This window comes from Aeromonas sp. A35_P, from assembly GCF_002259925.1.
GTDB lineage: Bacteria > Pseudomonadota > Gammaproteobacteria > Enterobacterales > Aeromonadaceae > Aeromonas > Aeromonas dhakensis.
Genome location: NZ_NEVB01000022.1, coordinates 1 through 55,571 on the forward strand (window position 1 = coordinate 1; position 55,571 = coordinate 55,571).

Here is a 55,571-nt window from a genome sequence, read left to right on the forward strand (position 1 = left end):
AAAGCAATTACTGTCTTGTTTTTACGAGGATGCTTTTTGAGTTCCTTGAGTTTGCCAGGGCGCCTGGCAATCGCCCATTCAGCCTTCACATCGGCCAGCTCTTCACGGTTTTCTGCCCCCTGATATCCCGCGTCAGCGAACACAAACTCTTCCTTGCCATGGAGCAGATTCCCCACCTGATTGAGGTCGTGCTCGTTGGCTGACGTGGTCTCCAGACTGTGGGTGAGGCCACTCTTGGCATCAACGCCGATATGAGCCTTCATGCCGAAATACCACTGATTGCCTTTCTTGGTCTGATGCATCTCGGGGTCACGCTCTCCCCGCTTGTTTTTGGTGGAGTTGGGGGCTTCGATGATAGTGGCATCGACCAGCGTGCCTTGCTTCATCATGATGCCAGCGTCACAGAGCCACTGGTTGATGGCCTCGAATAGTTGGCGTGCCAGTTGGTGCTGCTCCAGCAGATGCCGGAAATTCATGATGGTAGTGCGGTCAGGGATAGCCTGGTCCAGGGAGAGTTTGGCAAACAGACGCATTGAGGCAATTTCGTAGAGTGCGTCCTCCATGGCGCCGTCGCTGAGGTTGTACCACTGCTGCATACAGTGAATGCGGAGCATGGTATCGAGTGGGTAGGGACGACGCCCGTTACCAGCTTTGGGATAGACGGGTTCGATGACCCCCAGCATCCTTGGCCATGGGAGCACAGCCTCCATGCGAGCCAAGAATATCTCTTTACGGGTTTTACGGCGTTTGCCATTGAACTCGCAGTCCGCGAAGGTGAGCTGGTGACTCATGCTGAACCTCATCCCTGATGCCAAGTGGGGTTCATGATCTCACATCAAGGACTTGTTCGCACTTTCCCTGGTTCATCTTCCGGATTGGCTATCAGGATCTCGGTCAGGCGGCCCTGCTGGTTACGACTGAGCACCAGTTTGCGGCCCGGTTGCAGGTCGGCCGGGCTGCCATTCAGCCAGCGAGTATCGTCATCGAAGGAGAGCACGCCGAGCCCCTGCAACCGCAGGGCGCGACCCGTGACGGCCAGCAGGGAGGCTTCAGCCCGGCGCCACTGGCTGGTCGGCAAGAATCCGGCGATGGCGTCGGCCATGCCAATGCGCTCGGCGACGCCGTCACGGCTGAGGATGGCCAGACGCATGCCGGGTCTGAGCTCATCGTTGCCTGCCACCCCGCTCAGCGCGGCATTGCCGAGCTCGAGTTCGGCCCCCTGAAACTGCAGGCGCAGGCCATCGTTGTGTTCCAGCTCCACCAGCCAGAGTTCACCATCGGCGGCCAGAGCGCAGAGCGGCAGTGTCAGCAGCAGGAGGGAGGTGCGTGTCATAACAGAAGGCCCATAGTGAAACCGTGCTAGGTTTAACTATGGGCCCGGTGAGTGGTTTTTTCCGCCCGGTTCGTCTTGCCGTGCGTCAATCATCCTCGCGGCAGCGGCTCAGGCGCATGCCGTCAAACTTGCACTCCAGCTCCAGCCAGCGTCCTTCGAACGGAGCCAGACTGTCGTCCGAAGTGACATAACCCCAGATCCGCCCCTGCTCCACCGGCCCTTCCAGATCCATCTCGTCATCCTCCTCCAGCGCTTCGACCTCGCGGATCAGCCGCAGCTCGCCCTCGACCACCCCTTCTAGGTCGACCCAGGTGCCGCCGAGGTCGTCCTCTCTCAGCCCGTCCTTGAAGCGGGTCTGTTCGTCGATCACAAAGGGGATGCCGTTGACCATCAGCTGGCCCAGCTGCCAGGTGGTGCGGCCGGTCAATTTGAACTCCGCCGACTGCGCAGCGCCGAATGGCAACAAGATCAGCAGCAGGAGAGTACAGAGAGACTTCTTCATCGGGGATCCTCGGGGTTACACTGCCACACAGGATGCCTCATCCGGTGTGAGATGACCGTGAAATGCCGGTCGCAACCAGGAGATCAAAGCATGAAAATACTGGTGGTGGAAGACAATCCCCAGGTCGCGGAAACCATCATGGATTATCTGGAGCTGGCGGGCCACCGGCTGGACTGCGCCTACCACGGCCAGGCGGCCCTGCAGTTGCTGGCCGAGCAGCGCTTCGACGTCATCATCATGGACGTCATGATGCCGCGCCTCGACGGCCTCAGCACGGTGGCCCGCCTGCGAGAGCAGGGGATCCCGACCCCAGTGCTGTTTCTCACCGCTCGCGACAGCCTGGACGACAAGCTGGCGGGCTTCAAGGCCGGCGGTGACGACTATCTGGTCAAACCGTTCGCCATGGAGGAGCTGGAGGTGCGGCTGCAGGCGCTGGCCCTGCGCGGCCCCCGCAGCGACATGGGGGCGCTATGCGTGGGCGAGCTGACCCTGGATCCCGCCAGCGGCCGCGCCACCCGGGCCGGAGTCGAGCTCAAGCTCGGCAAGATCCAGTTCCAGATCCTCACTCTGCTGGCGCGCCGGGCTCCCGCCCTGGTTACCCGCCAGGAGGTGCTCGATACCGTCTGGGGCGACGAGGAGCCGGACTCCGATGCCCTGCGCAGCCACATCTATGCCCTGCGCAATGCCCTCGACAAACCCTTCCCGGCCCCCATGCTGGAGACCCTGCACGGCCAGGGCTATCGACTGGTGACCCCATGATGGGCCGCCAGCACTGCCTGACTCTGCCCGCGGGGAGGCCGTCATGAGCCTGCCCAGCCTGCGCCGTCGCCTGATCCTCACCCTGAGCGGCGCCGGCCTGCTGCTGCTGGTCATCATCAGCCTGCTGATGGTGGTGGCCGAGGACAAGATGGAGGAGCTCAGCCTGCGCCACTGGCTGGAGGCGGAGGTGACTCGCTACGGCGACGACTGGTTGCGGCTCGGCATGGCGGCCCCCGCCCCCAGCCCGCGTCAATTCTCCAGCTACTGGACCGAGGCCGGCCGCCTGCCGATCTGGCTCAAACCCTACCAGAGGCCGGGTTTCTACGAACACGTGCTGGGGGACGAGGACAAACACTTCCTGGTGCGGCCCCATCCGTCCGGTAAGGGGCTGCTCTATCTGGTGTTCAACGACGACGCCGACGACTACCTGGATCCCTACGAGGATCAGCTGCACCTGGCGACCCGGCTGATCGGGCTGACCCTGCTGCTCGGCTGCATCGGCTTCGGCATCTGGCTGGTGCGCCACATCACCCGGCCGCTGCAGCGGCTGCAACAGCGGGTCGCCCACCTCACCCCGGATCAGGCCGACTTCGTGCCCGATGCTCCCTGGCAGGAGCTCAGGGACATCGAGCTGGCGCTGCTGGCCGGCAAGCAGGAGGTGGCCGCGGTGTTTGCCCGCGAGCAGGAGTTCAGCCGCTTCGCCAGTCACGAGCTGCGCACCCCCAACATGGTGATCCAGGGCTCGGCCGCCCTGCTCGGCAAGGTGAGCGATCTGCCCGCCCCCGCCGCCCGCGCCACTACCCGCATTCGCGCCGCCGCCGACGAGATGGCGCTGCTCACCGAGACTTTTCTGCTGCTGGGCCGCAAGGAGCCAGTGGAGCGCCCGCCCCAGCAGGTGGCGCCGCTCATTCGCCAGGAGCTGGCCCGCCTCGCCCCGTTGCTGCAGCGAGAGGAGCTGGATATCCGGCTACAGCTGGACGACGAGAGCGAGGCGCTGGCCCCCCTCTCCCTGCTCGCCATTGCGCTCGGCAACCTGCTGAAGAATGCCCTCAGCTACGCCGAGGGGCACATCGACATCGAGCTGGCCGGCCCCCTGCTCACCATCAGCAACCCCACCGCCGCCGCGCCGGATCAGATCCTCGGCTACGGCTGTGGCCTCACCATCATCCAGCGCATCTGCGAGAAGCTGGGCTGGCAGATAGAGACCCGGCTGGAGGGGGGCATCTTCAGCGCCCGATTGGTGATGATCACCAGCGAACCAACGAAGGCATAGCCCCCTCATCCCCGGCCCTTCTCCCGCAAGGGGAGAAGGGAGACAACAGACACTCCTCGGCAAGACCGCGGCCCACCAGCCAGATAGCAACAGGGCGCCCGAAGGCGCCCTGTTTGCAATGCGTTGGCCGCAAGCCCGGCGTCACTCCGCCGGCTTGTGCTTGCGACTCGCCTTGAGCTCGAGAAACTCGATGATCTTACCGGCCACGTCCTTGCCGGAGGCAGCCTCCACCCCTTGCAGGCCGGGGGAGGAGTTGACCTCCAGCACCAGCGGGCCGCGGGCACTGCGCAGGATATCCACCCCGGCTACGTCCAGCCCCATGATCTTGGCGGCCTGCACCGCGGTGGCCCGCTCTTCCGGGCTTATCTTGATCGCCTCGGCGGTGCCGCCCCGATGCAGGTTTGAGCGAAACTCCCCCGGCTGGGCCTGGCGACGCATGGCCGCCACCACCTTGCCGTTGACCACCAGGCAGCGGATGTCGGCGCCGTTGGCCTCGCGGATGTACTCCTGCACCAGGATGTTGTTGTTGGTCTGGATGAAGGCCTCGATCACGCTCTCGGCGGCCTTCTGGGTTTCGCACAGCACCACACCGATCCCCTGGGTTCCCTCCAGCAGCTTCACCACCAGGGGCGCACCGCCCACCATGGTGATGAGATCGGGCACGTCGTGGGTGCTGTGGGCATAGCCGGTCACCGGCAGGCCGATGCCGTGGCGGGAGAGCAGTTGCATGGCCCGCAGCTTGTCGCGGGAGCGGGAGATGGCCACCGAGCTGTTGAGCGCCATGGTGTTCATCATCTCGAACTGACGCAGCACGGCTGTGCCGTAGAAGGTGATGCTGGCCCCGATGCGCGGGATCACCGCATCATAGCTCTCCAGCTCCCGTCCTTCGTAATGGATGGAGGGGTTGTGGGAGGCGATGTTCATGTAACAGCGCAGGGTGTCGAGCACCTCGACCTGATGACCGCGCGCCTGCGCCACCTCGACCAGACGGCGGGTGGAGTAGTTTTTCGGCTCACGGGATAAAATGGCGATCTTCATGACAATTCCGCTAGGAGGCAGTGCCTGGGCAGGATGGGGCGGGAGAGTATAAAGTGCCACAGCGCCAAGACAACGCCAATTGTTTCTCCTGACAACAAGACAAACCACACAGAAACGTGCGCTGCCATCCCGCTGTCACCCGCTTGTCAAACGACGGCACCAGACTGGTCTGTCTCCCGGGTCTGGATGCCGCCTCCTTCAGCGAGGATCAATCGGGCCGACGCCTCAGTGCAGGTTCGGCCCCAGCCAGCGTTCGGCCTCTGCCAGGGTCATGCCCTTGCGCACGGCGTAGTCCTCCACCTGATCCCGCTGGATCTGGGCCACCGCGAAGTACTTGCTGTCGGGGTGGGAGAAGTACCAGCCCGACACCGCCGCCCCTGGCCACATGGCGTAAGACTCGGTGAGCTGCATGCCAATGGCCTGCTCCACATCCAGTAGCTCCCAGATGCTCCCCTTCTCGGTGTGCTCCGGGCAGGCCGGGTAACCCGGCGCCGGGCGGATGCCACGATAGTTCTCGCGGATCAGCTCCTCGTTGGAGAGTGCCTCGTCCGGGGCATAACCCCAGTGCACTTTGCGCACCTGCTCGTGCAGGTACTCGGCAAAGGCCTCCGCCAGACGGTCGCACACCGCCTGAATGAGGATGGCGTTGTAGTCATCGTGCTCCGCCTTGTAGGCCTTGGCGATGGCCTCCTCGCCGATGCCGCCGGTCACCGCGAAGGCGCCGATCCAGTCCGGCTTGCCGCTCTCTTTGGGGGCCACATAGTCCGCCAGACAGTAGTTCGGGAAACCCTGCTTCTCGCTCTGCTGGCGCAGGTGGTGCAGCACTTTTTTCACTTCAGTGCGCGACTCGTCGGTGTAGACCTCGATGCTGTCCCCCACCGTGTTGGCGGGGAACAGACCTATGATACCGGCGCAGCGCACACTCTCATCTTTCTCCAGCTGATCCAGCATGGCGTTGGCGTCGGCAAAGAGGCGCGTTGCCTCCTCCCCCACCACTTCATCCTCCAGGATGCGGGGGAACTTGCCCGCCAGCTCCCAGCTGAGGAAGAACGGCGTCCAGTCGATGTAGGGGCGCAGCACCGAAATGGGCACGTTCTCGAACTTCTGTACGCCGGGCTCCCGGGGCGCCGGCGGCTCATAGCCCACCCAGTCCAGCTGATGGCGGTTGGCACGGGCTTCCGCCAACGTGATGGGGCGCGAGCGCGGCTGCTTGCGGGCGTGCTGCTCGCGGGCGATCTCGTACTCCTTGTCGATGCGGGCCACAAAGGCGGGCTTGAGATCCGGGCTCAGCAGGCTCTGGGCCACCCCCACCGCGCGGGAGGCGTTGGAGACATAGACCACGGGCTCGGAGTAGTTCTGCTCTATCTTCACCGCGGTGTGCGCCTTGGAGGTGGTGGCACCGCCGATGAGCAGCGGCAGCTTGAAGCCCTGGCGCTCCATCTCTTTCGCCACGTGCACCATCTCGTCGAGAGATGGGGTGATGAGGCCCGACAGGCCTATGATGTCAGCCCCCACCTCCCGCGCCGTCTTGAGGATGGTCTCGCAAGGCACCATAACCCCGAGGTCAATGATCTCGAAGTTGTTGCACTGCAGCACCACGCCCACGATGTTCTTGCCGATGTCGTGCACGTCGCCCTTGACGGTGGCCAGCACGATTTTGCCGTTGCTGGAGCCGCCGGACTTCTCCGCCTCGATGTAGGGCTGCAGGTAGGCCACCGCCCGCTTCATCACCCGGGCCGACTTCACCACCTGGGGCAGGAACATCTTGCCTGCGCCGAACAGATCGCCCACCACGTTCATGCCATCCATCAGCGGCCCCTCGATGACGTGCAGCGGCCGCTCGGCCCTGGCCCGCGCCTCTTCGGTGTCCTCCTCGATAAAGTCGGTGATGCCTTTCACTAGGGCGTGTTCGAGCCGCTTGCCCACCGGCCAGCTGCGCCACTCCTGCTCCCGTGGATCCTCGGCCTGGGCGCCGGCACCGCGATACTTCTCGGCGATGGCCAGCAGCTCCTCGGTGGCGTTGTCATTGAGGTTGAGCACCACCGCCTCGACCTTCTCTTTGAGCTCGGCCGGGATGTCTTCATAGATGGCGAGCTGGCCGGCGTTGACGATCCCCATGTCCATGCCGTTCTTGATGGCGTGGTAGAGGAAGACGGCGTGGATCGCCTCACGCACCGGCTCGTTTCCCCTAAACGAGAAGGAGACGTTGGAGACACCGCCGGAGATCATGGCGTGGGGCAGATTATCCTTGATGTCCTTCACCGCGTCGATGAAGTCCACCGCGTAGTTGTTGTGCTCGTCGATGCCGGTCGCCACCGCGAAGATGTTGGGGTCGAAGATGATGTCTTCCGGCGGGAAGCCCACCTGATCCACCAGGATGCGGTAGGCGCGCTGACAGATTTCGAACTTGCGGGCGCGGGTATCCGCCTGCCCCACCTCGTCGAACGCCATGACGATGACGGCGGCGCCGTAGCGGCGCAGCAGTTTCGCCTGCTCGATGAACTTGTCCACCCCCTCCTTCATTGAGATGGAGTTGACCACCGGCTTGCCCTGCACGCACTTGAGGCCGGCCTCCAGCACCTCCCACTTGGAGGAGTCGATCATCACCGGCACCCGGGCGATGTCCGGCTCACCGGCGATGAGGTTCAAGAAGCGCACCATGGCCGCCTCGGCATCCAGCATCCCCTCGTCCATGTTGATGTCGATGATCTGGGCGCCGTTTTCCACCTGCTGCTTGGCCACATCCAGGGCCTCGTCGTAGAGCCCCTCCTTGATGAGCCGCTTGAACTTGGCCGAGCCGGTGACGTTGGTGCGCTCCCCGACGTTCACGAACATGGACTCAGCCGTGATGATGAGGGGCTCAAGGCCCGACAGCCGGCAGGCCACCGGCAGATCCGGCAGGGCGCGGGGCTTGATGCCCGCCACGGCGTCCGCCATGGCGCGGATGTGGGCCGGGGTGGTACCACAGCAGCCGCCCACCAGGTTGAGAAAGCCGCTTTGTGCCCACTCGCGGATATGCTCCGCCATCTCGGCAGCGTCGAGGTCGTACTCGCCGAACGCGTTCGGCAGACCGGCGTTGGGGTGGGCGCTCACGCAGGATTCGCTGATGCGGGAGAGCTCCTCCACGTACTGGCGCAACTCATCTGGCCCCAGCGCGCAGTTGAGGCCGAAGGAGACGGGTTTGACGTGGCGCAGCGAATGGTAGAAGGCCTCGGTAGTCTGGCCGGAGAGGGTGCGGCCGGAGGCGTCCGTGATGGTGCCGGAGATCATCACCGGCAGGCTGTAGCCAAGCTCCTCGAACACCAGGTCCACCGCGAAGGCGGCCGCCTTGGCGTTGAGGGTATCGAAGATGGTCTCGATGAGGATGATGTCGGCGCCGCCCTCGATCAGGGCATGGGTCGATTCGGTGTAGGCGGCCACCAGCTGGTCATAGGTGACGTTGCGCTTGCCCGGATCGTTCACGTCCGGCGAGATGGAGGCGGTACGGTTGGTGGGCCCTAGGACGCCTGCCACGAAGCGCGGCTTGTGGGGCTCTTTGGCCGTCCACTCATCCGCCACCGCGCGGGCCAGCCGGGCCGCCTCGCGGTTGATCTCGGCCGAGAGATCTTCCATCTCGTAGTCGGCCATGGCGATGCGGGTGGCGTTGAAGGTGTTGGTCTCGAGGATATCGGCGCCGGCGGCACAGTACTGATCGTGGATCTCGCGAATGACAGAGGGGCGACTCAGCACCAGCAGATCGTTGTTGCCCTTGATGTCGGTATGCCAGTCGGCAAACCGCTCCCCCCGGTAGTCCGCCTCACCGAGCTTGTAGCCCTGGATCATGGTGCCCATGGCCCCGTCGATGATTAGGATCCGCTCCCTGAGACAGGCTTCCAGCTTGTTTGTCACATCCGACTTTTTGTTCGACACCGCTCGTTCCTCTTACATCCATGCAACTGCGTAAACAGCATCCTAACAGCAAACAAATCAAATGGAAATCTAGCCATCTATCCGTCTATATTGGCGCTCCATATACTCACAAATGGGTAATGAGTAACATGTGACCCAAGAGTACCCTATGCCCGTCCTCAATAGGGATACGTGCTTGCTGTTTACTAAAGAGAAAAATAACTATGAGCGTCTACTACACACTCTGCTTCCTGGCAGCGTTGGCGATCTTTATCGCCTTTGCCAATCAGTATGTTGTGAAGATCCAGACCACCATCGCCATCACTGCGGGCTCCATGCTGATCTCCGCGCTGATGGTGCTGTTCGGTAAGCTGGGCTGGTTCAACCTGGAACCCCTGGCCGTCAAGACCATGGAGAGCATCGACTTCCAGAATTTCCTGCTGAAGGGGATCCTGGGCTTCCTGCTGTTCGCCGGTGGTCTCGGGATCAACCTGAAAGCCCTGCGCAGCCAGAAGTGGGAAATCACCATTCTGGCCATATTGGCGACCCTGCTCTCCACCTTCCTCATCGGCTATGGCTTCTGGTTCATCGCCAAGCTGCTGGGTTGGGACGTGCCGCTGGTCTACTGCATGTTGTTCGGTGCCCTGATCTCCCCCACCGACCCCATCGCCGTGCTGGCCATCGTCAAGAAGATGAAGGCACCACCCCAGATCGCCATCCAGATCGAGGGGGAGTCGCTGTTCAACGACGGTGTTGGCCTCGTCATCTTCGCCACCGTGTTTGCCGTGGCGTTTGGCGGCGTCGAGCCCACCTTCGGCAGCGTGGCCGGCCTGTTCCTGCATGAGGCCCTCGGCGGCATCCTGTTCGGTGCCGTGCTGGGTCTCATCGCTCACGTGATGATCAGCGCCACCGATGACGGTTCGCTGGAACTGCTGCTGACCCTCTGCATCCCGACCGCCGGTTTCGCCTTCGCCAACATGATCGGCGTCTCCGGCGCCCTGGCCATGGTGGTGACCGGCATCATGATCGGCAACTGGACCCGTCACAGCGGCTTCTCCGAGCAGAGCAGCCATCACCTGGATCACTTCTGGGAGTTGATGGACCAGTTCCTCAACGCCCTGCTGTTCCTGCTGATCGGTCTGGCGCTGGTGCTGCTGGATCTGGCCTGGCAAGACTGGATCCTGCTGGTCATCGCGGTGCCGCTCTGCCTGGCCGCCCGCTTTATCAGCGTGTCGCTGCCCTATGTGGCCTTCCGCAAGTTCCGCAGCTACAACAAGTTCTCGGTGCGGATCCTCACCTGGGGCGGTCTGCGCGGCGGTCTGGCCATGGCCATGGCGCTGGCGCTCCCCTCCGGCGTCATGATGCTGCCGGAGCACGGCGTCGACCTGCGTCAGGTCATCCTAGTGATGACCTACTCGGTGGTGATGTTCTCCATCGTGGTGCAGGGCATGACCATTACCCCGATGATCACCGCAGCCAAGAAGGCCTGCGGCGACTACTGAGCCATCGGCTGAGGTCAACGGATGATGAAAAAAGGGCTCCTTCGGGAGCCCTTTTTGTGGCCGCCAGACGGCCGTAAAATAAAAACTGCAAATAATTGTTTGCTTTTTGCGCATGTCGAGGAGAGAATGCGCGCCGGCTAGTTAATCAGCCCTGTTTATGTTTGCCCTGCAATGCTTCACCTCACGATGAATCCTGTCAGTACCCGCATAACCTTCTTCTGATTTACTCGCCCTGAGAACCGTTCAGGCTGTCCGCCTGCGTTGCCCGGCTCTCACGGTGCAGACCCGATCTGCCCACTCCCAAGTAGCATCATGCATCCGCGTGGTCCTTGACGCATTCCTTGAAAGTGCAGACGCCCCTGAACCGGGCTGGGTATTCCTGCGCGCTCGTCCGCTATCTTGCTGACCGCGCCCATCGACCTGACATTTGCCAATACAAGGAGCAAACACTTAATTTATATAGAGAAATACCATGATGAAAAGCGTACAAACTCGCAAACCCCTGCGTCGCAGCAAGCCCATCAACCTGCCCGTGCAAGAGCACGACTATGATGCGTTTCTGATCCAGTTCAGCACCCGTTTCAGCGGCGGCTTCGCCGTCTCCTGTGACGGCATTGCCGGCGAGTTCTCCATCGAAGAACTCAACTGATCCTGCCTGCCTACCGGCAGCGCCCGATGCAGACAGGCCGCAACTCACGGCGGCCTCTTTGCCTCACTCCCCGACACTGCCAAGTCGATCACATATCTCCCCTTCTCTCTTCACTGTCGATAGCCGACACCAAGAGATGCCGTTATAACTAGCCCCTCCTTCACGACCAGGAAGCGAGTGGATGGCCACGATCAAGCAGGTCGCAGCATTAGCCAACGTCTCGACGGCAACCGTATCACGGGTGATAAACAACTCGGCCTACGTTGAACCCGCGACCCGGGAGCGGGTCGACAAGGCGATGCGCACACTGGATTATCGACGGGACATGGCTGCCGTTGCGCTGGCCAAGCGAAGCGGCAATATGCTTGGCCTGTTGACCGGCAATCTTGCCGACCCCTTCTTTGCCAGACTGGCTCGCGGAGTGGAAGCCATCAGCCGCCACCACGGCTTTCGCTTGATGGTATGTAGCGGCTCCCATCAGCACGAACAGGAACAATATGGGCTTGAGTTTCTGATCAACCAGGGCTGCGAAGCGATCGTTGCCCATACCACCCGCCTCTCCGACGAAGTGCTTCTGCGCTATGCCGCCCACATGCCGGCACTCATTCCTATCAATCGCTATCTGCCCGAGCTGGCTCACCGCAGTATCTGGCTGGACAACCGGGCGGGCACCAGAGCCGCCGTCGATCATCTGGTGGCACAAGGCCATCGCCATATCGGCTTCATAACCTGCGATCTGCCCATCGCCGATCGGCAGTTGCGCCTGGAGAGATATCAGCAAGGAATGGCCAGCTACCATCTGGCCATCAAGCCACACTGGATTATCAGCCAGCCTTTTACCGAAGAGGGCGGTGAGCAAGCAGCAGCACACCTGCTGGCTGAGTGCCCGGAAGTCACCGCCGTGCTCACCTTCAACGACGTGATGGCGGCAGGCATGATGGCGCACCTGAGGAAATGCGGGCGCCGGCTCCCCGACGATCTGTCGATTATCGGGTTTGATGACATCCTGCTGGCTCGCTATCTCTACCCGACTCTCACAACCCTTCACTACCCCATAGAGACGATGGCCAAACGGGCTGCCGAGCTGGCCATTGCCAGACTGCAACAACAGGATACGGGACCTGGTTGTCATGAATTCAGCCCTTCACTGATCGTTCGAGACTCCGTTTCAACACTGATGCCAGCCCCGCGCTGCGACCATGATCACGTTTCATGACACCATGTAACCGGTTACATAGCCGGGAGCCAAGGCTCACACTTCCGACAGACTGCTCGCCACACAATGGCGGCATGTACTGAAACCATGGATCAACCGTGATGAAACAAGAGAGAAAACACCTGACCCTGGGGCTGGCCGCTCTGCCCCTGCTGGTGATGCTGGGACTCCTGATCGTTGGCTATGTCTTGATGGGGTTGCGCATCGAACCACTGCTCCTGCTGTCCGCCGTTTTCACCGCCATGCTTGCCTGCTGGCAAGGCCATAGCTGGGACGAGATCATTCACTCCATTGTCCAGAAGCTGACCAAGGCGATGCCTGTCATCCTTATTCTGGTCTGTGTCGGCGGTCTGATTGGCAGCTGGATGTTCAGCGGTACCATCCCCTACATGGTCTATTGGGGGCTCAAGCTTATCAGCCCGCAGTACATTCTTATCGCGGCCTTCTTCATCACCAGTCTGGTCTCGGTCTGTACCGGTACATCCTGGGGGTCGGCAGGCACTGTCGGGGTAGCACTGATGGGGGTGGCACACGGTCTGGATGTCTCGCTGGCCGCCGCAGCCGGGGCCGTGGTATCCGGCGCCTATTTCGGTGACAAGATCTCCCCTCTCTCCGATTCCACCAACTTTGCCGCCATTGTGGCCGATACCACGCTCTACGCTCATATCCAGCATCTGCTCTGGACCACGCTACCCAGCTTCGTGCTGGCTGCCGGCGTCTTCTTCTTCGCCGGTTTTTCTGCCATCGGGGCAGAGGTGGCCACACCGGAGAAAGTACTCACCCTCCTGTCCACACTGGAGCAGCTTTACCAGTTCCATCCTCTGCTGTTGCTACCTCCGCTGATCGTGCTGTGGGGCGCGATCGTCAAGAAACCCACCATCCCCTTGATGCTGCTGGCCAGCGCCATCGCTATCGGCCTCGGGGTTACCATGCAGGGATTGCCACTCCAGTCCGGCTTCAATGCTCTGATCGACGGCTTCGACCTCACCATGTTTACTCCGCTGGGTCATGACGTCAGCCAGCTGATCCCCGATATTCCCCACCTGCTCAATCGCGGTGGCATGTTCTCGATGATGAGCACCATTCTGCTGGTTTTCTGCGCCTTTTCTTTCGCGGGAGTACTCACTCTGACAGGAGCGCTTGACCTCATCATCAATCGCCTGCTGACCCTGATCCACTCAACTGGCCAATTGATCGCCTCGACCATCGCCACCACTCTGCTGGTCACCGGAGCCACCAGTGACGGCAAGCTTGCCCTGCTTATCCCGGGCGAGCTGTTTCAGGATGCCTACCGCCGAATGGGGCTGGACACCAAGAACCTCTCCCGCACCATCGAGGATGCGGGCACCGTGATTGAACCCCTGATCCCCTGGACTGCCGCTGGCGTCTATATGGCGGGCACTCTTGGTGTCTCTACACTCGATTATCTGCCCTGGGCCATTCAGTGCTACGCCGGCATCTTCTTCGCCCTTGCCTACGGCTTTACCGGCATCGGCATTGCGCGTACGGAGCAGCAAGCGGTGGCCACCGCGCCACAGACAATGACCACTGCTGAGGAGCGCTAAAATGGCAGACCATCACTTCGACGGCGTGATTGATCGCCGCAATACCAACTCCATCAAGTGGGACTGCATGCCCCAGTACCTCGGCATTGATGGCAGCGACCTGCTGCCCATGTGGGTATCCGATTTCGACTTTGCCTGCCCACCAGCCGTACAACAGGCTTTGCAACAGCGGGTGGCCCACGGCGTCTTTGGTTACAGCGAACGGCGGGATGACTACTTCACGGCTATGCAACAGTGGTTTGCCCGGCGCCATCGGCTAACCATCGAACGGGAGTGGATCCACTCCATCGAGGGGGTGATCCCTGGCATCTCGTTGTTGCTGCAAATGCTGACCCGCCCCGGGGAAGGGGTGGTTATCCAGGGTCCCTGCTATGGATCCTTTGCCAAGATCATCGGTCTGAATGAGCGACGCCTGCTTGACAATCCACTGCAGCGCACAGGGAACAGCTACCAGATGGACCTGCCGCAGCTGGCGCGCCTCTTCATGGTGGAGCGCCCCGCCATGATGATCCTCTGCAATCCCCACAACCCTACTGGCAGAGGCTGGACGCTCACCGAGCTCCATGAGTTGGCAACGCTCTGTCAGCAACACGGCGTGACCCTGGTATCAGACGAGATCTGGGCAGACCTGCAACTGGATGGCCACCGGCACACCTCGGTGCTCTCCTTGCCTGCCCATCTGTTGCCAAACATGGTGGTGGCGACCTCCGCCAGCAAGAGCTTCGGTCTCTCCTCGCTGCGCATCTCCAACTTCATCATCCCGGACCCTGCGCTGCGCCTGCGCTTCAAACAGCGTCTCGACGCCCATGGTCTGGATGTGTTCAATGCACTCTCCATGGAGGCGGCGACCGCGGCCTATCTGCATGGCGAGAACTGGCTGAACAGCTTGCTTGCCTATTTGGCTGAGAATCGGCGCTGGTTTGCCCACCAGCTGGCAACCCGATAACCAGAGCTGCACCTGATGGACGCCGATGCTACCTATCTGGCCTGGATCGATTGCAACCAGCTGGGGATACCGGACGATGAGCTGAAACTGCGGCTCATCGAAGAAGCGAGGATCGTTCCCTCCATGGGGATCGGCTTCGGTGAAGGGGGACGGGGCTTTATTCGCCTCAATCTCGGCTGCCCGCGCAGTTATCTGGAGCAGGCACTCAATGGCCTGGAGACGCTGATCGCCAAGACCAGGGGCTGAGTGATAATGGCCGGGAGCGACATAGCCTCGGCCTTTATCTCACGAACTATCGCTTACGGAGCAGAGACGCCCAAAAACGCATATTTGATGGGCTGGCGGGCAAGATCTCAGGAAACGGGGCACTTGCCCCCGAAAACGTGAGCCTCCTCCTGCTGTTTCATCAGTGTCATGCCGTTACTGCCTCCAGCAACAGACACTCATCCGCATCCTCGGCCAGTTTGACCAACCGGCTCTGCACCAACCCCAGCTTGGCCAGCAGCGCCACCGAACGCGCGTTGCCCGGGGTGACGATGGCTACCACTCGCTCGATGCCGAGCCGCTCCCGACCATCTTGCAGTGCCGCCTGCGCCGCTTCGATGCCATAACCCTGACCGCGCCAGGCGGGCAGGAAGGCATAGCCTATGTCTTCACAAGGCAGGGTATCGCGCTTGATCAAGCCGCAGATGCCGAGCTTGGCGCCGTCGCTGCGCCTTGCCACCAGGTAGAGACCGTGACCGTGACGGGCATAGCTGACCGCCGGCCCCTGCTGGATGTAGTTTTCAGCATCCTGCAGGGTGCGGATGCCCCGATCGCCGATGTAACGGTGAAAGTCGGGATCGTTGAGCAGTTCGAGAATGAAGGGGGCATCGGCAACCGCCAGTTCACGCAGTTCCAGGCGCTCGGAGAGGATCATGACAAGGGCTCGCTTAGAAGAGACAGGCCCCAAGACTGCCCCCGCAACTGCTCATTGGCAAGGCCGTCACCATGAAAAAGGGCCGCGGTGCGGCCCCGTTTGATGAAATGGGTGGCGTCAGGCCGCCAGCAAGCCGGCATAGCCGTTGCCCTGTTCGCGCAGCGCCACGAACACGGCGGCGCAATCTGGCCAGGAGAGGCCAAGCCGCTCGGCCACCTGGGTTGGCCACTCGGGCGGCGCCGCCTCCCCCACATCGGACTGGGCCGCCAATACGATGGCCAGATGGATGAGGGCGGCTTCGGCAGAGAACTCCTTGGCCAGCAGCGGGTTGTAGTGATACTCCACCGCATGGCAGATGCTCAGGGGGAATTGCCAGCGCCTGGCCATCTCGGCCCCGGCCTGGGCATAGTTGAAGCCGACCACCAGCTCCTCGGCCTTGGCGCGCCCCTTGCTGGGCTCCAGATCCTTGATGTGGTTCACCATGTTCTCCGGCAACCCCACGTGCATGATGAGTCGCCCCATGTCATAGAGCAGGGCACAGGTGAACACCTCCTCCCCCTTCATGCCCTTGAGCTTGGCCAGCCGTCTGGCCAGTTCGGCCACGTCGAACACCTTGCCCCAGAAATGTTTGAGCTCGATGCCGGGCACGGCACCGATGGAGCCGGTCAGACCGCAGGCGAACACCATGTTGCGCACCACGTCGACCCCGAGCCGCACCACGGCTTCGTTGACGGTAGCGACCTGGCGACTGCCGCCAAACTTGGCGGAATTGGCCAGCCGCAGCAGCTTGGCGGAGATCACGGGATCCTTGTTGATCTTCTTGGCAATCAACAGGATATCCGGTTCTTTCTCGTTGAAGGTCTGCACCAGTTCGCGCATGACTTCGGGCACGTTAGGCAAGTTCTGGGGCTTGGATAACAGTGAGTCTATGGTGGGCATATTGGTATCCGTCCATGCGATTTCATGATGATTGTCGTTTGCAGACCGCAAACCCACATTAATTATGAGTAACAAAAACCGCCCATACCGAAATGTTTTTATCGAAATATTTCAATGTGTTAATAGCTATATCGCTATACTGGCATCCCTTATGACATGACGAGGCACAGCACATGAGCGAACCCACCGAGTTCTTCGACGAGCAAACCCTGCTGGAGATGGTCGACAACCAGCTGAGCGACGGCCACCCGCTGCAGGTCAAGGCGACCCTGATGCGGCTGGTGATGAAGGGCACCCCGCGCGAGGAGGCGCTGCAATATATCGCCTGCGCCCTGGGGGCCGAGCTGATGGCAATGGAAGCGGATCAGGGCCCCTTCAACCTCGAGCGCTACGGCCAGTTTCTGGACTCCCTGCCCGAGATGCCCTGGGCCGAATAACCCCTCTTGCCCGCCGGCGGCAACCCGGCCGCCGACTTGCTCCCGTTAGGCAAGCCGCCCCGCCAGCCATTATCATTACTGCCACCGGACAGCAGGGGAGCAAACATATGCGCTGGCAAGATAGCCGCGAGAGCAACAATGTGGAAGACAGGCGCCAGCAGGGGGGCGGTGGCGGGATCCCCATCGGCGGCAAGGGGCGTCTGATCCTGCTGGTGGTGGTCATGGTGGCCGGCTATTACGGGGTGGATCTCTCCCCCCTGCTCAACGAGCCGGCATCCCAGACCCCGCCCCAGCGTCAGGAGATGTCTCAGCCGGCCAAGGATCCCCTCGCCAGGTTCACTTCGGTGATGCTCGCCTCCACCGAGGATGCCTGGGGCGAGATCTTCCAGCAGAGCGGCAGCCACTATCAGGCCCCCAAACTGGTGCTCTATCGCGGTTCAACCCGTACCGGCTGCGGCCAGGGCCAGTCGGTGATGGGCCCCTTCTACTGCCCGGCGGATCGCACCGTCTACATCGATCTCTCCTTCTATCAAGAGATGCGCGACAAGCTGGGAGCCGACGGCGACTTCGCCCAGGGCTACGTGGTGGCGCACGAGGTGGGCCACCACGTGCAGAACCAGCTCGGCATCGAGCGCAAGATGCGTGAACAGCAGCAGGGGCTGAGCCGGGCCGAGCAGAACAAGCTGTCGGTCAAACTCGAGTTGCAGGCTGACTGTTTTGCCGGCGTCTGGGGCCACTACATGGAGCGGGAACAGGTGCTGGAAACCGGCGATCTGGAGGAGGCGCTCAACGCCGCCCAGGCCATCGGTGACGATCGTCTGCAGCAGCAGAGCCAGGGCCGGGTGATCCCGGACAGCTTCACCCACGGCAGCTCGGCCCAGCGCTACGCCTGGTTCAAGCGCGGCTTTGACAGCGGCAAGCCAGCCAGCTGCAACACCTTCGCCGCCCGCTAGACGCCCAAAAAAGGGGCCGGATCCTGACAGGATCCGGCCCCTTTTTTCATGCAGGGATGAACATCAGTACTGGGAGTTGACGATCACCTCCTCCCCCAACGAGCCAGCCAGCGGCAGCGGTCGGTAGGTGGAGTTGGCCGCGCGCAGCAGCCGGATGCCGCGAATGCCGATCTCCTGCGCGGCCTTGATGTCGCCATCGGCATCGCCGTAGAAGACCTTCATCTGCTTCTCCTTGAGCCACTGCACCTTGGTGTTCTGGCCCGGCTGATCACCGGCGAAGATCACCGGGTTGAGTCGATCGGCAGGGATCCCCATGGTCTGCTGCAGCGTCTTGGTCACCGTCTCGGTCCTGGTCGCCGACCGAGCGGTAACGAAATAGATGTGATCGCCACGCTGGAGGTGCATGGCGATGAGCGCCTTGCCCACCTCTTTCGGCACGCTGAAGGCGTCCCAGCCGTTGTTCATCTTCTCCCAGAAGGCCGGGTTCTTCAGGTAGCTCTCGTCATTGGGGGAGAACTCCTGCTTGCCACGATAGAACCCCGGACTGGAAAAGAGCAGGGTGTCATCGATGTCAAAACCGACCGCCATCGGCGGCAACCCATCCAGGCTTTTGGCTATCTGTTCCACCGAGACCCAGTGAATGGGGGCCTGCTGGGCCAGGGTCACCGTAGTGACACCGACGGGGCTGACCGGAGCTTCGACGGCCACGGCAGGCAGGGTCAGGCTGGCGGCAACCAGGGAGGCAAGCAGGGCAAAACGGGGCAATGCGGACATGATACGACTCGTCACATGAAGGAAACAGGGGGCCGATCCTGCCCCATGCCGGCATCGAAAACCGTGAAACACGCCACAAAACAGGGCCATCTGCGCCCCCTCTTCACCCACCGAACGCGATCACAAGTGATGCCGCAGACGGATGACTGACGACTGGAGCACACCCCCCTCGAGTGCCATCACGCGGCCTGATCCAGGAAGACAGCCAGACCCAAGGCCCGCCTGCAAACAGGTTCTTTCGGCACTTCTTGTCCCCCGCTCTCGCCCCGGTGGGCTATAACTGCTGTACGCTTTCTAGTGACATTCAAGTCAATTGAGCCTTTTATTGGAGATGCCATGGACGTGCACACCGCCGTTGCCCACCCGAACACAGCGACTCCCTCTTCACCCCAGGCCAGGCTCGATGCCATCGACCAGCTGATGGCCAGACTCGAACTCTCTCCTGACGGGCAGATCCTGGACGCCAACCCGCGTTTTCTCGCCATCATGGGCTATCAGCTAAGCGAGCTCAAGGGCCAGCATTACGCCATGCTGTTGCCGCACGACGTGCTCGACTCGCCTGCTCATGCCGCCCACTGGGAGGCGTTGAAGGCGGGCAGGGAGCAGGAGGGAGAGTTTCACCGGCTGGATCGGCACGGCCGGGACATCTGGCTGCGGGGCAGTTGCAGCCCCCTGCTGGACGAGCAGGGCGCGCTGAGCCGGATCATCGAATACAGCATGGATCTGACCGAGCAGAAACAGCTCAACGCCAACTTCGAGGGGCAGCTCAACGCCCTGAGCCGGGTCATGGGCAAGGTGGAGTTCTCGCTGGATGGCACCATTCTCGATGCCAACCGGCGCTTTCTCGAGATCGTGGGTTATCAGCTGGATGAGCTGAAAGGCAAACACCACAGGCTGCTTGTCGACCCTGATTATGCCCAGTCCACCGATTATCGGGCCTTCTGGGATACCCTGCGCCGCGGCGAATACCTGGCGGGGGAGTTCTGCCGGATCGGCAAGCAGGGGCAGGAGGTCTGGATCCAGGGATCCTACAACCCGGTGCTGGATCTGACCGGCAAACCCAGCAAGATCGTCAAGTTTGCCACCGACATCACGGCTCAGGTGGAGCAGCACCACCAGCTCAAGCGTGCCATGGAGGAGGCCGAAGAGGCCGCCAGGGTACGCGAGGAGCTGCACAAGTCGCTGCAGGAGATGTCGACCCCGGTGACCCCCATCTGGGACGGGATCCTGCTGCTGCCGTTAGTGGGGATCATCGACTCCATGCGTACCGCCGACGTGATGAACAAGTCGCTGACCAAGATAGCCGAGACCCGGGCCCGGGTCTTCGTGCTGGACATCGCCGGGGTCGCCACCGTGGACACCGGAGTCGCCAATCAGCTGATCAAGATCACCAAGGCCACCCAGTTCATGGGGTGCGAGGCCATCATCTCCGGCGTCTCGCCGGCCATCGCCCGTACCATGGTGGAGCTGGGTGTCTCGGTCGGTGACATCCGCACCACGGCAACTCTGCGGGATGCGTTCGAGATCGCCCTCAAGCGGGTCGGATCCACCCTCTAGGAGCGCCACTCATGTTGCTCAACAACGATCTGGGCATCGCCGACGTGGCTGGCTGCATCGTCGTCAGCATGCGACCAGATATCGGCGACGAAGGCATGCAACAACTGACGCAGGCGCTCTCCCTGCGGCTGGTACAGGGCCGTCAGCACGCGGTACTGCTCGACTTCTCCGGGGTCATGCTGCTCGATCACCACGAGTTTCGGCAGGTTCGCAAACTGGCCGAGGTGTGCCGCCTGCTGGGAGCCATCTGCCTGCTGGTGGGGCTGAATGCGGGGGTCGCCGCCTTCCTGGCGCTGGCCGACGCCGAACCGGGGCCGCTGCGCTGCTTTCTCGACATGGACGACGCCTTCGCCCATGTTCGCACCCTCAAGAGCGAGGAGCAGGCTCCATGCAGCAGGAACTGAGCGCCCAGCAGGCCCGCTACCCATTGCGTCACGACATCGATCTGCACCTGACGGTGATGGCGGTGCGCCGCCTCCCCTTCATTGCCGACCTCTCCGAGGTGGATCGCACCATGCTCTCCACCGTGGTGTCCGAGCTTGGCAGCAACATCCTGAAGTATGCCGAACGGGGGGAGATCACCCTCACCCTCCACCATCCCAGAGGGCGCCCCTGCATCGACATCCTCGCCCGCGATCAGGGTCCCGGTATCCCTGACATACATCAAGCCATGCAAGAGCACTACAGCACCTCGGGTACCCTGGGGCTGGGCCTGCCCGGCGTGCAGCGCATGATGTCTGAACTCACCATCAGCACCCCGCCGGAGGGAGGTACCCTGGTACTGGCCCGCAAGTGGCTGGGTGCGGCCCCCGTGGAACCAACGCCGGCTTTTCCCCTCTCGTGCACGGGGCAGCAGCATGCCGGCCTTGGCCTGGCATGGGCCAGCGAGAACCGCCCCTGCTATCCGGAGCGGGTCTCCGGCGATCTGGCGTTCATCCGGCCGGGGCCCGAGGGGGTATCGCTGATCCTGATCGACGTGAGCGGCCACGGCACCTCTGCCAACCAGCTGGTACAGGTATTGGAGACGACGTTGCAGCAGACCCGTGAGCAGGAACCCACCCGTCTGCTGCAACTGCTGCACCAGCACTGCATCGGAACCCGGGGCGCCGCCGCCGGCGTGGCGCTGGTCAACGGCGAGCGGGGTGAGCTGAGTTATGCCGGCATCGGCAATACCCGCATCTGTCTGCGCGGTCACGCTCCCTGGCGCGGCATCTCCCGCGACGGGGTGCTGGGAGAGCGTTTCCCCACCCCTCTGCTGCAGCACCAGCCCCTCGTCGCCGGGGACGTGGTGATGCTCTACTCGGACGGCATCAGCGAATCCCTCAACCTGCGCGACGGCGCACTGGATCTAGCCGCCGAACCCGCCACGCTGGCCCACCAGGTTATCGCCCACAGCGGCCGCAGCACAGACGATGCCAGCTGCATCGTGTTGCGCGTGCTGCCGGCGGAGGAGAAGTAGATGCGGCAACTGATCGGCGAAACCCTGTTGTCCGGCCCGGCGGCGGCCCTCACCGCCCGGCGCAAGGTGATCCAGGTGCTCACCTGCCTCGACAAATCGCCGACCTTCGTGGCCCCGCTGGCGGGGGCAACCTCAGAGCTGGTGCGCCAGCTGATGGCAACTTCGGATCCACTGCAACTGCAGCTGTGGCTGGAACCAGAGGCGCAGGAGCTGTGGCTCACCCTCACCGCCGATGTCCCGCTCTCCCCCGCCCCCGCCGACATGCATCCGGGCAGCATCCGGCTGGAGGTGCACGCCGACAATCTCCTCGCCCTTGTCTGCCGGTTGCCGCACTGGCCAGATGCCGGGCGACAGCAACAGATGCAGCAGCAGTTCGCCGAACCGACTCGGGAAGAGCTGTTTGCAGTGATGCAGGCCAAGAACCAGGAGCTGGAGCAGGCCTATGAACTGGCGGAGAGCGCGACCCGGGCCAAAAGCGAATTTCTCGCCAACATGAGCCACGAGATCCGCACCCCCATGAACGCCATCCTCGGCATGTCCCACCTCGCCCTGCAGACCCGGCTCGATCCGCAGCAGCTCGACTATGTCAGCAAGATCCAGCGTGCCGCGCAGCACCTGCTCGGCATCATCAACGACATCCTGGATTTCTCGAAGATCGAGGCGGGCAAGCTGGATCTGGAACGGATCGAGTTCGATCTCGACCACGTGCTGGAAAACCTCGCCACCCTGGTGGGTGAAAAGGCGGAAGCCAAGGGCATAGAGCTGTTGTTCGAGGTCGACCACCAGCTCGACACCCTGCTCTATGGCGATCCCCTGCGTTTCGGCCAGATCTTCATCAACTACGCCAACAACGCGGTCAAGTTCACCGAGCAGGGAGAGATCCTGGTCAAGGTCCGCTGTCTGGAGAAGCTGCCGCAAGAGGTACTGCTGCACTGCTCGGTGCAGGATACCGGGATCGGCATGAGCCAGGAGCAGCAGCAGCGGCTGTTCCAGTCCTTCCAGCAGGCGGACAGCTCCACCACTCGCAAGTACGGCGGAACCGGGCTTGGCCTCGCCATTTGCCGCCAGCTGGCGGGCCTGATGGGGGGCGAGGTGGGCGTGCAGAGCGAGCCGGGCCAGGGCAGCACCTTCTGGTTCACCGCCAGGCTCGGCCGCGGCAGGCGCAGATCCCGCTATCTGCCGAGCCTGGATCTGCGCGGCCGCCGCATGCTGGTGGCCGACGACAGCGCCAGTGCCCGCACCATACTGGCCTCCCTGTTGCGTGGCATGAGCTTTGTGGTGGACACCGCAGAGTCCGGCCAGCAGGCGCTGCAGATGATCGCGGATGCCGAGCAGCAGGGAACCCCCTATGAGGTGGTGCTGCTGGACTGGCGCATGCCGGGACTGGACGGCATAGAGACGGGGCGTCGTCTCATCGCCCGAGGTGCGGGCCGGCGCCCCTATCGGGTCATGGTGACCGGCTACGGGCGCGAGGAGGTCTTTCGCGAGGCCGATGCTGCCGGTTTTGATCGGGTACTGGTCAAGCCGGTCTGCGCCTCCGTGCTGTTCGATACCGTCATCGGCCTGTTCGGGCAACAGGCCGCGACCCTCTCCTTCAAGCATCAGGCGACCCATCACTATCGCTTCGACGGCCTGCAGATCCTGCTGGCGGAAGACAACGAGCTCAATCAACAGGTGGCGCTGGAGCTGCTGCAGGCGGTCGGTGCCAAAGTGAGCGTGGCCAGCAATGGTGCCATCGCACTGGATATGGCGACCAAGGCTCCCTACGACCTGATCCTGATGGACATGCAGATGCCGGTGATGGATGGGCTGGCCGCCACCCGGCAACTGCGCCAGCAAGAGGGAACCGGGCAACACATTCCGATCCTGGCGATGACCGCCAACGTCATGGCCGGTGATCGCGAGCGTTGCCTCGCCGCCGGCATGGACGATCACATCGCCAAGCCCATCGATCCCGACAAGCTCTATGACGCCCTGCAACGCTGGGCAACCTCCTTCAGCCGCGAGGTCGGGGCCAGATTCAAGACGTCGCAACCGCCACCGGCATCGTCGTTGCTGCCACAGCTGTGCGAGCTCGGGCTCAATGCCGAGCGGGCCTTGCAGCGCTTGATGCACAACTGGGGCTGGTATCGGGATCTGCTGCTGCGCTTCGCCCAGCAGGGTACGCAACCCATGGCAAGCCTGCTGACCGCTTTGCAGGCAGACGAACGGGAAGAGGCACACCGGCATGCCCATACCCTCAAGGGAATAGCGGCCACCTTGGGCGCCGAATCATTGCGGGAGATCGCGGCCACACTGGAAAACGCCATCACCCGGGGCGACGAAGTTGCCGCTCTGCTGCCACTGGCCGAACAGGGGCTGCAACTGCAAGCACAACTGGCGCAGGGGCTGCTGCAGTTGCTGCCAGACGAAGTACCCGAGCAGCCCGAACAGGAGAAGATCGATACCGCTCCCCTGCTGAACCGGCTCACCGGGCTGCTGCTGGAGGATGATGCCGAAGCCTTCACCCTGTTTCAGCGCCATCAGGCCCGGCTCGCCCCCCTGCTGGGGGAGAGGGCGTCAGCCATCGGTGAGGCCATGAGCCATTTTCGTTTCGACGATGCACTGGCTCATCTGCAACAAGTCCGGGCCCTCAGACCCGATCTGTTCAACCAAGAGTGAGGGCACCATCATGCTCAACTTGCTGGATCCAGATACCAAACCCACCCTGCTGGTGATCGATGACACGCCGGAGAACCTCTCCCTGCTCAGCGCCCTGCTCAGCCCCCACTATCGGGTCAAGGTGGCCACCAGCGGCCAGCGGGCGCTGGAGATCCTCTCCACCGGCCCCCGGGTGGATTTGATCCTGCTCGATGTGGTGATGCCCCAGATGGATGGCTACCAGGTGATGCAGGAGATGCCGCAGGCGCGGGAGATCCCGGTGATCTTCCTGACCGCCCAGGTGGAGGAGAGTGCGGAGGCACACGGCCTGGCACTCGGGGCCGTCGACTACATCCACAAGCCGATCTCCCCCGCCATCGTGCTGGCCAGGGTCAGAAACCACCTGGAGCTGAAGGCGGCGCGGGATCTGCTGCACGATCAGAACGCCTACCTGGAACAGGAGGTGGAGCGGCGCACCCGGGAGAACGAGCTGATCCAGAACATCACCATCCACTCACTCGCCTCGCTGGCCGAAACCCGCGACAACGAGACCGGCAACCACATATTGCGTACCCAGCACTATGTGCGGCTGCTGGCGGAGACCCTCTGCGATCACCCCCGCTTTCATGCCGAGCTGACCCCCAAGACCATAGATCTGCTGTTCAAGTCGGCCCCCCTGCACGACATCGGCAAGGTCGGCGTACCTGACCGCATCCTGCTCAAACCCGGCAAGCTGGATGAAGCGGAGTTTACCCAGATGAAGCACCACTCCATCCTCGGCAAGGAGGCCATCGTCCACGCCGAGGAAGCGCTCGGGGTGGAGGTGGAGTTCCTGCGGCTGGCCAAGGAGATCGCCTGCTACCACCACGAGAAGTGGGACGGCACCGGTTATCCCTACGGTCTGATCGGCGACGAGATCCCCCTCTCGGCCCGACTGATGGCGCTGGCCGACGTGTACGACGCCCTCATCAGCAAGCGCTGCTACAAGGCCGCCATGTCCCACCAGGAGGTGGTGCCCATCATACTGGCGGGGCGGGGCAACCACTTCGACCCCGACATCACGGACGCCTTTGCCTCCATCCACCAGCAGTTCCACGAGATAGCCCTGCGCTACAACGATGACAAGGGCGAGCGGGAGCCCAATCGCGACTAGGTGGTGGCGGGTAGCAGATCGGTGAAGACGAAGCCGTCCCGCTCCACCGTCTCGCCGGTCCGGATGGCCAGCGGGAGGCGGAACATGGGGCCATCCCAGGCCAGGGTATGAAACTCGCCGTTCTCGCCGCACGGGTCCACCCCGGCAGGCAGCGCCGCCAGCAAGGCCGCATCAAACTCATGCCCGCCAAGGGTGGCAGGCAACTTGCGCGGATCCAGGGTGCTGATCCTGGCCCTGAGCCCTGCCGCCATCATCTGTTGCGCCAGCTCGCCGGTCTTGCTGCCCCACAACGGAAACAGCGGCGTGATCCCCGTCCCCGCCAGCTGCCGCTCCCGATAGGCACGCACGTCCTCGAGAAAGAGATCGCCGAACGCCATGTGGCGGATCCCCTGCGCCACCACGTCGGCAATGAAGTCGGTCATGATGCGGGCGTAATCCTCATTGCTGCAGGGCCAGGGCAGGTCGATGGTGGTCAGCGGCAATCCCACGCACTCGGCCTGCGCCAGCAGCAACTGCTTGCGCACCCCGTGCATGGCCACCCGCTCGAACGCCTGGTTGAGGGTGGTGAACAGCCCCACCACCTCGATGGCCGGATCCTGCCGCAATGTGTGCAGCGCCCAGGCGCTGTCCTTGCCGCTGCTCCAGGAGAGCAGCACCTTGGTCTTCGTCATGATATCTCCAGCAATCCGGTGGCCGGGCACTGGCGGCCAGCCGGTGCACCTTGGTTGTCATTCGCCCCGGGCGCGGTGCCGCCCTCGCCTTGCTGCACCAAAAAGCTGCAAGACAGTGTTGCGAATTGTGCGATTTACAGGTCGGGATGCAAAAGCATACCCTCGGTAGTGAGCGTGTCCCCGCAAGGATGGGGAACAATAACTAAAAAGACGATGGGAAACATAAGGATATGACGACAGTCACGCAAGCTTACGACCACAGCCGTCCCCTCAACCGACAGGACTACAAGACCCTGAGCTTGGCGGCGCTGGGCGGTGCCCTCGAATTTTACGACTTCATCATCTTCGTCTTCTTCGCCGTGGTGATCGGCGAGCTGTTCTTCCCGGCCGACATTCCCGAGTGGCTGCGCCAGTTCCAGACCTTCGGCATCTTCGCCGCCGGCTATCTGGCCCGCCCGCTGGGCGGCATCATCATGGCTCACTTCGGCGATCTCATCGGCCGCAAGCGGATGTTCACCCTGAGCATCATCATGATGGCGCTGCCCACCCTGCTGATCGGCCTGCTGCCCACCTACGCCGTGCTCGGCATCGCCGCCCCCCTGCTGTTGCTGCTGCTGCGGATCCTGCAAGGGGCCGCCATCGGGGGTGAAGTGCCCGGCGCCTGGGTGTTCGTCGCGGAGCACGTACCCGCCCGCCGGATCGGGGTCGCCTGCGGCACCCTCACCGCGGGATTGACGGCCGGCATCCTGCTCGGCTCCCTGGTGGCCACCGCCATCAACCGCGGCATGAGCCCGGGCGAGGTGAGCGACTGGGGCTGGCGTCTGGCCTTCGTGCTTGGCGGGGTGTTCGGCATCGTCGCCATGTACCTGCGCCGCTGGCTGCACGAGACCCCGATCTTTGCCGAGATGCAGGCCAACAAGGCGCTGGCGGAAGAGCTGCCGCTCAAGACGGTGCTGCGCAGCCACAAGGGCAGCGTCGTCGTCTCCATGCTGCTCACCTGGCTGCTCTCCGCCGGCATAGTGGTGGTGATCCTGATGACCCCCACCTACCTGCAGAAGGTGCACGGTATCAGCCCGGCCGATGCACTGACCGCCAACTCGCTGGCCATTCTGGCCCTGACACTGGGTTGCATCGTCTACGGCCGGCTCATCGATGCCCTCGGCAGCGGCCCCACCTTCATGCTGGGTTCATTGCTGCTGGCCGGCGCCAGCTACGCCTTCTATCACGGGCTGGTGAGTGACACCAGCCAGCTGGTGCCGCTCTATGTTCTGGCCGGTTTTGCGGTAGGGATCGTCGGCGCCGTGCCCTACGTCATGGTCAATGCCTTCCCGGCGGTGGTGCGCTTCTCCGGGTTGTCGTTCTCCTACAACGTGGCCTACGCCATCTTCGGCGGCCTCACCCCCATGCTGGTGACCCTGTGGATGAAGAGCGACATGCTGGCCCCCTCCCACTATGTGGTTAGCCTGTCGGTACTCGGCTTTGCCATCGGCCTGTGGCTCTGGCTGCAGCAGCGCAGTCAGCGCCAGAGTGCGCCGCAGGCCGCCTGAACCCTCCCGCCCCGCCCAGTGCGGGGCTTTTTTCATACCGCCTGTGTTCAGGTTGGCCGACTTAAGATAGCCTCCCTCTCGGGCCCCTCGACGGCCCGGAACTACTCCGCCCCCCAGTCATTCGAGGTTCATGATGTTCTTTCAAGTCGTATTTCTCGCCTTGCTGGCGCTGCTGCCCATGGTCAACCCGCCCACCACGGCCACCCTGCTGCTGGGGCTGAGCAAGGGGATGTCGCGCGAGCACGTGCGCCGCCAGATCAACCTGGCCGCCATCTATCTGTTCTGCACCCTCTGCGTCAGCTTCTTCATCGGCTCCTCCATCCTGGATCTGTTCGGGATCTCCATTCCCGGCCTGCGCCTGGCCGGCGGCCTCATCATCGCCTTCATCGGCTTTCGCATGCTGTTCCCGGCCCCCAGCCAGGCGGACGGGGTCGACATCAACCAGAGCATCGCCTTCGTGCCGCTCACCATGCCCAGCATGTGCGGGCCGGGTACCATGGCGCTGGTGATCAGCGGCGCCGCCCAGATCGCCGAACTGCCGGACGAATACAACCGCTTAACCATCTATGCCGCCATGGTCACCGCCTTCGCCCTGATGAGCCTGCTCAGCTGGGGCGTGCTCAAGCTGGCGGATCCGGTCTGCAAGATCCTGGGCGCCACCGGCATCGACGCCATGACCCGGATCATGGGCTTCTTGCTGGTCTGCATGGGCATGCAGTTCTGCATCAACGGCATCAAGGAGGTGGCGCAGGATCCGGTGTTCCACAGTACGCCGGCGGTACAAATGGCACCCGCGTTGCCACACGCATCCGGCACCCTTGATCAACTGCAGGATCCGCGCCAGCCCTGACTGAAAACGGTGTCATAAAAGCAGAAAAATCGGCGCTGATCTTGCGCCTGATCAGGTTATTGATACAAAAACCGGCTAGTGTGTTTTTTGTACAGAGTCGATTCAGAGTGTGCTTGCTAGGTTAATGGACGGACACCCACTCACTTCAGGAGATGTGCAAATGGAAAAGATGCTGACCGAGATTGGAAGCTACAGCCTGTTTCATGAATATCTGAACGTGGTCGGTGCCGCCAGCCCCGCTCTGACCCGGATCAAGAGCCGGTGGGAGTACAAACAGAGCGATCGTCTGGTTGCCCAGATCAGGGTCGACCAACAAGGCAACGCGCGCTTTTTCATCGACGCCCGCGCCATTTCAGTCAACTGACCGAGCTTCGCATCTGCAGCCCCGGCCCTTGCCGGGGCTTTTTGTTTCCCCTGACCCTGGATAGCAAAACCCCGGCACCTGGCCGGGGTTTGGCGATCACCGGAGTACCGCTCACTGCCCTTACTGGGTGCCGCCCACGGTGAGCTGATCCAGCTTGAGGGTGGGCTGGCCGACACCGACCGGCACGCTCTGCCCCTCCTTGCCACAGACCCCGACCCCGCGATCCAGCGCGAGATCCTTGCCCACCATGGAAACCTGGCTCATCGCCTCGGGGCCGTTGCCGATCAGGGTCGCCCCCTTGATGGGCGCGGTGATCTTGCCATCCTCGATGAGGTAGGCCTCGGAGGCGGAGAAGACGAACTTGCCGGAGGTGATGTCCACCTGACCGCCGCCGAAGTTGGGGGCATAGATCCCCTTCTTCACCGAGGCGATGATCTCGGCCGGGTCGTACTGACCCGCCAGCATGTAGGTGTTGGTCATGCGCGGCATCGGCAGGGCGGCGTAGGATTCGCGGCGGCCATTGCCGGTGAGCGGCACCCCCATCAGACGGGCGTTCTGCTTGTCTTGCAGATAGCCCTTGAGAATGCCGTTCTCGATCAGCACGTTGTAGCCGCCCGGTGTCCCCTCGTCGTCGATGGAGACGGAGCCGCGCCGACCCGGCAGGGTGCCGTCATCGACGATGGTGCAGTGCCTAGAGGCTACCTGCTCGCCGATGCGACCGGCAAAGGCAGAGGAGCCCTTGCGGTTGAAATCCCCCTCCAGACCGTGGCCCACCGCCTCGTGCAACAGCACGCCGGGCCAGCCGGCACCGAGCACCACCGGCATGGTGCCGGCCGGTGCGTCGATGGCGTCGAGGTTCACCAGCGCCTGGCGCACCGCTTCGCGCACATAGCCAAAGGCGCGGCTCTCCAGCCCGTCCAGCTCGAGGAAGTAGTCGTAGCCGAAGCGGCCACCGCCACCGGCACTGCCGCGTTCGCGACGATCGCCCTTTTCGGCGATGACGGTCACCGAGAGGCGCACCAGCGGACGCACGTCGGCGGCCAGGGTGCCATCGGTGGCGGCCACCAGCACCTCTTCATAGACGCCGCTGATGGAGGCCATCACCTGATTGATGGCGGGATCCAGGCTTCTGGCAAACTTGTCCATCTGCTCCAGCAGGGCGATCTTCTGCTGCTTGTCGAGGGTCTGCAACGGATCCAGCGCCGGGTAGAGCAGGTTTGCTTCGGTGCGAGCCCACGCCTTCACCTTGCCCTGCGCACCGGCAGCCGCGATGCCACGGGCGGCGGTCACCGACTGTTGCAGCGCCAGCAGGCTCAGCTCGTCCGAGTAGGCGAAGCCGGTCTTCTCGCCGCTGACCGCGCGCACCCCCACCCCCTGATCGATGTTGTAGCTGCCATCCTTGACGATGCCGTCCTCCAGCATCCAGGACTCGTGCCAGCTGCGCTGGAAATAGAGGTCGCCGAACTCCACCTGATGGCTCATCAGGCTGCCGAGCAGTTGCTGCAGGCGCCCTTCGTCGAGATCGTTCGGGGCCAACAGGGAGGCACTAACCTGGCTCAATAGACTCAATCTTTCTCTCCACTCTCGATGCGAGATGTCGTAACGGTTAAATCCCCGACCCTGGGTTCACTTGGCGAAACGTCAGCGGACGTCCAACCCACCATCGGGTTTGCAAGCGTCCGATCCCCCGCCACAGGGCGAATCGAACCTGCACATGTTCATAGCAGACGGGCATGGCCCAGCACCGGCATGGTGCGTTGCAGTTCGTCGACAAGACCTTGGTCCAGCGGTGCCAGCACGGTGCCGCGCCCGCTGTCCAGGCTGGCCAGCACCCGACCCCAGGGGTCGATCACCATGCTGTGGCCCCAGGTCTGGCGCCCCGTCTCATGGGTGCCGCCCTGGTTGGCGGCCACCACATAGCACTGGTTCTCGATGGCGCGGGCCCGCAGCAGCGGCTCCCAGTGCGCCTCGCCGGTCACGGCGGTGAAGGCGGCTGGCACCAGCAGCACACGGGCACCGGCGCGGGCCAGCCGGCGGTACAGCTCGGGAAAACGCAGATCATAACAGATAGAGAGGCCAAGGGGACCAAACGGGGAGTCCACCAGCACAGGCTCCTCGCCGGGGCTGAAGGTTTCCGATTCCCGGTAGCGGCCGTGATTGTCCGCCACGTCCACGTCGAACAGGTGGATCTTGTGGTAGTGGCCCTTGCGCTCGCCGCTGGGATCGAACACCAGGGTACTGGTGTGGATATGGTCGGAACCGGCGATGGTGGTCGGCATGGCTCCCGCCACCAGCCAGATGCCATAGTCACGGGCCCACTCGGCCAGCTGCTGCTGGATCGGCGCAGCTCCGCCCAGATCGGAACCTATGGTCTCGGCTCCGTCCAGATACCCCTGCCGCTCGCCAAACAGGGCGAAGTTCTCCGGCAGCAGCACCAGCAGCGGCCGCTCCTTGGGCAACAGGGCCAGCTCGGCGGCGATCTGCTCCCGGTTATCCTGCCAGTTGCGGCCCGATACCAGCTGTATTGCGGCTAACCACATGGTTCTCTCCTTGTCCACGTTACTCGCGATCCACAATAATCGGGTCCTTATCCATTTCTGCCAACAGTTTACGCAGATGATGCCTGACTAATCCCCGTTGGCCCCGTTCCGCCCATTTGAGGCAGTCGAACAGCTCCCACACCAGACCATCACCGTTTCCCATGTAGGCAGGGAAATCCCAATGGCTGGGAGCAGGCCCCGCGACCTCCAGTGCAGATAGCGAATGGGTTTTATCAAAAAGAGGCATGTAAGGCTTGGCAAGCGGGAAACCGGCATCGCGATCAAGGATATGGATCTCGATGCTGGACATATCCAGGAAGATATAGCGCCAGTAGGAACAGACATCTTCATGTCTTCCTTGCCAACAGTGGAACACCGCACGTTCACCGACAATGGAACGAACCAGCGCTTCCCCATGCTGATGAAAACCCGGCTCGGCCAGCAACAAGAGATCGACATCGGATACCCGGTCAGCCGTGCCCTTGGCAAGCGAGCCAACTACCACCCCGGCAGCAATGGCGGGATGGGCTTTGCCATGTTCCACCACTGCCTGCAGCAGTGCGAACTGAAGCGGCGGAATCTTGGCCCAACGAGCCTCGTCCATCATGACTGCGACCCTAGCGTGACCGCATCGCCGGCCTGCAGGGTGTAATCCAGCACTATGATGCGTTCCAGCACCGGGCGGAAGATGGCCTTGAGGGCATCGTGATCCGGGTGGGGCAGATAACGTTGACGGGCAGCCTCATCGGCAAAGGTCATCAACACGCTGTGGGTGAAGCCCTCTGCCCGCCCCTCCGGGCTGTCATCCCGCCCCCACTCCACCGCCAGCACGCCGCTGACCTGATGGGGGATGGCGAGAAAGGCGGCGCGCACCGCGTCTATCTGAGCGGGCTGGGTGCCCGGCTTGAAGGCGATCAGCAGGATATGTCGGATCATGGCTCACTCCTTGTGATGGTGCCGGGCCGCTCGTTCAGCGCTGGGCGGGACCGGCGTGCTTGGGGCTGAGCAGGAAGGGGGCCACCTCCTGCGCCGGCAGGTTGGGGGCCACCGCATCGACCGCCTCCTTCTGCTGCTGGTTGAGCTTGATGCGGGCCCGATCCCGTCCCGCCTCGATCAGCTTGGGATCGTCGAGCGGGCCTGAGACCCGGAAATCGATGCGGGTGACCACGTCTACCACCGGCTCCAGCAGCTTGGAGAGCGCCAGCACGTAGAGCCCGGTGATCGGGGTCAGCGAGAAGACTGCCACCACCGGCAGGGTGCCGCCCAGGTTGGGGGAGAAGCTCAGCTCATAGTCGAGCCGCCAGCGCACCAGATCGGCAATGCCCTCGCCACGCAGGTTGCCGGCCGCCCCCTTCATGTAGAAGTCGCGGTTGTCCACCACCCCCTGCTTGATCCTGGCGGAGGCCGACATGGACTCGAAGTAGAAGCCCTTGTCGAACACATCGCGAAAATCGAGCCGCAGCTTGCGCAGCAATGAGTCGAGGCTGAGCAGGGAGAGCAGTCGCGCCCCCTTGTCGTTGACCTCGCGCAGGGTGCCCCCTTCCAGCTGGTAGTCGGCGGTGCCGCTCAGGGTCGGCACGTTGGGCCGGTAGGGCACGTCGCGCCAGCTCAAGTCCAGCGCCATCTTGCCGGGCGCATCGCCGATGGGCGAGGTGTAGCCGAGCCGCTTGAGCAGCAGCTCGCTGTTGTTGCTGCTGATGTGGGCGCGGGCACGGGTCTGCATGCCGTCCGCCCCGGCCAGCCACTCGGCGCTGCCGTTCAGCTGGCTGCCCGCCAGCCGCATCTCCAGCCCCTTGAGGCTCAGCTTGTCGGCTCCCGGGATCAGCTCACCCTTCACCTCGCCCAGCGGCAACTCGCCGAAGCGGCAGTCCACGCAGCTGAAGGTGAGCCAGGGGATGGCATCCATGATGGCCTTGTCCTGTCTGGCATCGGGATCCGGACTCAGATCCGAACTCTTGCCGGACCAGTAGATGCGGGCAAATTTGGCATCGATGGGCTGCCGCTCGGACACCGGCAGGCGCACCACCCCCATCACGTCAGGACTGTCGATCATCACCTCGGTGGCCTGATTGACCGGCCCCACGGTGAAGTGCACCGCCTTGAGGTTGGCACTGCCGATGTCGGCGCGAGCCAGGCGGCCATCCACCCACCACTCCTGCGGCAGGAAGGCGGGACCGACCACCGCATTGCCACTCGGCGCCGTACTGGCCGGCAGCCACTGCTTGAGACGGGCCAGCCAGCCACCGACATCGGCTTGCTGCTGGTTGATGGCGAGCAGCATGGGCCGATCGCGCAGCACCCGGGCGCCGGGCTGACCCACGTCCACCCGCACCCGGCTGAGGTAGGGCACGCCGTCGCCGTACACCAGCCGGCTCTGCATGTCCACGTCGGCCCCCAGCACGGCGCGGATGTCGGCACTGCCGTCGCGGCCACGGGCGGTCACCTTGAGCGGCAGCCGGCTGTCGGCCGCCTTGGCGAGCGGCGCGGGCAGATCCAGCGCCATGCCCTGCAGGTTGGAGTCCAGCGCCAGCTGGAAGCTGAACGGCTGATCGTTTGGCAGGGTCAGCCCCAGGCTGCCGGCCCAGTTGCCGCGTCCCTTGAGGATGTCCAGCGCCGGGATGTCCTGACGCTGGCGGCGGCTGTCCCACTGCCCCTTGAACTTGAGATCGACCTGATAGCGGTTGGGCTGCTGGCGGCCCTGATAGTCGAGGGTGAGCGGCTGGTTCCACAGGCTCGCCTTGAGGTTGCTGAAGCGGGTCTGTTCGTTGTCATACTCGAGCCGCCCCTGCACCTGCTCCAGCGGCAGATCCAGGCTGGTGACCCGCACCTTGTTGTTGCTAAACAGGGCGTCGCCGCTCGCCTTGACCTCGCTCTCGCCATCCAGCGGAATATCCAGCTTCACCGAGCCCTTCATGGGGCCGCGGATCTCCACCTCCCGCAGCGCCTGACCGACCGAGCCGCCGAGCGGCGAGTCCTGCAGATAGTCGCTGATGGCCTTGCCCTCGCCCTCAACCTTGGCGTCCACGTAGAGGTGGGCCCCCGGGTAGAGATCCGGGATCCAGGCATGCACCGAGTCGGAGCTGGCCTTGCCGAGCCGGGTGGCGCGGCTGTTCATGTCGAGGCTGGCGTTCTGGAACAACAGATCGATCTGCAGGTCGGTAAGCGGTTGCCAACCGGGGAAGAATTCGTAGGAGGCCTGCTGCAGCGGCACCGCCACCTGGAAGATGCCCTCACCCTTGCGGTAGGGGAAGTCGCGGAACTCGCCGTACCAGAGCAGGTCAGCGCCCTTGGCCTTGCCCCCCTTGATGGCCCCGCTCAGGTAATCCACCAAGCTCTTGTCCATCACCTGCAGCGGATAGTAACGGTCGGCGTTGGCCGCATTCTTGACGTCGATGCGACCGGTCAGGGCGAGGAAGGGGTGCTCGAACAGATCGAGTCGAAAGCGGCTGGCCAGGCTCAAGTCCGGGTTGTCCAGTACCAGATCCTGGCCATAGAGCACCCAGCCCTGCGGCACCTGCCACCAGTCGAGCCGCGCCGAGAAGCGATCGACGGGGATCGGCTCCTTGAAGTGGCGGGCCGGGTCAATGGCATCGTTTGCCAGTTGCAGCCGGGCGCTGCCGCCGGTCGGGGTGAGCCAGAACTCGCCGTTGAGGTCGCGCACGCCGGGCACGTCGCGCCAGGCGTTGACCCGGATGTGGGAGAGCTGGCCGCTGACGGAGAGCCCCTGCCAGCCGGCATCCGCCTGCAGGATCAGATCCTCTATCTTGCCGGTCGGGCGGGTGCGTTTGAGGGTCTCGGTCAGTTCAGGATAAATCCCCGATACCAGCTGGCTCAGGTTGGCGATCTGGTCCAGATCGATGGCCGGCACATAACCCTGGATGCGATCGCCGACTCGCTCGAGCTGCAACCGGCTATGCAGCCAGGGCTTGCCGTCGAGCTTGAAGGTGACGTCGTGGCTGGCAAACTGCCACTCCTTGCCGTCCCGGCGCAGCTGGATCTTGCCCCCCTGCAGCCCGAGCCGGTGCAGGTCACCCTGTTTTTTTTCATCCTGCCAGATCAGGTAGTTGTCGCCAAACGCCAGCAGCGAGTCCCCCAGCTGACCGGCCTTGAACTCGCTCCAGAGCTGGAAGTCGAGCTGGCCGCTCACCTTGGGCTCCCCGGCATGGGTGCGCGCCAGCATGGGGCTGATATCGAGCTGGCGGGCCCCCAGATAGAGCTGGCCCTTGAGCCGATCGAGCCGTACCTGGGGGGCATCCACGTCGACGATGAGATCGAGAGTGCTCTCGCCCACCCCGTTGATGAGATAGGCCTTGCCGACCCCCTGATGGCGTTTGCCGCGGTTCTGCCAGCGCAGCTGGGCGATGTCGAGGGCGCGCACCTCCCCCAGCGCCGTGGTGAGGCTGAGGCGGGTGTCATGGATATCGAAGGTGGAGAGCTGGGTCAGCAGAAAACGCAGCAGGGCCTGCTGCTGATCGCTGCCGTCGCCGGTTTCCGGCTCCGCAGGCTGACTCAAATCCAGCGCGATGTCGCCATCGCTCAGGATCAGCTGACCGAATACCGGCTTGAGCTCGTTGAGGGAGCGCCAGAAGTCGAGGTGGGCCCACACCTTGCCAAGGCGCAGGGCGAAGCGACCCGAGTTCGGCGCGATCACCAGTTGCTGCAGCTCGAGGGCCGGGCCGCGCTGGGTCCAGTCCAGCCCGATGCGATCGACGCTGGCCTCCAGCTTGCTGTCGGCCAGCAGGGTATCGAGCAGCGCCTGTCTGTGCTGATTGAGCAAGGGACCGCCAACGCGCACCAGACTGACCAGGATGGCCAGCAGCACGAAGAAGACCCCGAGGGCCAACCAGCCCCGACTCAGCCAGCGATAGACCAATTACATCATCACCACGTCGAACTGCTCCTGCCCGCAGAGCGGCTCGCTCACCACCCTGACCTGCTTGCCGATAAACACTTCCAGCTCCGCCAGACTGTGGGACTCCTCGCCCCGCAAGTAGTCGGCCACCGCTGGGGCGGCGTAGACGGTGAACTGATCCGCGTCGTAGGCCCGGTTGACCCGGATGATCTCCCGCAGGATCTCGAAGCAGACCGACTCCACCGTCTTGACCCGACCGCGCCCCTTGCACTCGGGGCATTCGGAGCAGAGCACGTGCTCCAGGCTCTCGCGGGTACGTTTGCGGGTCATCTCCACCAAACCGAGCTGGGAGAAGCCGTTGACGTTGGTCTTGGCGCGATCCTTGGACAGCGCCTGCTCCAGGCTGTGCAGCACCCGGCGGCGGAGATCCTCGGACTGCATGTCGATGAAGTCGATGATGATGATGCCGCCGAGGTTGCGCAGGCGCAGGTGGCGGGCGATGGCCGCCGTCGCCTCGACGTTGGTATTGAAGATGGTCTCTTCCAGATTGCGATGGCCGACGAAAGCCCCGGTGTTGATGTCCACCGTGGTCATGGCTTCGGTCTGGTCGATGATGAGGTAGCCGCCGGATTTGAGCTCCACCTTGCGCTCCAGCGCGCGCTGGATCTCGTTCTCCACGTCGTAGAGATCGAAGATGGGGGATTCGCCGGAGTAGTACTCCAGCTTGCCGGCCAGCTCAGGCACGTACTCCTCGGTGAAGCGCTTGAGCTGATCAAAGCTCTGGCGCGAGTCGACCCGGATCTTGTCGAGCTCGGCGCCGACGAAGTCGCGCACCACACGGAATGCGAGGCTGGGATCCTCGTAAAGGATCTTGCAGGGCGGGTACTTCTGCTTGCGCTCCAGGATCTTGCGCCACAGGCGCTTCAAGAAGGCGGCATCCTGCTCCAGCTCCTGCTCACCCACCCCTTCGGCGGCGGTGCGGATGATGTAGCCACCCAGCTCGTCCACATAGCCGGCCACGGTACGTTTGAGGCGCTCGCGCTCAGCCTCGGACTCGATGCGCTGGGAAACGCCGACGTGGGCACTGCCCGGCATGAACACCAGATAGCGGGAAGGGAGGGTGATGTCGGTGGTGAGACGGGCGCCCTTGGTGCCCAGCGGATCTTTCACCACCTGCACCATGATGTCCTGCCCCTGGCGCACCAGCTCGGCGATGTTGCCGGCCTGGAACTGCTCCTTCTCCTTCACCGCCACGCACTCGGTGTGGGGGACGATGTCGGAGGCGTGCAGGAAGGCCGCCTTGTCCATGCCGATATCGACGAAAGCCGCCTGCATGCCGGGCAGCACCCGGCTGATCTTGCCTTTGTAGATGTTGCCCACGATGCCGCGCTTGGCCTGACGCTCCACGTGCACTTCCTGCAGCAGACCGTTTTCGACCAGGGCGACCCGGGTTTCGGAGGGGGTGACGTTTACCAGCAGTTCTACCGACATAAGTTACCTTGCCTTTCTAGTTTTAAATTCTGGCAGCCAAACCGGCGCGCAACCGGTGAGTAACGCAGTAAGAAACAGCCGGCGGTTGTCACCGACCTATGCCTTGCCTGTGATGGCTTCAAATTCTGGCCGCCCTATTCGAATGCCATGCCGGCCAGCGAGGCGGGCGGCGCTGACCACGGCGGCGACGGGATTAGCGGACCTGATCCAGATGATGCTTGATCAGCAGATCCGTTTCCAGCAGGGGCAGGCCGACCACGGCGCTGTAGCTCCCCTCGATGCGGCTGACGAACTTGCCGGCGATGCCCTGGATCGCATAGGCGCCGGCCTTGTCGCACGGCTCGCCGGTACGCCAGTAAGCCTCGATCTCGGCCTCGTCCAGCTTGCGAAAGGCCACGTTGGTGGTGACCAGCCGTACGTCGCAGCGCTCCGGAGTGGCCAGCGCCACCGCCGTCATCACCTGATGCACCTTGCCGGAGAGCGCCTCCAGCATGTCTTTGGCATCGAGCAGATCGGACGGCTTCTCCAGCACCCGGTCACCCAGCACCACTATGGTGTCGGCCCCCAGCACCGGCAGCGCCGTGGGCGCGGCGGCCACGCCGGCCATCGCCTTGTCGCGTGCCAGCCGGCACACGTAATCCTGGGGCTTTTCGCCCTCTTCCCGCTGCTCCGGCACATCCAGCTTGAGGACTTCGAAACGGTAACCCAGCTGGGTCAGCAGTTCGTGGCGGCGGGGCGAGCCCGAGGCGAGATAGAGTTGCAGTTCGTTGTGCTTGTTCATAATCGTTTGATGAGATGAGGTACGGTTACAATTAGTTGTTTTTACTCACATTCACTTGATATTGAAGCGTTGGCGCACCTTGCGCAAGACCAGAAAAACCCAGGGCCATATCAGCATGGTGCTCAGGGTCGACCAGAAGTAGGCAAAATTGAGGCTGGCCCGGCTGAACAGGTGCTCGGCCCAGAAGATGGTCACCTTGCCCACCAGCGAGAGGCCGCCGATGATCAGCGCCTGTTGCCAGAGGGAGAAGTTGCGGATCTTCTGGAACTGGAACGCCGCCAGATAGGTGGTGATGGCCATCGCCATGGCCCGCACGCCGAGGGTGCTGCCAAGCAGCACGTCCAGCAGCAGGCCCGCCACCCAGGCGGTGCCGACGTTGGTCCGGTGCGGCAACGCCAGCGCCCAGTAGATGAGCACCATGGCGAGCCAGTCAGGCCGGAAGGGTTCGAGCTGGAAAGGAAGCGGCAGGATCGACAGGCTCAAGGCCAGCAGGATCGAGATCCAGATCCAGATCCTGCCGCTGGCGGGTTGTAACATCAGCGCGTCGCTCCCGCAGCAGAAGGCGCCGGCGCGGTAGCCGGGGCCTCTTCATCGTCATGCACTTCCGGTTTCTTGTCGGTCCACAGCAGCAGCAGATAGCGCAGGCGGTCCAGCGCCACCAGCGGCTTGGCCTCGACCTGGGCGAAGGGCTTGCCCTCCACGTAGTCGGAACGGGTCACGGTCGCCACCGGATACCCTTCCAGGAAGCGGCCGCCGAGGCCCGAGGTGACCAGCAGATCGCCGACCTGCACGTCGGTGTTGCGCGGCAGGTTGCGCAGCTCCAGCTTGTCGAGCTCGCCGCTGCCGGAGGCAATGGCGCGCAAGTCGTTGCGCAGCACCCGCACCGGGATGCCGTGGCTGGAGTCGGTGATCAGCAGGACGCGGCTGGTGGTGGAACCCACGTGCAGCACCTGACCTATCACCCCCTGATCGTTGATCACCGGCTGGCCGTTGTAGACACCGTCCAGCGCCCCCTTGTTGATCAGCACCTGATGGCTGAAGGGGTCGGAATCCACCGACAGCAGCTCGGCCACCATCTTGCGGGACTCCTTGTGCACCGGCGAACCGAGCAGTTCGCGCAGACGCTGGTTCTCGTGCTCCAGATGATCCATCTTGAGCAGGCGCGAGCGCAGGGTGAACAGCTGTTGTTCCTGCTGCTTGGTCTGCTCGATGAGGCCGGCCCGGGTCTGCACCTGGGTCGACATGGTATCAAGCAGGGTGCCTGGCGCATTGGCCATGTATTGCAGCGGGCTGACGAGTGAGCTGAGGTAGACGCGGACGTGGCTGAACACACCGAAGCGAGAGTCCGCTACGATGGCAGCAATGGAGATGATGACGGCGAGAAACAACCGTAACTGAAGCGAAGGGCCTCTACCAAAAATGGGTTTCATGGGTCGTCAAAAAAGAGCCGGCACGCTGGCCGGCTTTGGGTCTTATTCGTAGTGGAACAGATCGCCACCGTGCATATCGATCAGCTCCAGCGCCTTGCCGCCGCCACGGGCCACGCAAGTCAGCGGATCTTCGGCCACCACCACAGGGATGCCGGTCTCTTCCATCAGCAGACGGTCGATATCTTTCAGCAGGGCACCACCACCGGTCAGCACCATGCCGCGCTCGGAGATGTCGGAAGCCAGCTCGGGCGGAGACTGCTCCAGCGCCACCATCACGGCGGAGACGATGCCGGACAGCGGCTCTTGCAGCGCTTCCAGGATCTCGTTGGAATTCAGGGTGAAGCTGCGCGGCACACCTTCGGCCAGGTTGCGACCACGGACTTCGATCTCGCGCACCTCTTCTCCCGGATAGGCGGAGCCGATCTCGTGCTTGATGCGCTCGGCGGTGGCTTCCCCGATCAGGCTGCCGTAGTTGCGGCGCACGTAGCTGATGATGGCTTCGTCGAACTTGTCGCCGCCGATGCGGACGGACTGGGAGTAAACCACACCGTTCAGGGAGATGATGGCCACTTCGGTGGTACCACCACCGATGTCCACCACCATGGAGCCGGTCGCTTCGGAGACCGGCAGGCCGGCACCGATGGCGGCAGCCATGGGTTCATCGATCAGGTAAACCTCGCGGGCGCCGGCACCCAGAGCGGATTCCTTGATGGCGCGACGTTCCACCTGGGTGGAGCCGCACGGTACGCACACCAGCACACGCGGGCTGGGGCGGAAATAGTTGTTGTCGTGAACCTGCTTGATGAAGTGCTGCAGCATCTTCTCGGTCACGTAGAAGTCGGCGATCACGCCGTCTTTCATCGGGCGAATGGCGGAGATGTTACCCGGGGTACGACCCAGCATCTGCTTGGCGGCATGACCGACAGCAGCGACCGATTTGGCGTTCCCGCGCTCTTGGCGAATGGCGACAACTGAGGGTTCGTTAAGGACGATCCCTTGATCTTTTACATAGATCAGGGTGTTGGCAGTTCCCAAGTCGATCGACAGATCGTTGGAAAAGACGCCTCTGAGCTTTTTGAACATGGCTACGGGAAATCCTAAGAATTTGGAGGTGCAGAAAACCGGCTAACTTTACCAATGCCCACCCCAATCGGCAAGCGCTCAAACTGTCGCCAGCCCATCGGGCGCGACAAAAATGCGAGTCATCACTCACCCGCACAAGCCGGCAAACGCTAATAAACAAGGGGATAGGGGGTCGGCGGCCAGCCAGCGCCCCCGCAGCCCCGCTCAATGCATCACTTCGCGCCGATAAATAATTCTGTCATTACCGCGACTTGAGCCGAAAATGGCCTCCCCCTGCAGGGTCTGGGGATCCAACAGCCAGAGTGGCTGTGTCGGCTGTTTCGCTAGCTCCACCCGGTAGGGAATGCGCACCGCCATCTCGGGTTTGCCAAACTGCAGCAGGATTTCGCCATCTTTGGCCACCGCCGCCATGCCGCCAGGTGGCGAGCTGCCCAGCCCCAGCTTTATCTTGCGATTGCCCCCTATGTTGAGCTCGCTGCTGGCAGTATCGAGGCTCTGGCCTGCGCCCGAGAAGCTGAAGCCCTGATTGGCAAGCGACAGCAGGGTGCATTGATCCAGCCTGTTTTGCTGCCAGCCACCGGCCTCGTAATACTGCATCTGCTGCGCCACGGCCAAGGCGGCCGATGCCACCCCTGTCTCGGTCTTCGCCAGCAGCCGGCCGAAATAGACCTGCATCGGCACTGTGTCGATCAGGCGGGCGTTGCAACTGCCACCACTGCAGTCACCCACCACACCGTCGTTGAAATTGGGCATGGCGATCAGGCTTCTGTCGCCATCGTTATCCCGCATGTAGAGGCCAAACAGCAGCGACTTGTAGGGGCCATCCGGCTGGACGTCAGACACGCGAACAAACTCGCTGCTGCCCGTAAAGGCGGCTCGTCCATCGAGCCATGGCAGCGGCTGCAGGCTGCGCAGGCGGCTCGACAAGGTCTTGCCATCCTTGTCGTTGGCCACGGTGATAAACGCACTGCCCTTGGCGAAATCCCCCTTGTAATTCGCCGTCTGGGCACCGGCCAGGTTGCGGGCGCGCACATCCAGCGCAACCCCGAAGGGCTGCCCCATATAAGAGAAGACATTGCAGGCCGGCACTATGTCGCCGCTGACCAGCTCGAAGTCGGCCGGGATGAAGCGGCCCACCGGCTGGCTCTGGCTCGGCGGGACTGTGGTATTGAAGTAGCCGTTGGTCGGCGGGGTCGCCGTCAACCTGAACACCCCCACCTCGCTGACGCTCTGCTCTATGCTGGTCGTCCCGTTGGCGGCGGCACCATGGTCATAGCTGGTTTTACCCAGGCTGGCGGTACTGCCCGGCGTCGGCGCCACCAGGGTATTGCTCAGGGCGATGCCGCTGAGCGAGAAATTGGGGGTCGCGAGATTGCCGGTGCAGATGTCGCCGTCGTTGACTGACTCCCAGGCCACCGCCTTGATGTCGACCTGAAATGACTCTCCCGCCTTCTTGAAGATCGGACAGCTGGCATAGCTGCCCGTACATGCTGCTGCGGTCGTGATGCAGAGCCCCACCGGCCGCGCCACAAACGCATCCGAGCCCAGCATCACCAGGCCAGCTTCACTGCCGGTGCCGTCGTAGCGGGCATCCAGCTGAACCTTGCCGGCATCCGGATAGGTGACCGTCATGCTCGACTGCCCCTGGGCATCGAAGCTTAGAGAGAACGCAGTGGCATTGCCCTGGCTGGTGCCGATCACGCTATTGTTGACGCTCATTCTGCTGTTGTAGGTGTTGCTGGCGGGCGAGACATAGCTGCTCCAGAACTTGATGCTCTTGCTCTGGTTGGCAAACCCGGGCACGCACTGCTTGGTCACGTCGCTCTTCTTGACCGCCTTGATGGCCACCGTCTGCGGCTGGTTCGAATAGGTGTCGGGCACATCGAAGATGAAGCCGCTGTCGGCAAAGGTGAGGGTGCAGGCGGCGCTGCTCAGCGCCCCGCCACCCGAGCGGCAGAGGGTGGTGCTGAGCGGCTTGGTCGAGGGCGTCGAACCGCTGACCCCCACGGTGACCGCGCCTGCCGTCGTGTTTCTGAGCTGCAATGTTGTGCTGCCGCCGCTGAAGTTGACTACGTTGCCCCCGACCCAGCCGCCGCTGGTCGTCGCGGTGGGGAGCAGGGTCGCGCTGACCGGGTCGGTGATCAGCACGCTGCAATCCGGGTTGGCACAGGCCCGGATGGTGAGAGTTTCCGGGTTGCAGGTCAGCGCATTGCCACTGTGGTCAAACTCGAAATGATCGATCTGGGTGCCCACCGTACTGGATCGCAGTGCACAGATCCGCACGTTGTCTATCTCGTGGTAGTTGGTCACCGAGCCGGTGGAGCCGGTCAGCGACAGCAGGAAATTGGCCGGCACCGCCGCCTGACCGGCCTGGCTCACCATGTTGAGGGGGCCGATCAGGGAGCTGTAACCAGCCCCGGTATCCCGCTCCACCGTGGCCAGCGAACTGCCAGCCACCCGGGAGTCGACCGTGATGCGATAACGGTGGGGACGGTTGCCGTTGGTGCCGCTGTCGACGGTCGGGCTCAGGTAGCTGCCGGTACCGGCGAGATAGTTGTAGCCTGAGGTGCCAGACCCGGAACCGCGGATGGAGACTGCCTGCGGCCGCGACCCCAGGTTGGTACTTCCCCCCTCGTTGGCATAGTTGCCGTACTCATCGAGCCCGACCCCGAGCCAGCCGCCGGCAAAGCCGCTGATCCCGGTCTTGTAGCCATAGCCCAGCGGGCCGCCGAAGGCCCCCGGCTGCGGCGTCAGGGTCGAATCGGAGAGCACCACCGCCATGCCGTCGGCCCCGCTCGTGCCAGAGGTCTTGTAGGCGTATTGATCGAATTCGATCGTCACCAGGTTACCGGCCCCAGGAAAGAGGCGCTGGAAGGTCGCCGAGGTGGCCTGATCGGTGACGTTCTGGGTGAGCCGCAGGCGGCCATTCTGCACCGATGGCAGAGTACTGTTGTTGCGCTGGGCCACCACCCAGCTGTCCGGGTTGATCTGGCCGCTGTCGAAACCGTCGGTAAAGCAGGTCAACGGCGGCGGCACCGAGTAGTCGTTGATGCTGGACTGGGCATCCATGCTCAGGTAACCGGCCGTTACCCTGCCATAGACGGTGGCATTGTTGTTCATGGTCAAACGGCCGTCAGTGTAGAGATAGCCATAAAATGTGGTGGCGTTATCGAGCACCATGTTGCCGTAATTGACCCAGACAAGGCTCCCCTGGCCATTGCTGTTGACGCTGACCGTATTGAGCAGGGTGACGTCCTGATTGACAAAGATCCGGGTTGTGCCGCTACCGGAGAGGCGAATGGTCACGTTGTCGATATTCAACTTGTCGATGAAATAGTCACCGTCCCCCAGTATCAGAGTCGCCTTGTTAAGCAGAGTCAGGGTCTTGATCTGATACGAGCTGCGACTTGGGAAGGTCATGGTGCAGCCGTCCACTGTCATGGTGCGATAGGCAGCGTTGGAGGCAGTTTGAGCGCCTGATGAGCAAGTCAGGTCGTTGCTGGCAGCTATGGTCGGGAACTTGTTGTTGCCTGTCAGCGCAAGGCCGCGGATATCGCTGCCGGTGACGGCGCAGACCTTGTAACCACCCGCTCCGTTATCGCAACGGGGAGTATTGTTCTGATCCGGCCGGATGGAGCAGAAGTTGAGCGGCAACCCGCCGGTACCGTTGATCTTGGCGTTGTTGAGCTGGCTCAGCTGATAGCCGCTGATCTGGTGGCAAACATCGTTGTTGTCGTCATGATGACCCTGCACCACGGCCGGAAAGAAGGTGCCGGTATCGATGGGATCGAAGGCCCTGACCTGGCTAGTGAAGAGGGCCAGCGCCCACAACCATTTCATCATCAGCCTCCGTCATACGCTTCGACCATCAGGGTGCGGCTCACCCTGAAGTCTGGACTGGCACTGGTCAGGTCATTGCGCAAACCGCAGGTGCCGACACTCTCGAGCCGATAGCCGGTGCTCGTCACGTTGTTGTAGCTGGTCGCCAGGGTGCGGCACTGCACCACCGCCTGACAGTCCACCAGCCCGGGGTTGCCGGCGAAACTGATCGTCCTGCTGGGTTCGCACTGTGCCGGTGGCTGGGGCTGGGCCGCCGTCCGGTTGGGGAACAGTCGATAGAGCGCCAGCTCCAGCCCGCTCTGGGCCGCCAGCAGGGCGCGCACGCTGCGCACCTCCACCGTGTTCTTCTCGCTGCTGTCGAGCAGAAAACGCTCCATGACCGCCGCCAGCATGGCCATCACCACGATCACGAACAGGGCGATCAGCAGGGCACTGCCCCCCATCTTCTTGCTCTGGCGCCGCTCAGGGAACATTGAACACCCCCAGCTTGTGGTTGAAGGTGACCGCTTCCCCCTTGCGCTCGAACACCAGCCGCACGCCGAACTCCCCTTCGCTGTTGAAGGTCGTGGCCTCCCGATAGAAAGAGCCCGCCCGCAGGGAGTCGGCTATCAGGATCCCCAGCGGCATGGCCGTGCTTGCACCATTCAGCGCCATGCTGGCACGGTACATGGAGCCCGCCTGCACACAATAGCGTACCTGTTCGCGGGCAAAGTAGACCCGGCTGCCAGGGGAGAGGCCAGCCAGACTCTCGGCCGCGGCGTAGCGCAGGGTCTGTGCCCCCGAGACCGGCGCCAGCACTTCGGTGACCCTGGCGACGCAGCGCCCGTACTCGCAACCATTGCTGAGCGAAGGCTGGTTGGCATCGGGCAGCGGGAAGACGGCCAGCAGATCCCCCACCATGACTGCACTGGCATCCGGGCTTAAGGGATCGACGGCCGAGGCGGGGGTGGCCATCACCAGCTCCAGAGTGGTTGTGCTGCCGGACACATTCCGGTTGAGGGCGATGTAACGGCTGGAGGTGCTGATGGGCCAGAAGCGCAGGCAGGGACCGCTGTCGCTCCAGCTGCCGTCCAGGGTCTCGATGCGCTCGGAGCCCGGCAACGCATTGCGTACCTCGCGGTTGAGCCGCTCCATGGCGAAGCGGGCATCGCTCATCAGCTGCTCGCGGCTGCTGGCATCCCCGTAGATCTGGCTGCCGATGCCGATAAACTGGCTGGCGAAGGTGGCCATGATCCCCAGCAGCAGGATCACCATCACCAGCTCGATCAGGGTAAAACCGCCCGCCGTCCGCATCAGTAGTTGCCCCGATAGAAGGAGAAGTCGAGCACGCTCTCATCCGGCAGTTTGATCTGCAGGTCGATGCGCTTGCCCACCGAACAGGGGGACGCACAGCTCTTGAAGGTGCCATCGCTGAAGTCGACTGGGCTCACCGCAATCCTGACCTGATAGTTGCGATACTCGTCGCTGGCGATGATGCCGCCGCTCTGGGTGTAGAAGCTGGCATCCTGCCAGCTGCCGGCGGTATCGAAATCGTCCACGTCGTTAAACGCATAGGGGGTGGGTTCGCCGTCCGGACCGTAGCGGGTCGAGCAGGCCGCAATGGTGACACCGGCCACCACTTCCCCACAGCGATAACGGCCGCCGTTGTGATCCGACTGCTCGTCGAACGACTTTTGCTGGATCTCGCCGGCCAGTCGCTGGGCCAGCTGAGCCGCCCGCACCTGCTGTACCGGATCCACCGCGCTGGGGGCCTGGTTGACGAGCAGACCCAGGATCCCGGTCAAGGCCACCGCCAGCAGCACTATGCCGACGATGAGCTCAATCAGGGTAAAACCGCGATCAGGGGCTCTCATGAATGAAACCCTCCGACTCGATCTTGATGCCGCCCGTCTCCTGGCCATCGCTGACCCGCAGGGTGCAGCCCGTGGCACAGCTGCCGAGCGGTCGGCCCATCTGATCAAAACGGATCACGAAGCTGCTGGCGTTATTGAGGGAGACCGTCATACCGGCGGAAGGGGTGACCAGGCGGCCACGGGTGCGCTGATTGTCGCTCCAGCCGGTCATGGGGCCGGGAGCCGGGCATGCCGCACCGGCAACCGCCTGAGTGATATGGGCAAAACGGGAAGCCTCCACCACCAGCTGGGTACAGCGGTCGGCGGGTTCATGCATGTTGATGGTCTGCACCAACCGCAGCCGGGTCAGCAGCTCATCACGCAGGGTTTGGGTTTCAACGCCGCCTTTGCCCAGCCATTTGGGCACGGCAAAGGCGGCCAGAATCCCTAGCAACAGGATCACAATCACCAGTTCAATCAGGGTAAAGCCTCGTTGCATTCTCACCCCCTGTTCATAAACAAGGAGGCGAGGCATAAGCCTCGCCTCCTTGACACTAACGCTGAATCAGCATCCACCCAGAGTGGCGGTGGCGCCAGCGGTACTGGTAGCGGGAGCATAGGTCACTGTACACTTGGAACCGCTGGTAGCAAATACGAAGTTTGCACCAGAGGCAGCACCAGCCCAGGAACCATCGATGGTAACGGCGCGCTGGATGCCAGTGCTGGTCGCTGCCGGATAACCATAAACCACATCAATGCTGGTACCATCGCTGCTGCTTACAGCGCCGTTGGCATCACGCTCGACACCGACCAGTGCTGACTTGCTGTAAACCAGCTGAGCTGAGCTGCTGACTGCTGCCTGTACGCCCTGAGCGGCGGATTTCTTGGCATCATCCTGCAGATTCAGGAACTTGGGTGCAGCGGTCACTGCCAGGATACCCAGAATGATGATCACGATGACCAGCTCGATCAGGGTAAAACCCGCCTGTTTTTTCATCTTGTTTTCCTCTGTCAATTAATGTTGGTGGTCACCTGACCGGAAGCCGGACGGTAACTGAAACTCATGAATGCATCAGTGCTGCCTTGCGGATCCTGATACTTGCCATCACTACCCTTACTCAAACTATTGACCAGATAGTAGCGGCAGACCGAGTCCAGGCCGTTATTGGTCACACTGACATAGTATTTCAGGTCATTGCCACTACCACGCACCTCGCTGAAGCTGGTGGTAGCCTTGGGCGGATTCTGCAGCAGACCCTCCCAAATCTTGAGACAGCGCGGGGCCGTCAGGTTGGCCGGATCCACGTCGATGCCACCGCCCGCCGCGGTATCCATGGGGTAGCCGGGCGACAGCTCGCCATTGCTGACCTGGGTATCGGTCGGCGTGGTCAGATAGAAGCGGGAGCCGTCATAGAGTACGGTATTGAGGCTGTCCTGCTTGGCACGCCCTTCGGCCTCCCACTGGGCCCGCACCAGCGATACGCCAGTAGCGAACCCGCCGGAGACCCCCTCCACGCTGGCCTTCTTGGCCTCGTCGGTCACATCGAGAAAACGGGGCAAGGCCGTCACTGCCAGGATCCCCAGGATGACGATGACGATCACCAGCTCGATCAACGAGAAACCCGTTGCCCGATGGGGGCTCGCCACACCGGCATATCTTGGAACCAGTCGCGTTGTTGTCATGAACCCTCCGTAATAACCCACATTATTTCATGTAGATACAAAAAAATCATTTAGCTGGCTCGCAAAAAAAGCCTCATTCAGGGCTTTTCCAGCACTCTGCCGTCAGAAAAGTGATAAAACAGCCAATTAGGTTCCAAGCCGAACTCACATCCGGTGCCATCCTGGCTCGCCAGGGCCTGCACCGGCGGCTGGGTCGAAGCCGTTGCGCCAATGAGCCGATCCCACAGCCAGCGGCAATGCCCGGAGGGCGTCAGCGGGTCACCGCTACCCAGCGGCCAGCCCCGCGCATCAAACTGCCAGGCCACCCCGTCGACATGCAACAGGGCCGGACGTCGCTGCTCCAGCCAGAGCCCGTGCAGGCGCTGGGCTCGCTCGGCAAACTGCTCCCCCAGCAGGGTCAGACTAACGGCCAGCGCTTCCTCCCGGTGGACAAGATAGCTCCGGGCCAGGGTCGCCACTATGATCAGCAACAGGATCACCGCGGCCAGCCGCCGATAGCCTCCCAGCCAGTGCTCATCCTGTTGTGACTGTCGACTCACCCGTCTCGCTCCACGCTCTGCCGCTTATCCACACCGCCCGCATCATATCCCGCCTCAGTGACCGGTTATTTGCCACGTACGGCGCACACCATGCCCCGCAGTGACGGTAAAGATATCGGCTTACTTGCCACGCACCGCACGCATCATGTCCCACATCGGCGTAAAGATACCTAGCGCCAGGATCAGCACCATGACCGCCACGATCCCGATCAGGATCGGCTCGATCCGGGCGGTGAGGCTCTTGAGGTCATAATCCACCTCCCGTTCGTAATACTCGGCCGCCTCGTGCAGCAGATCATCGACCTGGCCGGTTTCTTCCCCCACCGCGATCATCTGCATCACCAGCGGGGTAAACAGGCCGCTGGCCCCGGCGGTACGCAGCAAGCTCTCGCCCCGCTCGATGCCGGCCCGCATGTCGCGGATCCGCCCCGCCATGTGCGCGTTGTCCACCGCGTCGGCCACCAGGCTCAGCGCCGTGTTGAGCGGCACCCCGGCCTTGAGCATCATGGAGAAGCTGCGGGCGAAGCGGGCCAGCAGGGAGCGCTCGATAATGGTGCCGACGATCGGCAACTTGAGCTGCCATCTGTGCCAGGTCAGCTTGCCCTTGACCGTTCTGACCCAGTGCCGCCAGCCGAACACCATGGCCAGCAGCATGCCGAGCATCACCCACCAGTAGTGCACGAAGAAGTGGGAAGTGGCGAGCAGGATCCGGGTCGCCAGCGGCAGCTCAACGCCAAATTTGGCGAACATGCCGGCAAAGACCGGGATCACCATGATGTTGAGGATCACCATGGCGATGCCGATGGCAATCAGCACGAAGCTGGGGTAGCGCATGGCGGTCTTGATCCGCTTGCGGGTTTCCAGCTCCAGCTCGAAATAGTTGGCAAGCTGCAAGAACGCCTCTTCCAGCTGACCCGTGTTCTCCCCCACGTGGATGATGGCCACAAACAGGGTGCTGAACACCCTGGGGTGAGCCTGCATTGAACTCGACAGCGGCCGGCCGTTGCCCAGATCCTCCCCCAGCGCGTGCAGCGCCCGCTTGAGCGGCTTGCTGTGGGCGCTCTCCTCCAGTCCGGCGATGGCGCGCAGGATGGGGATGCCGGCCCGGGTCAAGGCATACATCTGGCGGCTGAACACCACCAGCTCGTCCAGCCGCACGCCCCGCTCCAGCAAGAGGGACCAGTCGAGGGAGGCCGCCTTCGCCTTGCCGGGTTTCAACTCGGTGGGCATCACGCCACGGCGCATCAGCTGCTCGGCCGCCGCCATCTCGTTGGCCGCGTCCACCACGCCGCTGACGGCATTGCCCTGGCTGTCGCGCCCCTTGTAGGCAAAGCTGCTCATGGTGTGCCTCGCGCCAGCCAGCCCCGTTCACTGCCGATGAAGTTGGTCATCACTTACCCCAGATCCTCGGCCAGTCTCAGCACCTCGTCCACCGAGGTGATCCCCTGGCGAGCATAGTCGAGCGCCGTCAGGGCCAGGGGTCGGTAGTGCTCGTGCTCCCGCGCCGCCCTGGCGAAGCCCTCGGCGTCGTTGCGGCGCAGGGCATCCATCATGGACTGATCCAGCTCCAGCAGCTCGTACACCCCGATCCGGCCGGCGTAGCCGGTGAAGTTGCAGCTCTGGCAGCCGCGCCCCTTGTGGTAAACGTGTTCCCCCGGCGTTTCGCCAGAGAGCACGGTCAGCCAGGTGGCCTGACCCTCGTCCGGCGCCTTCTCCTCCACGCAGTGCTCGCACACCCGCCGCACCAGCCGCTGGGCCACCACGGCCCGCAGCGCGCTCGCCACCAGATAGCCGGGCGCCCCCATGTCGATGAGGCGCAGGGCGCTGGTGACGGCATCGTTGGTGTGCAGCGTGGTCAGCACCAGGTGACCGGTGATGGCACCGCGCAGGCCGATCTCCACGGTTTCGTTGTCCCGCATCTCCCCCACCAGCAGGATGTCCGGATCCTGACGCAGGGTGGAGCGCAGCACGTGGGAGAAGGTGAGCCCGATCTTGGGATTGACCTGCACCTGATTGACCCTGGGCAGCCGGTATTCCACCGGATCTTCCACCGTGATGATCTTCTGGCTGGCCTGGTTGAGCTCGGAGAGGGCGCCGTAGAGGGTGGTGGTCTTGCCGCTGCCGGTGGGGCCCGTCACCAGGATCATGCCGTGGGGCCGCTTGAGCTGGCGCCGGAAGCGGGTCAGGATCTCCGGCGGCATGCCGGTCTCGGTCAGCGACAGGATGCCGGAGGATTGATCCAGCAGCCGCATCACCACGGACTCGCCGTACTGCACCGGCATGGTCGACATCCGCACATCCACGTCGCGGCCACGCACCTTCATGTTGAAGCGGCCATCCTGCGGCAACCGCTTCTCGGAGATGTCGAGGCCGGCCACCAGCTTGAGGCGCAGCACCAGCGCCTGGGCGATGCGCACCTCGCTCAATATGTTCTCGTGCAGGATGCCGTCGATGCGCTGGCGAATGCGCAGCACCTTCTCGTCCGGCTCGATGTGAATATCGGAGGCCCCCACCTGCACCGCGTCCTCGAACAGGGAGCGCAGCAGCTTGGCCACCGTCGCCTCCCCCTCGTCGCCGGCCCCCAGATTGCTGGAGCCGAGCTCGAAGCCGGCGTCCTGATACTCCTCGTGCAGCTGCTCGGCGAAGCTCTCTATTTCGCGGGTGCGGCGATAGAGGCGGTCGAAATACTCCAGCAGCTGCCCTTCCCGGGCTACCGCCAGCACCATCTCGCGGGGACTGAGCAGGGCGGCGATGGCGTCGAGGGCGCTCAGGTCCGCCGGATCCGACATGGCCACCGTCACCCTGTTGTCGGTGAGGTTGACCGCCAGCGCCCGGTAGCGGCGCGCCTGCACTTCCGGCAGCAGCGGCACCGCCGATGCATCTATGGTGAGGTTGTTGAGATCGAAGAAGGGCACGTCCAGCTGGCGGGCGAGGAACTGCAGCAGCTGCACCTCGCTGATGAAGCCGAGATCGATCAGGGTGGTGCCCAGCTTGCGGCCGGTCTGACGCTGCTGCTGCAGGGCAAGCTGCAGCTGATCATCCGAGATGATCTGTTCCTGTACCAGCAGGTCGCCGAGGCGCATTTTCAGTCTGGGTTGTGCCATGCAAACTCCAAAAAAGTGATCCCGGCCGCCCGTCAGGGGGCGAGCTGGGCAATCCGCTGTTCAAGCCAGCTGGTCGAGGCCTCGCCCAGGTTGCCGTGCAACTGGGCATTGCGATAAGCGTCCAGCGCCCGCTGGCTGTGGCCCTGCCCATCCTCTGCCACGCCGAGCCCGAGCCACCAGCGGCCCTGATCCGGCGCGCCCCCTGGCCGTAGGCCAGCATCAGGCACTTTTGCGCCAGTATGTTGATGAGCCGCGGGATACCGCGTGAGGCGCGCCACAGCTGGCGCAGGGCCCGGCCGCCAAACAGCGGGGCCCCGCGATAACCGGAGATGTGCAATCTGTGCTCCAGATAGGCCCGGGTTTCGTCGAACCCCAGCGGCCGCAGGCAGTAGGAGAAGCCGATCCGCTGGCGCAGCTGGCGCAGATGGGGCTTGGCCAGCCTGGTATCCAGCTCGGGCTGGCCGAACAGCACTATCTGCAGCAGCTTGCTCGATTCGGTCTCCAGGTTGCCGAACAGCCGGATCGCCTCCAGCGTCTCGTCCGGCAGCGCCTGCGCCTCGTCGATCAGCACCACCACCCGGCTCCCCTGCTGATGCAAGGCGATCAGGTGGCGATGGATGCGATCGGTCAGATCCAGCTCGCTCTGATCCCGCACCGCCAGTCCCAGCTCCAGCGCCAGGGCGATGCGCAGCTCGGCCGGGTTGAGGTGGGGGTTGGGCAACCAGGCCAGACGCACTGGCCGCTCCTCGGAGCCCAGTTCGCTCAGCAGCTTGCGGCAGAGCAGGGTCTTGCCGGTGCCGACCTCACCGGTCACCTTGATGAAGCCCTCCCCCTGCGCCAGCGCCCAGTTGAGCACCTGCAGCGCCTCCTCGTGCGGGGGCAACCCGTAATAGAAACCGGTGTTGGGGGTGAGGCCGAAGGGAGCCTCCTGCAAACCGAAGTGGTTCAGGTACATGTCGTCAGCTCCCACGCCAAGGCCGGGCGGCCTGCAACAGACCACCCGCCAGCACCAGACCAGGGGACAGAGCCTGATACGCGTTCATGCCGTCACCCCTTGGGGGGATACCATTTGTCGAGCAGTTCGGAGGAGCGCTGCAGTTCGTTCTGCCAGGTGTCCTTCTCCACCACGGTCGGTTTGAGCAGGATCACCAGCTCCACCTTCTTGGTGCTTTCGCGCCGGTTGGTGAAGGCCTCGCCGACCCAGGGAATGTCCCCCAGCAGCGGCACCTTGCTGACAATCTCCTGCTTGTCGGTCTTCATCAGGCCACCGATGACGATGATGTCGCCGTTGTTGGCCTGCACCACGGTATCGGATTCGCGGATCGAGCTCCTGGCCAGCGGCAGGACCAAGGGATCCGCCGTGCCGACATCGATGGTCTTCTTCTGCTCTTCGGTGTCGATGACGGAGGGGTGGATATGCAGCAGCACCTTGCCCTCTTCATCGATCTGCGGCGTCACGTCCAGCGCGATGCCGGAGAAGAAGGGGGTCAGCTCAACATTGGGCGTGACTATCGGTGCCGATGTCCCTGAGGTGGTGGTCGTGGTGGAGGCGTTGGTGACGAAATACTCGTCCGTCCCCACCTTGATCACCGCCTTCTGGTTGTTGGTCGCCGTCACCCGCGGGCTGGAGAGGGTATTCACGTCCCCCTGGGTCTTGAGCAGGTTGACCGCCACGTTGAAGTTGCCGTCGGAAATCTTGAAGCCGGCCCCACCACCCAACGCGCTGAAGATCTGGTTCGGGGTGTTGGCAATCGGACTCGGCGTCAGCGAGCCGCCGCCGGTAATGCCCTTGTTGCCATCCCAGCTGGCGGAGAGACCGCTCCAGTCCACCCCCTGCTCGTAACCCTCGTTGAGGGCGACTTCGAGGATCCGCGCCTCCAGCACCACCTGGCGTTTGAGGTGGCTCTCGGACTGGTTGAGGAACTCGCGCACCGCCTTGAGCTCCTTCGGATAGGCCCGGACGGTGACCAGGCCCGCCTGCGGGCTGGTGATGACGGCGCGGCCGTCACCGCTGCCAATCAGGGTCTGCAGGGTGTCGCGCAGATCGGTCCAATAGTCGCTGTTGGTGTCGGTCTCGATGCGGGTGCCGTTGCTGTCACTGCCCGAGCTGCCGTTGGACGAACGGTTGCTGGTGCTGCTGTTGGTGCTGCCGTTGGCGTTATCGAAGTTGTTGTTATTGCTGTTGTTGCTGTCGTTAGAGGTCACCCCGCCGGTGCTGACCGAGGTGCGGGAGAGGCCGCGCCGGGACATCATCAGGTAGTTGACCGGAATGGTCTCGGTACGCAACCCGGCCGGGTAGACGTGAAACACGTTGCCCTTGCGCTGCACGTCGAAGCCGTACATGTCCCCTACCACCCCCAGCACCTCGGTCAGGGTCACGTCCTTGAGCTCGACCGAGATCTGGCCGGCCACCCCGGGGTGCACCGCCACGCTGTAGCGGGAGCCCTTGAACAGAGATCCGAAAAATTCCACCGCATCCACGTCGTGGGCGGCGATGCGCAGCCTGGGCTCCGGCATGCTGATGGCCTGGGGCGGGCGGTTCAGTTGCAGCAGTTCGCTCTGTACCGACTTGGGTACGCTGGTCAATGCGCCGGCCTTGCTCTGCTCGGTCATGGCATGCCGAAGCGCGTCCTTGGCCTGCACGGGTTCTGGGTGACGGTAGCTGGTACAGCCTGCCGTCAGCACGGCCACGGAAATCAGGCAGAGATGATGTTTTTTCATGTAATTAGTGCGCCCTGACTTGCAATTAAACTCGACAAACCTGGCTCCGCCCATCCCGGACGGAGCGCGTTCAGATGCGGATCTTGCTGGCAAACAGGGTCAGCGACTGGCGCTTGCCCCCCTTCTCCAGCACCACGGCATCTGCACTGATGGCCACCACGCGATAGCCCTCGACCAGCTGACCGACCCGATAGCTGTTGCCGTTGAGCACCGCCAGTGCCGGGCCGTTGCCCAGCATGATGCTCTGCAGCTTGGGCAGACCGGCCTCGCGGGAACCGGTCGCACTGGCGCCACTGGAGACACCGCTCAAGGGAGCGGTGGGATCCTGCAACACCTCGGTCTGCGCCTGGGCCAGCAGGGTGAACAGACACGCCCACAGGGGAAACCATCTAGCCACGAATGAACTCCTTGCTGGTGCTGAGGGTGTAGATCTCCATCTCCACCACGGCCCTGGGGTGCTCCTTCACCTGATATTGACATCCTCCCCCGCCTAAAGTCGGGGGATTCCTACGGCGCCCACCCCGGCATCGAGCCGGGGTGGGTCGCTTCGGCGGGTTCCTGCTGCTGGCGACCTTACTGCATCGCTCACTTCACAGGCGAACCGGGCGTGTCCCGCCCTTAAAACATTGATCGCGCCGACCAGATCAGCGTTTTCCTCGAAGCCACATTCGACGCACGCAAACCGCTCTTGCGTCTGCCGGTTGTCCGCCGATACATGGCCGCAGCACGGACAGGTGCGGC

General features: G+C 63.2%; 50 protein-coding genes and 2 pseudogenes. 18 read left to right on the forward strand and 34 right to left on the reverse strand.

All coding sequences use genetic code 11. The features are described 5' to 3' along the window. The 3 genes from CAK78_RS02015 to CAK78_RS02025 form a co-directional block, all read right to left on the reverse strand. On the reverse strand, positions 1-791 hold a 791-nt coding region (locus tag CAK78_RS02015; RefSeq protein WP_141214105.1), incomplete at its 3' end, for an IS5 family transposase. A gap of 44 nt (positions 792-835) precedes the next feature. Next, positions 836-1,333 (reverse strand): hypothetical protein, encoded by a 498-nt coding sequence (locus CAK78_RS02020; protein WP_094696184.1) that lies wholly within the window; start codon positions 1,331-1,333, stop codon positions 836-838. A gap of 85 nt (positions 1,334-1,418) precedes the next feature. Continuing rightward, positions 1,419-1,835: a hypothetical protein gene (locus tag CAK78_RS02025; RefSeq protein ID WP_094696185.1), complete on the reverse strand. Its 417-nt coding sequence runs from the start codon at positions 1,833-1,835 to the stop codon at positions 1,419-1,421. Between the two features lie 90 nt (positions 1,836-1,925). Between CAK78_RS02025 and CAK78_RS02030 the strand changes: the two genes are divergently transcribed. Continuing rightward, complete coding sequence (locus tag CAK78_RS02030; RefSeq protein ID WP_094696186.1) at positions 1,926-2,594, forward strand: response regulator transcription factor; 669 nt, start codon at positions 1,926-1,928, stop codon at positions 2,592-2,594. A 43-nt stretch (positions 2,595-2,637) separates the two neighbouring features. Next, positions 2,638-3,867: a sensor histidine kinase gene (locus CAK78_RS02035; RefSeq protein WP_094696187.1), complete on the forward strand. Its 1,230-nt coding sequence runs from the start codon at positions 2,638-2,640 to the stop codon at positions 3,865-3,867. A gap of 141 nt (positions 3,868-4,008) precedes the next feature. On the opposite strand, the gene rimK is transcribed toward CAK78_RS02035, so the two are convergent. Continuing rightward, positions 4,009-4,905, reverse strand: coding sequence for a 30S ribosomal protein S6--L-glutamate ligase (gene rimK, locus CAK78_RS02040; RefSeq protein ID WP_005308166.1), 897 nt, complete (start codon positions 4,903-4,905; stop codon positions 4,009-4,011). A 225-nt stretch (positions 4,906-5,130) separates the two neighbouring features. After that, complete coding sequence (gene metH / locus CAK78_RS02045; RefSeq protein WP_094696188.1) at positions 5,131-8,814, reverse strand: methionine synthase; 3,684 nt, start codon at positions 8,812-8,814, stop codon at positions 5,131-5,133. 203 nt (positions 8,815-9,017) lie between these two features. Between metH and CAK78_RS02050 the strand changes: the two genes are divergently transcribed. From CAK78_RS02050 to CAK78_RS23030, 6 genes are all read left to right on the forward strand, one after another. Continuing rightward, on the forward strand, positions 9,018-10,295 hold the full coding sequence (locus CAK78_RS02050) for a cation:proton antiporter (RefSeq protein WP_005308162.1): 1,278 nt from the start codon (positions 9,018-9,020) through the stop codon (positions 10,293-10,295). A 472-nt stretch (positions 10,296-10,767) separates the two neighbouring features. Further along, entirely contained in the window at positions 10,768-10,944 is a 177-nt protein-coding gene (locus CAK78_RS02055; RefSeq protein WP_005308161.1) for a hypothetical protein, read from the forward strand. Positions 10,945-11,125: 181 nt separating this feature from the next. Continuing rightward, positions 11,126-12,160, forward strand: a complete 1,035-nt coding sequence (locus CAK78_RS02060) for a LacI family DNA-binding transcriptional regulator (RefSeq protein WP_094696189.1) — start codon at positions 11,126-11,128, stop codon at positions 12,158-12,160. A gap of 101 nt (positions 12,161-12,261) precedes the next feature. Continuing rightward, complete coding sequence (gene nhaC, locus CAK78_RS02065; RefSeq protein WP_094696190.1) at positions 12,262-13,725, forward strand: Na+/H+ antiporter NhaC; 1,464 nt, start codon at positions 12,262-12,264, stop codon at positions 13,723-13,725. 1 nt (position 13,726) lies between these two features. Continuing rightward, positions 13,727-14,671 carry a MalY/PatB family protein gene (locus tag CAK78_RS02070; protein ID WP_254924682.1) on the forward strand — a complete coding sequence of 315 codons (945 nt, stop codon included), beginning with the start codon at positions 13,727-13,729 and terminating at the stop codon, positions 14,669-14,671. Between the two features lie 15 nt (positions 14,672-14,686). Continuing rightward, complete coding sequence (locus CAK78_RS23030; protein WP_254924683.1) at positions 14,687-14,917, forward strand: hypothetical protein; 231 nt, start codon at positions 14,687-14,689, stop codon at positions 14,915-14,917. 166 nt (positions 14,918-15,083) lie between these two features. Here the strand turns inward: CAK78_RS23030 and CAK78_RS02075 are convergent, their stop codons facing one another. Next, complete coding sequence (locus tag CAK78_RS02075; RefSeq protein WP_094696191.1) at positions 15,084-15,590, reverse strand: GNAT family N-acetyltransferase; 507 nt, start codon at positions 15,588-15,590, stop codon at positions 15,084-15,086. Between the two features lie 117 nt (positions 15,591-15,707). Beyond that, on the reverse strand, positions 15,708-16,529 hold the full coding sequence (locus tag CAK78_RS02080; RefSeq protein ID WP_176452636.1) for an HDOD domain-containing protein: 822 nt from the start codon (positions 16,527-16,529) through the stop codon (positions 15,708-15,710). A gap of 173 nt (positions 16,530-16,702) precedes the next feature. Here CAK78_RS02080 and CAK78_RS02085 point away from each other — a divergent pair, with 173 nt between their 5' ends. After that, the gene (locus tag CAK78_RS02085; RefSeq protein WP_005308154.1) at positions 16,703-16,966 is read left to right on the forward strand and encodes a hypothetical protein; all 264 of its coding nucleotides are present in this window, start codon (positions 16,703-16,705) and stop codon (positions 16,964-16,966) included. 107 nt (positions 16,967-17,073) lie between these two features. Next, a complete protein-coding gene (gene ypfJ, locus CAK78_RS02090) occupies positions 17,074-17,919 on the forward strand; it encodes a KPN_02809 family neutral zinc metallopeptidase (RefSeq protein WP_094696193.1) in 846 nt (281 codons plus the stop codon). A 63-nt stretch (positions 17,920-17,982) separates the two neighbouring features. Here ypfJ and aphA read toward each other — a convergent pair whose 3' ends face one another. After that, a complete protein-coding gene (aphA, locus tag CAK78_RS02095) occupies positions 17,983-18,693 on the reverse strand; it encodes an acid phosphatase AphA (RefSeq protein ID WP_094696194.1) in 711 nt (236 codons plus the stop codon). A 336-nt stretch (positions 18,694-19,029) separates the two neighbouring features. Here aphA and CAK78_RS02100 point away from each other — a divergent pair, with 336 nt between their 5' ends. Genes CAK78_RS02100 through CAK78_RS02120 form a run of 5 tightly spaced genes read left to right on the forward strand, consistent with a single transcriptional unit; the run spans position 19,030 to position 25,502 of the window. Continuing rightward, a complete protein-coding gene (locus CAK78_RS02100) occupies positions 19,030-20,250 on the forward strand; it encodes a PAS domain-containing protein (protein ID WP_094696195.1) in 1,221 nt (406 codons plus the stop codon). A gap of 11 nt (positions 20,251-20,261) precedes the next feature. Continuing rightward, a complete protein-coding gene (locus tag CAK78_RS02105; RefSeq protein WP_094696196.1) occupies positions 20,262-20,654 on the forward strand; it encodes an anti-anti-sigma factor in 393 nt (130 codons plus the stop codon). After that, entirely contained in the window at positions 20,639-21,709 is a 1,071-nt protein-coding gene (locus tag CAK78_RS02110) for an ATP-binding SpoIIE family protein phosphatase (protein WP_094696197.1), read from the forward strand. Before CAK78_RS02105 ends, CAK78_RS02110 begins: the two co-directional genes overlap by 16 nt. Beyond that, the gene (locus CAK78_RS02115; protein WP_094696198.1) at positions 21,710-24,370 is read left to right on the forward strand and encodes a response regulator; all 2,661 of its coding nucleotides are present in this window, start codon (positions 21,710-21,712) and stop codon (positions 24,368-24,370) included. Next, positions 24,309-25,502, forward strand: a complete 1,194-nt coding sequence (locus CAK78_RS02120) for a response regulator (protein ID WP_094696199.1) — start codon at positions 24,309-24,311, stop codon at positions 25,500-25,502. Before CAK78_RS02115 ends, CAK78_RS02120 begins: the two co-directional genes overlap by 62 nt. Here CAK78_RS02120 and CAK78_RS02125 read toward each other — a convergent pair. Next, the gene (locus CAK78_RS02125) at positions 25,499-26,173 is read right to left on the reverse strand and encodes an ATP-binding protein (RefSeq protein WP_094696200.1); all 675 of its coding nucleotides are present in this window, start codon (positions 26,171-26,173) and stop codon (positions 25,499-25,501) included. The two genes, CAK78_RS02120 and CAK78_RS02125, sit on opposite strands and share 4 nt — an antisense overlap. A gap of 230 nt (positions 26,174-26,403) precedes the next feature. Between CAK78_RS02125 and CAK78_RS02130 the strand changes: the two genes are divergently transcribed. The 3 genes from CAK78_RS02130 to CAK78_RS02140 all read left to right on the forward strand — a co-directional run bounded on the left by CAK78_RS02130 (position 26,404) and on the right by CAK78_RS02140 (position 28,934). Beyond that, positions 26,404-27,720, forward strand: coding sequence for an MFS transporter (locus tag CAK78_RS02130; RefSeq protein WP_094696201.1), 1,317 nt, complete (start codon positions 26,404-26,406; stop codon positions 27,718-27,720). Between the two features lie 133 nt (positions 27,721-27,853). After that, positions 27,854-28,570, forward strand: coding sequence for a MarC family NAAT transporter (locus tag CAK78_RS02135; RefSeq protein ID WP_176452639.1), 717 nt, complete (start codon positions 27,854-27,856; stop codon positions 28,568-28,570). 160 nt (positions 28,571-28,730) lie between these two features. Then, positions 28,731-28,934 (forward strand): hypothetical protein, encoded by a 204-nt coding sequence (locus CAK78_RS02140; RefSeq protein ID WP_005308127.1) that lies wholly within the window; start codon positions 28,731-28,733, stop codon positions 28,932-28,934. Positions 28,935-29,054: 120 nt separating this feature from the next. On the opposite strand, the gene tldD is transcribed toward CAK78_RS02140, so the two are convergent. From tldD to CAK78_RS23320, 25 genes and pseudogenes are all read right to left on the reverse strand, one after another. Beyond that, positions 29,055-30,503, reverse strand: coding sequence for a metalloprotease TldD (tldD, locus tag CAK78_RS02145; RefSeq protein ID WP_176452637.1), 1,449 nt, complete (start codon positions 30,501-30,503; stop codon positions 29,055-29,057). 149 nt (positions 30,504-30,652) lie between these two features. After that, positions 30,653-31,474, reverse strand: coding sequence for a carbon-nitrogen hydrolase family protein (locus CAK78_RS02150; protein WP_094696205.1), 822 nt, complete (start codon positions 31,472-31,474; stop codon positions 30,653-30,655). A gap of 19 nt (positions 31,475-31,493) precedes the next feature. After that, a complete protein-coding gene (locus CAK78_RS02155; protein WP_094696206.1) occupies positions 31,494-32,081 on the reverse strand; it encodes a nucleotidyltransferase domain-containing protein in 588 nt (195 codons plus the stop codon). After that, positions 32,078-32,410, reverse strand: a complete 333-nt coding sequence (locus CAK78_RS02160) for a Dabb family protein (RefSeq protein ID WP_094696207.1) — start codon at positions 32,408-32,410, stop codon at positions 32,078-32,080. The genes CAK78_RS02155 and CAK78_RS02160 overlap by 4 nt, the downstream gene beginning before the upstream one ends. A 34-nt stretch (positions 32,411-32,444) precedes the next feature. After that, complete coding sequence (locus tag CAK78_RS02165) at positions 32,445-36,347, reverse strand: YhdP family protein (RefSeq protein WP_176452638.1); 3,903 nt, start codon at positions 36,345-36,347, stop codon at positions 32,445-32,447. Continuing rightward, a complete protein-coding gene (gene rng / locus CAK78_RS02170; protein ID WP_094696208.1) occupies positions 36,348-37,817 on the reverse strand; it encodes a ribonuclease G in 1,470 nt (489 codons plus the stop codon). It lies immediately after the preceding gene. Positions 37,818-38,010: 193 nt separating this feature from the next. Next, the gene (locus CAK78_RS02175) at positions 38,011-38,598 is read right to left on the reverse strand and encodes a Maf family protein (protein ID WP_094696209.1); all 588 of its coding nucleotides are present in this window, start codon (positions 38,596-38,598) and stop codon (positions 38,011-38,013) included. A gap of 51 nt (positions 38,599-38,649) precedes the next feature. Further along, positions 38,650-39,135: a rod shape-determining protein MreD gene (gene mreD / locus CAK78_RS02180; protein ID WP_094696210.1), complete on the reverse strand. Its 486-nt coding sequence runs from the start codon at positions 39,133-39,135 to the stop codon at positions 38,650-38,652. Next, positions 39,135-40,028 (reverse strand): rod shape-determining protein MreC, encoded by an 894-nt coding sequence (gene mreC / locus CAK78_RS02185; protein WP_094696211.1) that lies wholly within the window; start codon positions 40,026-40,028, stop codon positions 39,135-39,137. Before mreC ends, mreD begins: the two co-directional genes overlap by 1 nt. A 42-nt stretch (positions 40,029-40,070) precedes the next feature. Next, entirely contained in the window at positions 40,071-41,111 is a 1,041-nt protein-coding gene (locus CAK78_RS02190) for a rod shape-determining protein (RefSeq protein ID WP_005308111.1), read from the reverse strand. Between the two features lie 204 nt (positions 41,112-41,315). Next, positions 41,316-44,954, reverse strand: a complete 3,639-nt coding sequence (locus tag CAK78_RS02195; RefSeq protein ID WP_094696212.1) for a DUF6701 domain-containing protein — start codon at positions 44,952-44,954, stop codon at positions 41,316-41,318. Further along, positions 44,954-45,424, reverse strand: coding sequence for an MSHA biogenesis protein MshP (locus CAK78_RS02200; RefSeq protein ID WP_094696213.1), 471 nt, complete (start codon positions 45,422-45,424; stop codon positions 44,954-44,956). The genes CAK78_RS02195 and CAK78_RS02200 overlap by 1 nt, the downstream gene beginning before the upstream one ends. Beyond that, complete coding sequence (locus CAK78_RS02205; RefSeq protein WP_094696214.1) at positions 45,414-46,244, reverse strand: PilW family protein; 831 nt, start codon at positions 46,242-46,244, stop codon at positions 45,414-45,416. The genes CAK78_RS02200 and CAK78_RS02205 overlap by 11 nt, the downstream gene beginning before the upstream one ends. Then, on the reverse strand, positions 46,244-46,804 hold the full coding sequence (locus CAK78_RS02210) for a type IV pilus modification PilV family protein (protein ID WP_025202353.1): 561 nt from the start codon (positions 46,802-46,804) through the stop codon (positions 46,244-46,246). The genes CAK78_RS02205 and CAK78_RS02210 overlap by 1 nt, the downstream gene beginning before the upstream one ends. Beyond that, on the reverse strand, positions 46,791-47,282 hold the full coding sequence (locus tag CAK78_RS02215; protein ID WP_094696215.1) for a type II secretion system protein: 492 nt from the start codon (positions 47,280-47,282) through the stop codon (positions 46,791-46,793). The genes CAK78_RS02210 and CAK78_RS02215 overlap by 14 nt, the downstream gene beginning before the upstream one ends. A gap of 66 nt (positions 47,283-47,348) precedes the next feature. Beyond that, a complete protein-coding gene (locus CAK78_RS23290) occupies positions 47,349-47,780 on the reverse strand; it encodes a prepilin-type N-terminal cleavage/methylation domain-containing protein (RefSeq protein ID WP_094696216.1) in 432 nt (143 codons plus the stop codon). Between the two features lie 14 nt (positions 47,781-47,794). Continuing rightward, positions 47,795-48,466, reverse strand: coding sequence for an MSHA fimbrial major subunit MshB (gene mshB, locus CAK78_RS02225; protein WP_094696217.1), 672 nt, complete (start codon positions 48,464-48,466; stop codon positions 47,795-47,797). A gap of 77 nt (positions 48,467-48,543) precedes the next feature. Further along, positions 48,544-49,005: a hypothetical protein gene (locus CAK78_RS02230; protein WP_094696218.1), complete on the reverse strand. Its 462-nt coding sequence runs from the start codon at positions 49,003-49,005 to the stop codon at positions 48,544-48,546. A gap of 120 nt (positions 49,006-49,125) precedes the next feature. Next, a complete protein-coding gene (gene mshG, locus CAK78_RS02235) occupies positions 49,126-50,346 on the reverse strand; it encodes an MSHA fimbrial biogenesis protein MshG (RefSeq protein WP_094696219.1) in 1,221 nt (406 codons plus the stop codon). Positions 50,347-50,399: 53 nt separating this feature from the next. Then, a complete protein-coding gene (gene mshE, locus CAK78_RS02240) occupies positions 50,400-52,109 on the reverse strand; it encodes an MSHA fimbrial ATPase MshE (protein WP_094696220.1) in 1,710 nt (569 codons plus the stop codon). Between the two features lie 187 nt (positions 52,110-52,296). After that, positions 52,297-53,064, reverse strand: a pseudogene (gene mshM / locus CAK78_RS02250) (MSHA fimbrial biogenesis protein MshM); the annotation flags it as partial. 92 nt (positions 53,065-53,156) lie between these two features. Beyond that, a complete protein-coding gene (gene mshL, locus CAK78_RS02255; RefSeq protein WP_094696221.1) occupies positions 53,157-54,830 on the reverse strand; it encodes a pilus (MSHA type) biogenesis protein MshL in 1,674 nt (557 codons plus the stop codon). Positions 54,831-54,900: 70 nt separating this feature from the next. Next, positions 54,901-55,227: a SctD/MshK family protein gene (locus tag CAK78_RS02260; protein ID WP_094696222.1), complete on the reverse strand. Its 327-nt coding sequence runs from the start codon at positions 55,225-55,227 to the stop codon at positions 54,901-54,903. Further along, positions 55,220-55,303, reverse strand: a pseudogene (locus tag CAK78_RS22580) (MSHA biogenesis protein MshJ); the annotation flags it as partial. The pseudogene CAK78_RS22580 and the gene CAK78_RS02260, both read right to left, overlap by 8 nt. Before the next feature lie 17 nt (positions 55,304-55,320). Then, the coding region (locus CAK78_RS23320; protein WP_141214106.1) for a zinc ribbon domain-containing protein at positions 55,321-55,571 on the reverse strand (251 nt) is incomplete at its 5' end.

Excerpts from the sequence above, each read along its gene's own strand:
- CAK78_RS02020 (WP_094696184.1), bottom strand. The coding sequence starts at position 1,333 with ATGACACGCACCTCCCTCCTGCTGCTGACACTGCCGCTCTGCGCTCTG.
- CAK78_RS02025 (WP_094696185.1), bottom strand. The coding sequence starts at position 1,835 with ATGAAGAAGTCTCTCTGTACTCTCCTGCTGCTGATCTTGTTGCCATTC.
- CAK78_RS02030 (WP_094696186.1), top strand. The coding sequence starts at position 1,926 with ATGAAAATACTGGTGGTGGAAGACAATCCCCAGGTCGCGGAAACCATC.
- CAK78_RS02035 (WP_094696187.1), top strand. The coding sequence starts at position 2,638 with ATGAGCCTGCCCAGCCTGCGCCGTCGCCTGATCCTCACCCTGAGCGGC.
- rimK (WP_005308166.1), bottom strand. The coding sequence starts at position 4,905 with ATGAAGATCGCCATTTTATCCCGTGAGCCGAAAAACTACTCCACCCGC.
- CAK78_RS02050 (WP_005308162.1), top strand. The coding sequence starts at position 9,018 with ATGAGCGTCTACTACACACTCTGCTTCCTGGCAGCGTTGGCGATCTTT.
- CAK78_RS02055 (WP_005308161.1), top strand. The coding sequence starts at position 10,768 with ATGATGAAAAGCGTACAAACTCGCAAACCCCTGCGTCGCAGCAAGCCC.
- CAK78_RS02060 (WP_094696189.1), top strand. The coding sequence starts at position 11,126 with ATGGCCACGATCAAGCAGGTCGCAGCATTAGCCAACGTCTCGACGGCA.
- nhaC (WP_094696190.1), top strand. The coding sequence starts at position 12,262 with ATGAAACAAGAGAGAAAACACCTGACCCTGGGGCTGGCCGCTCTGCCC.
- CAK78_RS02070 (WP_254924682.1), top strand. The coding sequence starts at position 13,727 with ATGGCAGACCATCACTTCGACGGCGTGATTGATCGCCGCAATACCAAC.
- CAK78_RS23030 (WP_254924683.1), top strand. The coding sequence starts at position 14,687 with ATGGACGCCGATGCTACCTATCTGGCCTGGATCGATTGCAACCAGCTG.
- CAK78_RS02075 (WP_094696191.1), bottom strand. The coding sequence starts at position 15,590 with ATGATCCTCTCCGAGCGCCTGGAACTGCGTGAACTGGCGGTTGCCGAT.
- CAK78_RS02080 (WP_176452636.1), bottom strand. The coding sequence starts at position 16,529 with ATGCCCACCATAGACTCACTGTTATCCAAGCCCCAGAACTTGCCTAAC.
- CAK78_RS02085 (WP_005308154.1), top strand. The coding sequence starts at position 16,703 with ATGAGCGAACCCACCGAGTTCTTCGACGAGCAAACCCTGCTGGAGATG.
- ypfJ (WP_094696193.1), top strand. The coding sequence starts at position 17,074 with ATGCGCTGGCAAGATAGCCGCGAGAGCAACAATGTGGAAGACAGGCGC.
- aphA (WP_094696194.1), bottom strand. The coding sequence starts at position 18,693 with ATGTCCGCATTGCCCCGTTTTGCCCTGCTTGCCTCCCTGGTTGCCGCC.
- CAK78_RS02100 (WP_094696195.1), top strand. The coding sequence starts at position 19,030 with ATGGACGTGCACACCGCCGTTGCCCACCCGAACACAGCGACTCCCTCT.
- CAK78_RS02105 (WP_094696196.1), top strand. The coding sequence starts at position 20,262 with ATGTTGCTCAACAACGATCTGGGCATCGCCGACGTGGCTGGCTGCATC.
- CAK78_RS02110 (WP_094696197.1), top strand. The coding sequence starts at position 20,639 with ATGCAGCAGGAACTGAGCGCCCAGCAGGCCCGCTACCCATTGCGTCAC.
- CAK78_RS02115 (WP_094696198.1), top strand. The coding sequence starts at position 21,710 with ATGCGGCAACTGATCGGCGAAACCCTGTTGTCCGGCCCGGCGGCGGCC.
- CAK78_RS02120 (WP_094696199.1), top strand. The coding sequence starts at position 24,309 with ATGCACTGGCTCATCTGCAACAAGTCCGGGCCCTCAGACCCGATCTGT.
- CAK78_RS02125 (WP_094696200.1), bottom strand. The coding sequence starts at position 26,173 with ATGACGAAGACCAAGGTGCTGCTCTCCTGGAGCAGCGGCAAGGACAGC.
- CAK78_RS02130 (WP_094696201.1), top strand. The coding sequence starts at position 26,404 with ATGACGACAGTCACGCAAGCTTACGACCACAGCCGTCCCCTCAACCGA.
- CAK78_RS02135 (WP_176452639.1), top strand. The coding sequence starts at position 27,854 with ATGTTCTTTCAAGTCGTATTTCTCGCCTTGCTGGCGCTGCTGCCCATG.
- CAK78_RS02140 (WP_005308127.1), top strand. The coding sequence starts at position 28,731 with ATGGAAAAGATGCTGACCGAGATTGGAAGCTACAGCCTGTTTCATGAA.
- CAK78_RS02150 (WP_094696205.1), bottom strand. The coding sequence starts at position 31,474 with ATGTGGTTAGCCGCAATACAGCTGGTATCGGGCCGCAACTGGCAGGAT.
- CAK78_RS02155 (WP_094696206.1), bottom strand. The coding sequence starts at position 32,081 with ATGATGGACGAGGCTCGTTGGGCCAAGATTCCGCCGCTTCAGTTCGCA.
- CAK78_RS02160 (WP_094696207.1), bottom strand. The coding sequence starts at position 32,410 with ATGATCCGACATATCCTGCTGATCGCCTTCAAGCCGGGCACCCAGCCC.
- rng (WP_094696208.1), bottom strand. The coding sequence starts at position 37,817 with ATGTCGGTAGAACTGCTGGTAAACGTCACCCCCTCCGAAACCCGGGTC.
- CAK78_RS02175 (WP_094696209.1), bottom strand. The coding sequence starts at position 38,598 with ATGAACAAGCACAACGAACTGCAACTCTATCTCGCCTCGGGCTCGCCC.
- mreD (WP_094696210.1), bottom strand. The coding sequence starts at position 39,135 with ATGTTACAACCCGCCAGCGGCAGGATCTGGATCTGGATCTCGATCCTG.
- mreC (WP_094696211.1), bottom strand. The coding sequence starts at position 40,028 with ATGAAACCCATTTTTGGTAGAGGCCCTTCGCTTCAGTTACGGTTGTTT.
- CAK78_RS02190 (WP_005308111.1), bottom strand. The coding sequence starts at position 41,111 with ATGTTCAAAAAGCTCAGAGGCGTCTTTTCCAACGATCTGTCGATCGAC.
- CAK78_RS02195 (WP_094696212.1), bottom strand. The coding sequence starts at position 44,954 with ATGATGAAATGGTTGTGGGCGCTGGCCCTCTTCACTAGCCAGGTCAGG.
- CAK78_RS02200 (WP_094696213.1), bottom strand. The coding sequence starts at position 45,424 with ATGTTCCCTGAGCGGCGCCAGAGCAAGAAGATGGGGGGCAGTGCCCTG.
- CAK78_RS02205 (WP_094696214.1), bottom strand. The coding sequence starts at position 46,244 with ATGCGGACGGCGGGCGGTTTTACCCTGATCGAGCTGGTGATGGTGATC.
- CAK78_RS02210 (WP_025202353.1), bottom strand. The coding sequence starts at position 46,804 with ATGAGAGCCCCTGATCGCGGTTTTACCCTGATTGAGCTCATCGTCGGC.
- CAK78_RS02215 (WP_094696215.1), bottom strand. The coding sequence starts at position 47,282 with ATGCAACGAGGCTTTACCCTGATTGAACTGGTGATTGTGATCCTGTTG.
- CAK78_RS23290 (WP_094696216.1), bottom strand. The coding sequence starts at position 47,780 with ATGAAAAAACAGGCGGGTTTTACCCTGATCGAGCTGGTCATCGTGATC.
- mshB (WP_094696217.1), bottom strand. The coding sequence starts at position 48,466 with ATGACAACAACGCGACTGGTTCCAAGATATGCCGGTGTGGCGAGCCCC.
- mshG (WP_094696219.1), bottom strand. The coding sequence starts at position 50,346 with ATGAGCAGCTTTGCCTACAAGGGGCGCGACAGCCAGGGCAATGCCGTC.
- mshE (WP_094696220.1), bottom strand. The coding sequence starts at position 52,109 with ATGGCACAACCCAGACTGAAAATGCGCCTCGGCGACCTGCTGGTACAG.
- mshL (WP_094696221.1), bottom strand. The coding sequence starts at position 54,830 with ATGAAAAAACATCATCTCTGCCTGATTTCCGTGGCCGTGCTGACGGCA.